The 53929-nt window shown below is 71.0% G+C and carries 56 protein-coding genes; 22 read left to right on the plus strand and 34 right to left on the minus strand.

Translation table 11 applies throughout. The features are described 5' to 3' along the window. Positions 1-412: 412 nt before the first annotated feature. The 3 genes from ACFYO2_RS42570 to ACFYO2_RS42580 are packed head-to-tail and all read right to left on the minus strand — an operon-like array spanning position 413 to position 3785. On the minus strand, positions 413-1162 hold the full coding sequence (locus ACFYO2_RS42570) for a succinate dehydrogenase/fumarate reductase iron-sulfur subunit (RefSeq protein ID WP_388360922.1): 750 nt from the start codon (positions 1160-1162) through the stop codon (positions 413-415). Then, positions 1159-3111, minus strand: a complete 1953-nt coding sequence (locus ACFYO2_RS42575; RefSeq protein ID WP_388360924.1) for a fumarate reductase/succinate dehydrogenase flavoprotein subunit — start codon at positions 3109-3111, stop codon at positions 1159-1161. The genes ACFYO2_RS42570 and ACFYO2_RS42575 overlap by 4 nt, the downstream gene beginning before the upstream one ends. Positions 3112-3113: 2 nt before the next feature. Then, complete coding sequence (locus ACFYO2_RS42580) at positions 3114-3785, minus strand: succinate dehydrogenase (protein WP_388361077.1); 672 nt, start codon at positions 3783-3785, stop codon at positions 3114-3116. A gap of 119 nt (positions 3786-3904) precedes the next feature. On the opposite strand from ACFYO2_RS42580, the gene ACFYO2_RS42585 reads away from it, so the two are divergent. Next, positions 3905-4789, plus strand: coding sequence for a LysR family transcriptional regulator (locus tag ACFYO2_RS42585; protein WP_388360927.1), 885 nt, complete (start codon positions 3905-3907; stop codon positions 4787-4789). Positions 4790-4796: 7 nt separating this feature from the next. Here ACFYO2_RS42585 and ACFYO2_RS42590 read toward each other — a convergent pair whose 3' ends face one another. Beyond that, positions 4797-5690: an NAD(P)H-binding protein gene (locus tag ACFYO2_RS42590; protein WP_388360930.1), complete on the minus strand. Its 894-nt coding sequence runs from the start codon at positions 5688-5690 to the stop codon at positions 4797-4799. Positions 5691-5814: 124 nt separating this feature from the next. Here ACFYO2_RS42590 and ACFYO2_RS42595 point away from each other — a divergent pair, with 124 nt between their 5' ends. Further along, positions 5815-6660 (plus strand): LysR family transcriptional regulator, encoded by an 846-nt coding sequence (locus ACFYO2_RS42595; protein WP_388360933.1) that lies wholly within the window; start codon positions 5815-5817, stop codon positions 6658-6660. A gap of 13 nt (positions 6661-6673) precedes the next feature. Here ACFYO2_RS42595 and ACFYO2_RS42600 read toward each other — a convergent pair whose 3' ends face one another. From ACFYO2_RS42600 to ACFYO2_RS42615, 4 genes are all read right to left on the minus strand, one after another. Continuing rightward, positions 6674-7102: a DUF4440 domain-containing protein gene (locus ACFYO2_RS42600; RefSeq protein ID WP_388360936.1), complete on the minus strand. Its 429-nt coding sequence runs from the start codon at positions 7100-7102 to the stop codon at positions 6674-6676. Then, complete coding sequence (locus tag ACFYO2_RS42605; protein WP_388360939.1) at positions 7099-9234, minus strand: putative bifunctional diguanylate cyclase/phosphodiesterase; 2136 nt, start codon at positions 9232-9234, stop codon at positions 7099-7101. The genes ACFYO2_RS42600 and ACFYO2_RS42605 overlap by 4 nt, the downstream gene beginning before the upstream one ends. Beyond that, positions 9231-10043 (minus strand): SAM-dependent methyltransferase, encoded by an 813-nt coding sequence (locus ACFYO2_RS42610; RefSeq protein ID WP_388360941.1) that lies wholly within the window; start codon positions 10041-10043, stop codon positions 9231-9233. Before ACFYO2_RS42610 ends, ACFYO2_RS42605 begins: the two co-directional genes overlap by 4 nt. Before the next feature lie 295 nt (positions 10044-10338). Then, positions 10339-11292, minus strand: a complete 954-nt coding sequence (locus tag ACFYO2_RS42615) for an SCO0930 family lipoprotein (RefSeq protein ID WP_388360943.1) — start codon at positions 11290-11292, stop codon at positions 10339-10341. A gap of 680 nt (positions 11293-11972) precedes the next feature. Here ACFYO2_RS42615 and ACFYO2_RS42620 point away from each other — a divergent pair. Both ACFYO2_RS42620 and ACFYO2_RS42625 read left to right on the plus strand, forming a co-directional pair. Next, the gene (locus ACFYO2_RS42620; protein ID WP_388360946.1) at positions 11973-12104 is read left to right on the plus strand and encodes a hypothetical protein; all 132 of its coding nucleotides are present in this window, start codon (positions 11973-11975) and stop codon (positions 12102-12104) included. Positions 12105-12125: 21 nt separating this feature from the next. Further along, positions 12126-12890 (plus strand): hypothetical protein, encoded by a 765-nt coding sequence (locus ACFYO2_RS42625; RefSeq protein ID WP_388360949.1) that lies wholly within the window; start codon positions 12126-12128, stop codon positions 12888-12890. A 199-nt stretch (positions 12891-13089) separates the two neighbouring features. On the opposite strand, the gene ACFYO2_RS42630 is transcribed toward ACFYO2_RS42625, so the two are convergent. Further along, entirely contained in the window at positions 13090-13587 is a 498-nt protein-coding gene (locus ACFYO2_RS42630) for a hypothetical protein (protein ID WP_388360952.1), read from the minus strand. A 332-nt stretch (positions 13588-13919) separates the two neighbouring features. On the opposite strand from ACFYO2_RS42630, the gene ACFYO2_RS42635 reads away from it, so the two are divergent. Next, on the plus strand, positions 13920-14591 hold the full coding sequence (locus ACFYO2_RS42635; protein WP_388360955.1) for a class F sortase: 672 nt from the start codon (positions 13920-13922) through the stop codon (positions 14589-14591). Between the two features lie 33 nt (positions 14592-14624). On the opposite strand, the gene ACFYO2_RS42640 is transcribed toward ACFYO2_RS42635, so the two are convergent. Beyond that, positions 14625-15473, minus strand: a complete 849-nt coding sequence (locus ACFYO2_RS42640) for a polysaccharide deacetylase family protein (protein WP_388360958.1) — start codon at positions 15471-15473, stop codon at positions 14625-14627. Between the two features lie 391 nt (positions 15474-15864). Between ACFYO2_RS42640 and ACFYO2_RS42645 the strand changes: the two genes are divergently transcribed. After that, on the plus strand, positions 15865-16374 hold the full coding sequence (locus ACFYO2_RS42645) for a universal stress protein (protein ID WP_388360959.1): 510 nt from the start codon (positions 15865-15867) through the stop codon (positions 16372-16374). Positions 16375-16388: 14 nt separating this feature from the next. On the opposite strand, the gene ACFYO2_RS42650 is transcribed toward ACFYO2_RS42645, so the two are convergent. Next, positions 16389-16556: a hypothetical protein gene (locus ACFYO2_RS42650; RefSeq protein WP_388360962.1), complete on the minus strand. Its 168-nt coding sequence runs from the start codon at positions 16554-16556 to the stop codon at positions 16389-16391. Positions 16557-16648: 92 nt separating this feature from the next. After that, on the minus strand, positions 16649-17800 hold the full coding sequence (locus ACFYO2_RS42655; RefSeq protein ID WP_388360965.1) for a CapA family protein: 1152 nt from the start codon (positions 17798-17800) through the stop codon (positions 16649-16651). Positions 17801-18013: 213 nt separating this feature from the next. Between ACFYO2_RS42655 and ACFYO2_RS42660 the strand changes: the two genes are divergently transcribed. The 3 genes from ACFYO2_RS42660 (at position 18014) to ACFYO2_RS42670 (ending at position 20010) form a co-directional block, all read left to right on the plus strand. Further along, a complete protein-coding gene (locus tag ACFYO2_RS42660) occupies positions 18014-18559 on the plus strand; it encodes a sigma-70 family RNA polymerase sigma factor (protein ID WP_388360967.1) in 546 nt (181 codons plus the stop codon). Between the two features lie 135 nt (positions 18560-18694). Further along, the gene (locus ACFYO2_RS42665) at positions 18695-19210 is read left to right on the plus strand and encodes a hypothetical protein (protein ID WP_388360970.1); all 516 of its coding nucleotides are present in this window, start codon (positions 18695-18697) and stop codon (positions 19208-19210) included. Between the two features lie 149 nt (positions 19211-19359). Continuing rightward, the gene (locus ACFYO2_RS42670; protein ID WP_388360972.1) at positions 19360-20010 is read left to right on the plus strand and encodes a zf-HC2 domain-containing protein; all 651 of its coding nucleotides are present in this window, start codon (positions 19360-19362) and stop codon (positions 20008-20010) included. A 52-nt stretch (positions 20011-20062) separates the two neighbouring features. Here ACFYO2_RS42670 and ACFYO2_RS42675 read toward each other — a convergent pair whose 3' ends face one another. From ACFYO2_RS42675 to ACFYO2_RS42685, 3 genes are all read right to left on the minus strand, one after another. After that, the gene (locus ACFYO2_RS42675; protein WP_388360975.1) at positions 20063-20926 is read right to left on the minus strand and encodes an Fpg/Nei family DNA glycosylase; all 864 of its coding nucleotides are present in this window, start codon (positions 20924-20926) and stop codon (positions 20063-20065) included. A gap of 31 nt (positions 20927-20957) precedes the next feature. Further along, entirely contained in the window at positions 20958-23045 is a 2088-nt protein-coding gene (locus ACFYO2_RS42680; RefSeq protein ID WP_388360978.1) for a SpoIIE family protein phosphatase, read from the minus strand. A gap of 77 nt (positions 23046-23122) precedes the next feature. Beyond that, on the minus strand, positions 23123-23296 hold the full coding sequence (locus ACFYO2_RS42685; protein ID WP_388360981.1) for a hypothetical protein: 174 nt from the start codon (positions 23294-23296) through the stop codon (positions 23123-23125). Positions 23297-23597: 301 nt separating this feature from the next. On the opposite strand from ACFYO2_RS42685, the gene ACFYO2_RS42690 reads away from it, so the two are divergent. After that, on the plus strand, positions 23598-25019 hold the full coding sequence (locus ACFYO2_RS42690; RefSeq protein WP_388360984.1) for a lipase maturation factor family protein: 1422 nt from the start codon (positions 23598-23600) through the stop codon (positions 25017-25019). A gap of 3 nt (positions 25020-25022) precedes the next feature. Here the strand turns inward: ACFYO2_RS42690 and ACFYO2_RS42695 are convergent, their stop codons facing one another. Genes ACFYO2_RS42695 through ACFYO2_RS42730 form a run of 8 tightly spaced genes read right to left on the minus strand, consistent with a single transcriptional unit; the run spans position 25023 to position 32882 of the window. Beyond that, the gene (locus tag ACFYO2_RS42695) at positions 25023-25847 is read right to left on the minus strand and encodes an amidohydrolase family protein (RefSeq protein WP_388360986.1); all 825 of its coding nucleotides are present in this window, start codon (positions 25845-25847) and stop codon (positions 25023-25025) included. Beyond that, the gene (locus tag ACFYO2_RS42700; protein WP_388360988.1) at positions 25844-26158 is read right to left on the minus strand and encodes an L-rhamnose mutarotase; all 315 of its coding nucleotides are present in this window, start codon (positions 26156-26158) and stop codon (positions 25844-25846) included. The genes ACFYO2_RS42695 and ACFYO2_RS42700 overlap by 4 nt, the downstream gene beginning before the upstream one ends. After that, positions 26155-27141, minus strand: coding sequence for an aldo/keto reductase (locus tag ACFYO2_RS42705; protein ID WP_388360991.1), 987 nt, complete (start codon positions 27139-27141; stop codon positions 26155-26157). The genes ACFYO2_RS42700 and ACFYO2_RS42705 overlap by 4 nt, the downstream gene beginning before the upstream one ends. After that, positions 27138-27893 carry an SDR family NAD(P)-dependent oxidoreductase gene (locus ACFYO2_RS42710; RefSeq protein ID WP_388360992.1) on the minus strand — a complete coding sequence of 252 codons (756 nt, stop codon included), beginning with the start codon at positions 27891-27893 and terminating at the stop codon, positions 27138-27140. Before ACFYO2_RS42710 ends, ACFYO2_RS42705 begins: the two co-directional genes overlap by 4 nt. Beyond that, the gene (locus ACFYO2_RS42715) at positions 27890-29257 is read right to left on the minus strand and encodes an L-fuconate dehydratase (RefSeq protein WP_388360995.1); all 1368 of its coding nucleotides are present in this window, start codon (positions 29255-29257) and stop codon (positions 27890-27892) included. The genes ACFYO2_RS42710 and ACFYO2_RS42715 overlap by 4 nt, the downstream gene beginning before the upstream one ends. Positions 29258-29294: 37 nt before the next feature. Further along, positions 29295-30320, minus strand: coding sequence for an ABC transporter permease (locus ACFYO2_RS42720; protein WP_388360998.1), 1026 nt, complete (start codon positions 30318-30320; stop codon positions 29295-29297). Beyond that, the gene (locus tag ACFYO2_RS42725) at positions 30313-31812 is read right to left on the minus strand and encodes a sugar ABC transporter ATP-binding protein (RefSeq protein WP_388361001.1); all 1500 of its coding nucleotides are present in this window, start codon (positions 31810-31812) and stop codon (positions 30313-30315) included. Before ACFYO2_RS42725 ends, ACFYO2_RS42720 begins: the two co-directional genes overlap by 8 nt. Continuing rightward, positions 31809-32882, minus strand: coding sequence for a sugar ABC transporter substrate-binding protein (locus tag ACFYO2_RS42730; protein ID WP_388361004.1), 1074 nt, complete (start codon positions 32880-32882; stop codon positions 31809-31811). The genes ACFYO2_RS42725 and ACFYO2_RS42730 overlap by 4 nt, the downstream gene beginning before the upstream one ends. A 163-nt stretch (positions 32883-33045) precedes the next feature. Between ACFYO2_RS42730 and ACFYO2_RS42735 the strand changes: the two genes are divergently transcribed. From ACFYO2_RS42735 to ACFYO2_RS42760, 6 genes are all read left to right on the plus strand, one after another. Continuing rightward, complete coding sequence (locus tag ACFYO2_RS42735) at positions 33046-33756, plus strand: FadR/GntR family transcriptional regulator (RefSeq protein WP_388361007.1); 711 nt, start codon at positions 33046-33048, stop codon at positions 33754-33756. A gap of 131 nt (positions 33757-33887) precedes the next feature. Then, a complete protein-coding gene (locus ACFYO2_RS42740) occupies positions 33888-34643 on the plus strand; it encodes a YqjF family protein (protein WP_388361010.1) in 756 nt (251 codons plus the stop codon). Positions 34644-34687: 44 nt separating this feature from the next. After that, the gene (locus tag ACFYO2_RS42745; RefSeq protein WP_388361013.1) at positions 34688-34861 is read left to right on the plus strand and encodes a hypothetical protein; all 174 of its coding nucleotides are present in this window, start codon (positions 34688-34690) and stop codon (positions 34859-34861) included. Next, on the plus strand, positions 34858-35064 hold the full coding sequence (locus tag ACFYO2_RS42750; RefSeq protein WP_388361016.1) for a hypothetical protein: 207 nt from the start codon (positions 34858-34860) through the stop codon (positions 35062-35064). Before ACFYO2_RS42745 ends, ACFYO2_RS42750 begins: the two co-directional genes overlap by 4 nt. Positions 35065-35125: 61 nt before the next feature. Further along, entirely contained in the window at positions 35126-35569 is a 444-nt protein-coding gene (locus ACFYO2_RS42755; protein ID WP_388361018.1) for an alpha/beta hydrolase family protein, read from the plus strand. Between the two features lie 30 nt (positions 35570-35599). Continuing rightward, positions 35600-36937: an amidase gene (locus ACFYO2_RS42760; RefSeq protein WP_388361021.1), complete on the plus strand. Its 1338-nt coding sequence runs from the start codon at positions 35600-35602 to the stop codon at positions 36935-36937. Positions 36938-36942: 5 nt separating this feature from the next. On the opposite strand, the gene ACFYO2_RS42765 is transcribed toward ACFYO2_RS42760, so the two are convergent. Then, a complete protein-coding gene (locus tag ACFYO2_RS42765) occupies positions 36943-37425 on the minus strand; it encodes a GNAT family N-acetyltransferase (protein ID WP_388361023.1) in 483 nt (160 codons plus the stop codon). A 58-nt stretch (positions 37426-37483) separates the two neighbouring features. Further along, positions 37484-37657: a hypothetical protein gene (locus tag ACFYO2_RS42770; RefSeq protein ID WP_388361025.1), complete on the minus strand. Its 174-nt coding sequence runs from the start codon at positions 37655-37657 to the stop codon at positions 37484-37486. Positions 37658-38107: 450 nt separating this feature from the next. Between ACFYO2_RS42770 and ACFYO2_RS42775 the strand changes: the two genes are divergently transcribed. Further along, positions 38108-38557 carry a hypothetical protein gene (locus ACFYO2_RS42775; RefSeq protein WP_388361028.1) on the plus strand — a complete coding sequence of 150 codons (450 nt, stop codon included), beginning with the start codon at positions 38108-38110 and terminating at the stop codon, positions 38555-38557. A gap of 25 nt (positions 38558-38582) precedes the next feature. Next, entirely contained in the window at positions 38583-39377 is a 795-nt protein-coding gene (locus tag ACFYO2_RS42780) for an SDR family oxidoreductase (protein WP_388361030.1), read from the plus strand. 187 nt (positions 39378-39564) lie between these two features. On the opposite strand, the gene ACFYO2_RS42785 is transcribed toward ACFYO2_RS42780, so the two are convergent. From ACFYO2_RS42785 to ACFYO2_RS42805, 5 genes are all read right to left on the minus strand, one after another. Then, positions 39565-41058 carry an SDR family NAD(P)-dependent oxidoreductase gene (locus ACFYO2_RS42785; RefSeq protein ID WP_388361033.1) on the minus strand — a complete coding sequence of 498 codons (1494 nt, stop codon included), beginning with the start codon at positions 41056-41058 and terminating at the stop codon, positions 39565-39567. A gap of 103 nt (positions 41059-41161) precedes the next feature. Continuing rightward, positions 41162-42490 carry a wax ester/triacylglycerol synthase family O-acyltransferase gene (locus ACFYO2_RS42790; RefSeq protein WP_388361035.1) on the minus strand — a complete coding sequence of 443 codons (1329 nt, stop codon included), beginning with the start codon at positions 42488-42490 and terminating at the stop codon, positions 41162-41164. Positions 42491-42638: 148 nt separating this feature from the next. After that, positions 42639-43859 (minus strand): glucose-1-phosphate adenylyltransferase, encoded by a 1221-nt coding sequence (gene glgC / locus ACFYO2_RS42795; RefSeq protein WP_388361037.1) that lies wholly within the window; start codon positions 43857-43859, stop codon positions 42639-42641. 80 nt (positions 43860-43939) lie between these two features. Next, positions 43940-45091 carry a glycogen synthase gene (gene glgA / locus ACFYO2_RS42800; protein WP_388361079.1) on the minus strand — a complete coding sequence of 384 codons (1152 nt, stop codon included), beginning with the start codon at positions 45089-45091 and terminating at the stop codon, positions 43940-43942. Between the two features lie 38 nt (positions 45092-45129). Beyond that, positions 45130-45897: an IucA/IucC family C-terminal-domain containing protein gene (locus ACFYO2_RS42805; RefSeq protein WP_388361039.1), complete on the minus strand. Its 768-nt coding sequence runs from the start codon at positions 45895-45897 to the stop codon at positions 45130-45132. A gap of 210 nt (positions 45898-46107) precedes the next feature. Here ACFYO2_RS42805 and ACFYO2_RS42810 point away from each other — a divergent pair, with 210 nt between their 5' ends. Next, the gene (locus tag ACFYO2_RS42810; RefSeq protein WP_388361041.1) at positions 46108-47388 is read left to right on the plus strand and encodes a DMT family transporter; all 1281 of its coding nucleotides are present in this window, start codon (positions 46108-46110) and stop codon (positions 47386-47388) included. Here ACFYO2_RS42810 and ACFYO2_RS42815 read toward each other — a convergent pair. After that, the gene (locus ACFYO2_RS42815) at positions 47378-48625 is read right to left on the minus strand and encodes a transglycosylase family protein (protein ID WP_388361044.1); all 1248 of its coding nucleotides are present in this window, start codon (positions 48623-48625) and stop codon (positions 47378-47380) included. The genes ACFYO2_RS42810 and ACFYO2_RS42815 overlap by 11 nt on opposite strands. 288 nt (positions 48626-48913) lie before the next feature. On the opposite strand from ACFYO2_RS42815, the gene gndA reads away from it, so the two are divergent. Then, positions 48914-50353: an NADP-dependent phosphogluconate dehydrogenase gene (gene gndA / locus ACFYO2_RS42820; RefSeq protein ID WP_388361047.1), complete on the plus strand. Its 1440-nt coding sequence runs from the start codon at positions 48914-48916 to the stop codon at positions 50351-50353. A 545-nt stretch (positions 50354-50898) separates the two neighbouring features. Here gndA and ACFYO2_RS42825 read toward each other — a convergent pair. The 3 genes from ACFYO2_RS42825 to ACFYO2_RS42835 form a co-directional block, all read right to left on the minus strand. Next, positions 50899-51249 carry a GNAT family N-acetyltransferase gene (locus tag ACFYO2_RS42825; protein WP_388361050.1) on the minus strand — a complete coding sequence of 117 codons (351 nt, stop codon included), beginning with the start codon at positions 51247-51249 and terminating at the stop codon, positions 50899-50901. Between the two features lie 39 nt (positions 51250-51288). After that, complete coding sequence (gene panD, locus ACFYO2_RS42830) at positions 51289-51708, minus strand: aspartate 1-decarboxylase (RefSeq protein ID WP_388361052.1); 420 nt, start codon at positions 51706-51708, stop codon at positions 51289-51291. Between the two features lie 269 nt (positions 51709-51977). Continuing rightward, positions 51978-53087, minus strand: coding sequence for an Hsp70 family protein (locus ACFYO2_RS42835; RefSeq protein ID WP_388361055.1), 1110 nt, complete (start codon positions 53085-53087; stop codon positions 51978-51980). A gap of 39 nt (positions 53088-53126) precedes the next feature. On the opposite strand from ACFYO2_RS42835, the gene ACFYO2_RS42840 reads away from it, so the two are divergent. Then, positions 53127-53612 (plus strand): phospholipase D-like domain-containing protein, encoded by a 486-nt coding sequence (locus ACFYO2_RS42840; protein ID WP_388361058.1) that lies wholly within the window; start codon positions 53127-53129, stop codon positions 53610-53612. After that, complete coding sequence (locus tag ACFYO2_RS42845; RefSeq protein WP_388361061.1) at positions 53596-53883, plus strand: DUF5710 domain-containing protein; 288 nt, start codon at positions 53596-53598, stop codon at positions 53881-53883. The genes ACFYO2_RS42840 and ACFYO2_RS42845 overlap by 17 nt, the downstream gene beginning before the upstream one ends. Positions 53884-53929 lie beyond the last annotated feature (46 nt).

Here is a 53929-nt window from a genome sequence, read left to right on the forward strand (position 1 = left end):
GCCAGGTCGTAAGGGACTCCGCCCTTCCGGGATCGGACCACGGACAGGATCCGTGTCGCCACCCGGTTGCGAAAGCGGACGACCTGGGGGTGCCCCCTCTGGGGGAGCGCCCAAGACCGTTCGGGGCGTGCCAGTGCGTGGACTCACTCCCGCTCACTGTCCAGGAACGGTTGAGCACCACGACGGCCCCGCCCGTCCGCACCTTGTCGGCGAACGTTCTCGAGCAGCGGCGTCTAGGGGGGTTTGAAAGTCCAGTGCGGTGCCCGCGGTGTTCGGTGCGTGCCCTGGGGGTCCCCCCTCTGGGGGAGTGCCGGACGAAGGCCCTCGTAGCGGAGCTACTTGGGTCTTTGGCCGGTGCGGCGAGGGTGCGTGCCGAACACCGCGGGGGCTGTGCGGGACTTTCAAACACCCCCTAGCGCTTCGCCACCTTGCGGGTCGCGCGCAACCACTCCTTGTTCATGCCGGTGATGGACACCAGTGGGATGCCCTTGGGGCACGCCGTCGCGCATTCACCGGCGAGGGTGCACCCGCCGAAGCCCTCCTCGTCCATCTGCGCCACCATGTCCAACACCCGCGTCTCCCGCTCCGGCGCCCCCTGCGGCAGCACGTTGAGGTGATTGACCTTGGCGGAGGTGAACAGCATCGCCGCCCCGTTGGGGCACGCCGCCACACACGCCCCGCACCCGATGCACTCCGCGTGCTCGAACGCGAAGTCGGCGTCGGGCTTGGGCACCGGCGTCGCATGTGCCTCCGGCGCGGACCCGGTTGGCGCGGTGATGTACCCGCCGGCCTGGATGATCCGGTCGAACGCCGACCGGTCCACCACCAGATCCTTGATCACCGGGAACGCGGACGCCCGCCACGGCTCGATGTCGATCGTGTCGCCGTCCTTGAAGGACCGCATGTGCAGCTGACAGGTCGTGGTGCGCTCGGGCCCGTGCGCATCGCCGTTGATCACCAGGCTGCACGCCCCGCAGATGCCCTCCCGGCAGTCGTGGTCGAAGGCGACCGGGTCCTCTCCCTTGAGGATGAGCTCCTCGTTGAGGGTGTCGAGCATCTCCAGGAAGGACATGTCGGAGGAGATCCCGTCCACCTCGTACGTGGACATGGTGCCTTCGGCGTCGGCGTTCTTCTGTCGCCAGACGCGCAGGGTGAGCTTCATGCGTAGCTCCGCTGAGTGGGGTGGACGTACTCGAAGACCAGGTCTTCCGTGTGCAGGACGGGCGCAGAGCCCGTCCTTGTGAACTCCCAGGCGGCCGCGTACGCGAACTCGTCGTCCCGGCGGGCGGCTTCGCCGTCGGGGGTCTGGGACTCCTCCCGGAAGTGGCCGCCGCAGGACTCGGCGCGGTGCAGCGCGTCGAGACACATCAGCTCGGCGAGCTCCAGGTAGTCGACGATCCGGTTGGCCTTCTCCAGGGACTGGTTGAACTCCTCGCCGGTGCCGGGGACCTTGATGCGCCGCCAGAACTCCTCGCGGATCTGCGGAATCCGCTCCAGCGCCTTGCGCAGTCCGGTCTCGGTGCGGGCCATCCCGCAGAACTCCCACATGAGTTCGCCGACCTCACGGTGGAAGGAGTCGGGGGTGCGGTCGCCGTCGACGGCCAGCAGCAGGTTCAGCCGGTCCTCCGTTTCCGCCAACACCTCCTGGACGACGGGATGTTCGGCCGTGACGGCCTCGGGGTGCGGGTTGCGGGCGAGGTAGTCGTTGATGGTCGCCGGCAGCACGAAGTAGCCGTCGGCCAGACCCTGCATCAGCGCGGAGGCGCCGAGCCGGTTCGCCCCGTGGTCGGAGAAGTTGGCCTCGCCGATCGCGAACAGGCCGGGGATGGTGGTCTGGAGGTCGTAGTCGACCCACAGCCCGCCCATCGTGTAGTGCACGGCCGGGTAGATCCGCATCGGCACCTCGTACGGATCCTCGTCGGTGATCCGCTGGTACATGTCGAAGAGGTTGCCGTACTTCGCCTCGACAGCTTCGCGGCCCATTCGTTGGATCGCGTCCGCGAAGTCGAGGTAGACGCCCTGTCCGCCGGGCCCGACGCCCCTGCCCTCGTCGCAGACGTTCTTCGCGGCGCGGGAGGCGATGTCACGCGGGACCAGGTTGCCGAAGGACGGGTAGATCCGCTCCAGGTAGTAGTCGCGCTCGTCCTCGGGGATCTTGTTCGGCGGCCGGTCGTCGCCCTTGGCCTTCGGCACCCAGATCCGGCCGTCGTTGCGGAGCGACTCGCTCATCAGCGTCAGCTTGGACTGGTGGTCGCCGGTGCGCGGGATGCAGGTGGGGTGGATCTGGGTGAAGCAGGGGTTGGCGAAGTAGGCGCCGCGCCGGTGCGCCCGCCAGACGGCGGTGGCGTTGGAGTTCATGGCGTTCGTCGACAGGTAGAAGACGTTGCCGTAGCCGCCGCTGGCGAGTACGACGGCGTCCGCGAAGTACGTGTCGATCTTTCCCGTGATCAGGTCCCGCGCCACGATCCCGCGCGCCCGGCCGTCCACGACGATCAGGTCGAGCATCTCGGTACGCGGGTGCATCTCGATGTTGCCCGCGGCGATCTGCCTGCTGAGGGCCTGGTAGGCGCCGAGCAGCAGTTGCTGACCCGTCTGGCCGCGGGCGTAGAAGGTGCGTGACACCTGGACGCCGCCGAAGGAGCGCGTGTCGAGCAGACCGCCGTACTCCCGCGCGAACGGCACGCCCTGTGCCACGCACTGGTCGATGATCTCCACGGAGATCTGCGCCAGCCGGTGGACGTTGGACTCGCGCGCCCGGAAGTCGCCGCCCTTGACGGTGTCGTAGAACAGCCGGTGGATCGAGTCGCCGTCGTTGCGGTAGTTCTTCGCCGCGTTGATGCCGCCCTGCGCGGCGATGGAGTGGGCGCGGCGCGGGGAGTCCTGATAGCAGAACTGGACGACGTGGTAGCCCTGTTCGGCGAGGGTGGCGCCGGCCGAGCCGCCCGCCAGACCGGTGCCGACGACGATCACGGTGTGCTTGCGCCGGTTGGCGGGGTTGACGAGCTTGGCCTCGAAACGGCGCTTGTCCCAACGCTCGTTGATGGGCCCGGTCGGGGCCTTGGTGTCGACGACCGGCTCGCCGGTCGTGTAGTCCACGTACTCAGCAGTCATGTTCAGCTCACCACTCCGGTCATGACGCCCACGGGTACGGCGATGAAGCCGGCCGTGAGCACCAGCGCGAGGACGTCGGCGACGGTCTTCAGGGCGCGGTCGCGGGCCCGGCTGCCGACGCCGAGGGTCTGGGCGGCACTCCAGAAGCCGTGCCGGATGTGCAGGCCGAGGGCGAGCATCGCCACGATGTAGATGACGTTGCCGTACCAGGTGGAGAAGGTGTCCACGACGTTCTGGTACGGGTGGCCCTCCTGGAAGCCGCCGGAGTGCACGGTGCCGGTGGTCAGGTCGAGGATGTGCCAGACGATGAACAGGCCGAGGATGATCCCGCCCCAGCGCATGGTGCGGGTCGCGTAACTGGCCCGGGGCTTCTTGTGGACGTACTTGCTGGGGCGCGCCTTGATGTCGCGGCGGCTGAGCTGGTACGCGGACGTGGCGTGGGCGACCACGGCGACCACCAGCACCACCCGGACGAGCCAGAGCGTCCACTCGTAGTGCATGAACGGCTCGCCGACGGTGCGCAGCCAGTGCGCGTAGTGGTTGAACTCCCCCGCGCCAAAGAAGATCTTGAGGTTCCCGATCATGTGGACGACCAGGTACAGCAGCATGATCAGGCCGCTGACGGCCATCACGGTCTTCTTGCCGACGGTGGAGTCCCACACGGTGCGTGCCATGGACGGCCGTCGGTCCGTCCGCGTTGCCAGAGCCATGTCACAGCACGTTACGGACGTACGGCTGATCGGTCCAAGACATGGTCCGGCTTGATTCCATAGGCTGGGGCTATCGTGGGCGTATGCAGTTCCAGCAGCTTCAGTACTTCGTGGCGGTCGCCGAGACCCGGCACTTCACTCGCGCCGCCGAGCTCGTCCATGTCGCCCAGCCGTCCCTGTCGCAGCAGATCAAGTCGCTGGAGCGGGAGTTGGGCGCGGACCTGTTCCTGCGGGCGCGCGGCAACATCACACTCACCGACGCGGGCGAGGCGCTGCTGCCGCTGGCCCGCCGCATCCTCGCCGACGCGGACACCGCCCGGCACGAGGTGCTGGAACTGGTGCAGCTGCGCAGCGGCCGGATCCGGCTCGGCGCGACCCCGAGCCTGTGCACGGGCCTGCTGCCGGACGTGCTGCGCGCCTTCCACGACCGCTATCCCGGCATCCGGCTGCTCATCGAGGAGGGCGGATCCCACGACCTCGTACGGGAACTCGCGCGCGGCGCCCTCGACCTGGCCCTCGTCGTCCTCCCGCTGCCGACGCCCTCCCCCGCACTGACCACGGTCGAGCTGCTGCGCGAGGATCTCGTCGTGGTGTCCTCCCCGGACGCGCCGCGGCCGGGCCGCGGGAAGCGCACCGTCAACGTCGCCGACCTGGAGGGCGAACGGCTGGTGATGTTCCGGCACGGCTACGACCTGCGGGAGCTGACCGTGGCCGCGTGCCGTGCCGAGGGCTTCGAGCCGGACTTCGCGGTGGAGGGCGGGGAGATGGACGCCGTCCTGGGATTCGTGCGGGCGGGCCTCGGCCTGGCCGTCGTACCGCGGATGGTGGCGGCCCGGTCCGGGCGCGGGCTGCGGGTCACCCCGCTGGCCCGGCCCGGCCTGCACCGGACGATCGCCCTCGCGCACCGCAGCGACGTGGCTCCGCCGCGGGCGGCGCGTGAACTGCAGCGGATGCTGCTGGAGCGCTGAACGCGGCTCAGCTCTGGAGTACCGCCGGCTTGAGCACCTCCTCGCACCATTGGCGGAAGTCGGTGGGCGCGAGGTCCGGTGTGCTCGGCTGGGACGCGCCGTAGAAGCCCTGGTCGTTCTGGGCGTCGACCATGTCGGCGTACGCCTGTGCCCACGCCTCCGTCGCTCCGAAGCGGATCATCCTCGCCTTCTGCTCCGCGATGGGGGCGAACTCGGCGTGGACGGGCCGGCCGAGCACCTCGGAGATGACGCCGGCCATGCCCTCGGGAGTCAGGTCGTCGGGGCTGACCAGGGGGACGTCCTCCTGTCCGGTCCAGGAGTCGTCGAGGAGCAGGCGGGCGGCCTCGGCGGCGATGTCGCGGGTGGCGCAGGTCCGCAGGACGCGATCCGGGGCCAGCGATACGCGCAGCACACCCGCGTCGCGGATCGACTGGGCCTGGTGGAGCAGGTTCTCCATCAGGAACGGCGCGCACAGCGCCCGGTAGTGCACGCCCGTGGCCGCGATCGCGTCGTCGGCGGCGAGCGACGCCGAGACCTGCCCGGCGTTCTTCGCCACACCGCGGCCCAGGGTGGAGACGGCTACGACCCGCTCGACGCCCTGCTGTCCGATCACCTCGCACAGCGGCTCGGTGAAGGCCCGGAAATGTCCCTCGACGCTGTCGGCGCCGGGGGTCGGCGGGACCAGCCAGAACACGCGGTCGGCGCCCTGACAGGCCTCCTTCAGTACGGCGGGGTCGGCGTGCGACCCCTGGACGACCTCCGCACGGTCGCGCACCTGCGGGGGCAGGGCGACGGGGTCGCGGGCGATCACGCGCAGCGGGACTGAGGCGTCGCGGGCGTCGAGGAGACGGGAGACGACCTCGCGGCCGATCTGGCCGGTCGGAGTGGTGACAACAATCATGAAGGGCTCCTGGAACAGGGCTTGTAGGGATGTCGTCAAGCCTGGTGTCCGGCCGTCCGGAACTGAAGGACCGGTTCGCTCGCGCTTGTTACCCTCAGGGCAATACCGATCGGAGGGCAGGCCCATGGAGTCCCGTCCGCTGCGCTACTTCGTCGCCGTCGCCGAGGAGCTCAACTTCGCCCGCGCGGCGGGGCGGTTGGGCATCTCGCCGCCGCCGCTGTCGCGTGCGATCCGCCGGCTGGAATCTGAGCTGGGGGCCGTCCTCTTCGAGCGGACCACCCACAGAGTGGCGCTGACCCCGGCGGGGGAAGTCCTGCTGACGGAGGCCCGGTTCGCACTGGAGGCGTTGGAGGCCGCCGGGCGACGAGCACGGCGCGCGGCCACCGCCGAGCCGAAGCTCTCGCTGGCCGTGAAGGCCGACGGTGACGCGGGGCTGCTGGAGGCCATCCTCGCGCGTTACGCGGCCGACCCTGCGGCACTGCCGGTCGCCGTCCGGCTGTGCGCGTGGCACGAGCAGGCACGGCTGCTGCGCCAGGGCGAGGTCGATGTCGCCCTGGTCTACGAGCCGTACGACCGCACCGGCCTCGACGCGGAGGAGCTGGCCGTCGAACCGCGCGTCGCCGCACTGGCCGCCGGCGATCCGCTCGCCACCCGGGCCCGGCTCGTCCTCGCCGACCTCGGGCTGCGCCCCGACGAGGCGCACCGGTACATCGACGAGGTCCGTAGCAAGGGCCAGGACCTCGCCCAACTCCTCACGCTCGTCGGCCTGGGCGAGGCAGTGGCCCTGCTTCCCTCGTCCGTGGCCGACCGCTATCCCCGGCCAGGCGTCGTCTACCGGCCCGTCCAGGACGCACCCCCGGCCGTCCTGGCCGTCGCCTGGCCCCAGCAGTCCCGTTCGAGGGCCACGGCGGCACTGGTCCGCGCCGCCGTGGCCGTGGCGGACAACGTCCGGGAGCGTGCGGCGGGCTGACGGCCGAGGGCCGCTACTCGACGTCGGGCGGCACCGGCGTCCCCTGGTGGTAGTACATCCGCCAGCCCGTCTCCTCGCTGCGCTTGCGCCAGATCGAGCTGCGCCGGGCACGCCGGCCGTCGAAGTCCGTCTCGTACGTGAGGTGCACCAGGCCAGGGGCGAGGAGGACGCCCGTGATCGCCGAGGATTCGTAACGGGGGCCGTCCGCCGAGCTGCCCGGATCGTCTGCGAGGCCGGCCACCATCACGTCGTACGTGTAGCGCCGGCCAGAGGTGCCGACCTCGATGAACTCCGGGTCCAGCAGTTGCCCGGCGCGGGTGCGGGAGGAGCGGACGGCGGGGTCCATGAGACGCAGCTCGGCTGCGATCGCCTCGTTCACGTCACCTGCTTCGTCGGCCGTCCGCGCCTCCTCGCCGACCCCGTGACCGAGTTGTTCCGTCACCCCGTCGCGTCCACCAGCGCCAGCTCGTGCAGCCGCTCCGGCGGGCCGGGGCGGGCGTAGTACCAGCCCTGGGCGGTGTCGCAGCCCAGTATCCGCAGCTGCTCGGCCTGGGCGCCGGTCTCCACGCCCTCCACCGTCACCGTCAGGTTGAGGCTGTGGGCAAGCGAAACGATCCCCTCGACGATCTTGAGGTCGACGGGATCGGCCGGGAACTGCTGCATGCTCTGGGTGAAGGAGCGGTCCAGCTTGAGGATGCTCACCGGCAGGCGGCGCAGGTTGGCCAGGTTCGAGTAGCCGGTGCCGAAGTCGTCCAGGGCGATGTCGACACCCATCTCGGCGAGCCGCCGCAGCGGCTTCAGCAGGTCGTCGTCCGCGCCGATCAGCGCCGACTCGGTGACCTCCAGGCAGAGCGCGTCCGGCTCGACGCCCATGCGCTCCAGGATGTCGACGGTGTCCTGCACCAGACCGGGATGAGTGAGCTGGCAGGGCGAGAGGTTGACGTTGATCCGCATCGGGCCGGCCTCGCCGTACCGCTCCCGCCACTCACGGGCCTGGCGCACCGACTGCTCGAGGACCCAGCGGCCCAGCGGAACGATCAGCCCGGTGTGCTCGGCCAGCGGGATGAACCGGTCGGGGCCGAGCACTCCGTGCTGCGGATGCAGCCAGCGCACCAGCGCCTCCGCGCCGCGCACGCTGCCGTCGCCGAGGTGGACCAGCGGCTGGTACTCGATGAAGAACTCGCCGCGGTCCAGGGCCGTCGGCAGGGCGGTGGTCAGTCCGTGCCGGGTGATGGCGCGGGCGTCGGCCTCCGGGTCGGCGAGCTCGAAGCGGTTGCCGCCCGCCGACTTGGCCCGGTACATCGTGATGTCGGCGCTGCGCAGCACCTCCGCCGGGCTGCGCTCCCCCGCGGGGCCCTCGACGATGCCGATGCTGCCGCGCACGGTCAGTTCGCGGCCGTCGACGCTGATGGGGGCGACCATCGCGTTCATGATTCGCGCGGCGAGCTCGTCGACCTCGCGCTCGGTGTCGGGCCCGGTGGTCAGCGCCACGAACTCGTCACCGCCCAGCCGGGCGACCATCTCGCCGGGCGCGGTCGCGCAGGACTGCAGCCGGTCGGCGACCTCGACGAGCAGCCGGTCGCCGGCCGCGTGCCCGAGGCTGTCGTTGATGGTCTTGAAGCCGTCGAGGTCGAGGTAGCACAGCCCGAACCGCTGGCCCTTCCCGGCGCCCAGTGCCTTCTCCAGGCGCTCGAAGAAGAAGGTGCGGTTCGGCAGGCCGGTGAGCGCGTCGTGGGTGGCCTCGTAGCGCAGCCGCAGGTTGAGCAGGCGGCGCTCGGTGGTGTCCTCCATGAGGGCCAGCTGGTACTGCGGGTTGCCGTCGGCGTCGCGCAGCAGGGAGACCGTCAGGTTGGTCCACAGGACCGTTCCGTCGGGGCGGTGGAACGCCTTCTCGACGTGGTAGTGCTCACGCTCGCCGCGGACGAGTTCGTCGTAGAGCCGCCAGGTCTGGGGCGCGTCGTCGGGATGGGTCCACTCCGGGACGCGGCGGCCGCGCAGTGCCTGGTCGGAGAGGCCGAACATGCGCAGCAGGGCGCCGTTGACCTGGAGGACGTTGCCGTCGAGGTCGGCGATGCCGATCCCTATGGCCGCACCCTCGAAGACGGCGCGGAAGCGGGCCTCGCTCGCGTGCAGCGCCTGCGCCACCACGCCCTGCGCCCGGAGCGCGGCCTGGGCGATGGCCTCCTGCTCGGCGAGGGTGCGCTCGCGCAGCGCCTGCGCGAAGCCGGCGGCCATGGCGTGCTCGATCCGTGCCGCCCGCGCCCGCAGGTCCTCCTGGACGCCGCCCTCGCCGCAGTACAGCACCAGGTAGGCGTCGACGCAGTCCAGGGTGCGGGTGAGCGCGTCCGGGTCGGTGCAGTGCGCGCCGACCAGGGCGGCGCCCACCGCCTTCGCCTCGTCCGCGTCGAAGGTCCTGGCCTTGAGTGCCTCGCTCAACCGCCGTGCCAACGGAAGCAGTTGCTGTTCGAACTCGGGCCGGGTCGCGGACGTCGAGGTCACCGGGAACACCGCCCGGCTCCAGATCGTCGCGAACCGCCGCAGTCTGTCCTCCGGCCCGTCCGGTTCCGCGCTCACGCCGTACGCCCCACGCCCGCGAACCCGGAGAACGCATACGGATCCTCGTCCTCCGGTGCGGTGTCCGGCCGCCAGCGCGGCGGCGGCACCAGTCCGGGTTCCACCATGTCGTACCCCTCGAAGAACCGCGCGATCTCCTCGCGCGAGCGCATGATCAGCGGGTTGCGAATGTCCTTGTACACGTCCACCGCGCCCTCCGCCCGCTCGGCCGGCAACGGGATTCCCTCGTACGAGGCATGCGTCAGCACCAGCAGGCTGCCGGGCGCGAGCGCGTCGCGCAGTTCGGCCACCGCTGAGTACGGGTCGTCCGCGTCTTCCACGAAGTGCAGTATGGCAACGAGAAGCAGGGCCACTGGCCGGTTCTGGTCGATCAGCCGCTGCACTTCGGGGCTCTCGAGGATCTCCCGGGGCTTGCGGAGGTCGGCCGCGACCACGCCCGTGCCCTCGTTGCCCGCGAGGACCGCCTCGCTGTGCGCGACCGCCACCGGGTCGTGGTCGACGTACACCACGTGCGCGTCGGGACGGGCCGCCTGGGCCACCTCGTGGACGTTTCCGAAAGTCGGGATGCCCGAGCCGATGTCCAGGAACTGGGTGATGCCCTCGTCTGTCGCGAAGCGCACCGCGCGGCGCATGAACGCCCGGTTCGCCTGCATGACCTTGGGGAGACCCGGCATGAACTCCATGGCCCTGCGGGCCGCTTCCCGGTCGACCTCGAAGTTGTGCGAACCGCCCAGGTAGTAGTCGTAGATGCGCGAAACGCTCGGCACCGAGATGTCGATGCTTCGTGGGGCCCAGGCGGGACGCTCCATCTATCTCTCCAAGGCGTAGGCGATCCGGTGTTCGAGCAGAGGCTACTGATCGCCCGCCAAGGGAGCGAGCAGAAACGGAAATTGACCGTCCGTTCCCGGTCACTGCCTGCGGCACGTGCCGCATTGATGCCCCGCCGAATCCTCCACGAAAAGTGCCCGCGACACTCCGCGGCGTTCCGGACGAATTCCGGATCGGGCGGCGACTCGCGGGGAGTTGCGGTGAATGACGGCAAACCGGTCCGCCCCCTCCGTGCGGCGCGGAGGGGGCGGGACCGGTGGACCGGATGCGCCGTCGTTACTTCTCGGGCGCTCCGATCGGCTTTCCGTCGGGTGCCGCGGCGTACCACGTGCCGCCGACGCCCTGCCCGTTGGTGTCGCCGGGCTTCTTGTCACCCGCGAAGGTGTAGATCGGCCAGCAGTTGATGGTCTGCTGCTTGACGCCGTCGGGCCGGGTGAAGTTCATGTAGCCCTTCTTCTGGACCCCCTCGGTGTCGTTGATGTCGACGGGGGCCACAGCCGGCCACTTCTCCAGGCAGGCGCCGGTGCAGGCGGAGATGGGGTCGGGCCACGCGGTGTCCTTCAGGAACCGGTAGACCGTGTGGCCGTTCTTGTCCACGACGATCTCGCCCAGTTCGGGGTCCTTGCGCGTGGACAGCCCGGGCAGGTCGGCGAGCTTCGCCTTCTTGCCGTCGGGGGCCAGTGCGTACCACTTGCCGCCCACGCCCTGGCCGGCGACGTCGCCCGCCTTGGTGTCCTTCGCATAGCGGTACGCCGGCCAGCCGCCGATGGTCAGCTGCTTGCTGCCGTCGGCGCGGGTGACCTCGCCGAGCAGCGCCTCGTCGACACCGGCGCCGGCCTCCGCGTCGTCCGCGGGGACGGGCGGCCAGGCGGTGGCGCAGTCGCCGTCGCAGTTGGACTTCGGCGGTTCGGCCGTGTCCTCGTCGAAGCGGTAGAGAGTGAGGCCCGACTTGTCGGTCAGCACATTGCCGAGTTCCGCGTTGGTCGACACGTTCAGTTCGCCCGCGGTGGACGTCTGAGCCGCGGCGCCCTGCCCGGCTTCCGGCGCGCTTGTGCCGGAAGCGGTAGCGGTACCGATGCCGCCCACGGTGTAGTCGCCCGCCGCGGCCGTCGCGCCGACGTTCTGGCTGCCGGTCGACGGCGTGCCGCTTTCCTGGCCGCACGCCGTCGTCAGCGCCAGCACCGCCGCAGCGCTCGCCACGAGTGAGGCGCTCCGCCAGGAGGTCTTCATCGTCAACTCCCAAAACTTTCAAAGGTGTTGCAACGCCCTGCTGCGCCGCTGCACGACCATGGGTACGCACGGGAGCAGCGGTTGTGTTCAACGGCCTCGAACATTTCTTTCCGAAACCTGTGACACGGCGGTTCGCTCTTTCGGGGCAATCCCCTCGCGGCCGGGCGTGCGGCGGCGCGTCGGGCCTCATGATCTCCGTCGTGCATCGACCCGAACCGACCCAATCCGCCTTCGCCATACGGGCTTTCGCCCTGCTGACACTGACGTGGCTGCTCGTGGGCGCGCCGGCCGAGGTGGCCGTGGCCGACGCCTGCGCCTCCGCCTCGACGGGGCCGGGCGGCACGCAGGCGGTGGCGGTCGCCGGCAGCCTCACCTGGCCGACTCCCCCGACCTGCCCACCCCCTCCCCCTCCGCCGTGCCCGACACCCACGCCAACCCCCACCCCCACGCCCAGCCCGACCCCGACCCCGATTCCGCCGAAACCCACGCCGACTCCGGCCCCCACGCCGCCGGAACCTACGCCGACTCCGAAGCCGCCGCCCCCGCCACCACCGGCACCGCAGCCGGCGCCACCCCGTCCGAAGCCGCCCCCCACCCCGACGCCGCCCCCACCTCCGCCACCCCCGTCCCCCACGCCGACGCCGTCGGCGACGCCCACCCCGCGCCCGTCCGCCACCCCGGTGACGTATCCGCGGTACACGGCGCACCACCCCCGCAAACGGCCGGCCCACGGCGCCACGTCGCCGGTCACCTATGTCCTGCTCATCACCGCGCCCGCGGTGATCGCCGTCGCCGCGCTGCGGCCGCGCTAGTGCTGATCCTGGAGGCACCCCTTGCCGGAATGGCTTGTTCTCACCCTCGCGATGCTGGCCGCCGGCCTCGTGGTGGTCGTCATCACCCTCCTACGGCACCGCAGGGCGCCCGAGGACGAGGACCCCAGTGAGACGCCGGACGTCATCGAGTACATGACGATGTGGATCGGCGTGGTGTACGCCATCGTCCTGGGCCTGGCCATCGCCGGTGTCTGGGAGGCGCGCAGCTCGGCCCAGGACCACGTCCAGTCGGAGGCGCAGGCGCTGCACGAGATCTCGGAGCGGGTCCGGGTCTACCCGGCCGACATCCGTGACCGCATTCGGGACGATGTCAACGCCTATGTCGGACACGTCGTCACCACCGAGTGGGAGTCGATGGCCGACAACGGACAGCTCACGGAGCGGGGCACCGAGCTCATGGAGCGGGTCCGCGCGGACGTCACCGACTACCGGCCGGGGACCGACTTCGAGGCCCAGGCATACCAGCCGGTCCTCGACCAGATGGCCGCCGCGGACCAGGCACGCAACGCCCGGGCGGACTCGGCCGCGCCCACCATGCCGGGCGTGGTGTGGTTCGGACTCATCGCCGGCGGGGTGGCCACCATTGGGATGATCTTCGCGCTGCAGATCCGGCGCACCACCCGCGAACTGATCCTAGCCGGACTGTTCTCCGCACTGATCGCCTTCCTGCTCTTCCTCATCTGGGACTTCGACGCGCCCTACAGCCGGGGCATCACGGCGTCGGCCGACCCGTTCCTGGCTCTCTTCCCTGACCTCAAGGGCTGACGGCGCCTCACCGGAGCGGCCACGGGAAGGCCCTCACCACAAAGACGGTCGTCGGCTGGACCGGGCGGCTCCCGGCGATCCTTCGCCCCGAGTCCCTGAAGGGACCGGGGCGAAGGCCTGTGCACGTGCGATCCGCTGTCTCCGAGGGGGATGTCTCCGAAGGGGGGAGGTCTGATCGGTTTCCGAGCCGTTCGGACCGTCAGATCCGCTTCTCGGACCGGCGGCGCACCCAGAACACCCCGCCGCCGACGACGGCCGCGGCCACGAGCCCGCCGCCGATGGCGATGTCCGCCGGGGCCGCCCCGGTGGAGCGGCTGCCGCCGATGCCGCCCTGGACGCCGCCGATGACGGTGAAGGCGGCCGGGTTCGTCAGGGTGCGGCCGTTGCAGTTGACCGTGATGCTGTGCGAGCCCGGACGCGCGTTGTCGTTGATCGTCGCGGTGCCCTTCGCCGTCTGGCCGGCGCCGTGGATGGGCGTCAGCGTGGTGCTCGGGAACGCGTCAGAGGTCATGGTGCCGCCCGTGGGGCAGTTGTCGACCGTGACGGTCAGCTGCCCACCGCGGGCGATGACGCTGGGCAGGGCGACGATGTTGCTCGGGCTGACGCCCATACCGTCCCGGGCGACGGCCGCGGGGGCGGCGAGCCCGAGGGCGGCGACGGCGGCGCCTGCGGCCGCCAGGGCACGAGTAGTACGCATGTGATCCTCCGCGGGAGACGCCCCGGGAACCGTCCCCGGTCGATCGGCGAGAAAACGCCTCCCACACAGACCCTCAGATGCCTTGTCCGTACCCGCATTTCGGGAATGGTCCGTCCTGGTGAGCGGACACGCCCGGCGATGCGCACAATCGGATATCGCCGCAGGTCACGGACCGTCGGAAAATTCCTGTGAGCGGCAACTCGGATGGCGCACCAGGAGCGGCTCGGGCCACCCGTTCGCCGCCCGTCCCGTCGCCGGTTTCAGGCGCCGGACTTAGCGTTCTCGTATGCGCGAACTGACGTGGCGACGGCCGCGTCGAGAGGGGAAGTCGAATGTCTGCGTCCGAGCTGGCCGAACTGGCCGAAGAGGAGGAGCGGCGGAAGAGGCGCGCTCCTTGGGGCGTGATAGCGCTTGTTCTGCTGACCGGCCTCGCGCTCATTCGCAACGGTTCGGGGGAGTTCGACGTCGGACCGCCGCAGCCCGCGTCGGCGGCCGCGGCGGACAGCCGGCTGCCCGGCGGCGCCTTCGCCGCGGCACCCGAGCCGCTGCCGTACTCCATCCCCGACCGGGTCAGGCTCCCGTCGATCCAGGTGGACGCGCCGGTCATTCCGGTGGGCCTGGACGTGGACGGCTGGGTGGCCGCGCCGCCGCCGGAGGACCCGAACCTGGCCGGCTGGTTCACCGGCGGTGTCTCCCCCGGCGAGATGGGCACAGCGGTCGTCGTCGGCCACGTCGACAACCAACAGGGCCCTGCCGTGTTCTACGGACTCGGCGCCCTCAAGAAGGGAAATCTCGTCGAGGTCACGCGCAAGGACGGAAAGACGGCCGTGTTCGAGATCTACGGCATCGAGGTCTTCGAGAAGAACAACTTCCCCGGCGACCGTGTCTACGGTTCCAAGGGCAGCCCCGAATTGCGGGTCATCACCTGCGGGGGCGGTTTCTCCAAGCAGAACGGCTACGACGGGAACGTCGTCGCCTTCGCCCGCCTGGTCGAGGTCCGCTGAGCGTTCCCCGATCCGGCGGGCGGCACAATTCGATCAGGCGTACTGCCGTCGCGGGACGGTGATGTGGTAACCCGAATCGAGCAGTTCCGGCAAATAATCACGCAGCGCTCTGACACTCTGGGTGCGGTCGCCCCCGGCGTCGTGCGAGAGCACCACGACCCCGGGGGCGGCGCCTTTCTCCACGCGTCCGACGATGGTCCGGGTGCCCGGGGTGGTCCAGTCGAGGCTGTCGACGGTCCAGGCCAGCGGTTCCATGCCGAGTTCGGCGCCGAGCTGGAAGGCCGCGCGGTTCCAGGCCCCGTAGGGCGCGCGGAACCACACGGGCCGCTCGCCGTACGACTTCTCGATGACGTCGCAGGTGCGTTCCATCTCCGAGCGGATCCGCCCACGGCTCAGGCGGGTGAGCAGCGGGTGGGACCAGGTGTGGTTGCCGACGACATGTCCCTCGTCGGCCATGCGGGCCAACAGGTCCGGGTGGTAGGCCGCCATCTCCCCGCACACGAAGAACATGGCGCGGACGTCGTACTCCGCCAGGGTGTGCAGGATGTCCGGGGTGTAGCGGGGGTCGGGCCCGTCGTCGAAGGTCAGCACCATGGAGCGGCCGCGTCCGGACAGGCGCAGGAACGGTTCACGCCGCACCAGGGGCCGGTGGGGCTCGGCTTGGGGCGGGCCGTATCCGGTCAGGGGCTGGAGGCGGTAGGCGGAGGGCTTGAGCCCGCTGCGGGCCGCGGGGCCCGCGGCGGGGGCGGCGGGCCGGACCGGCTCTTGGCCGGTGACCGCCGCCAGCAATCCGGCCGTGCCGGCCGCCCCGCAGGCCGCGGCGCCGGCGAGCAACGCCCGGCGCCGGGTGAACAGCCGTGTGAGCAACTGATCCGTCGTCATGACTCATCAGTCGCCCAGAACGGACCCGACGCACCACAACAACACCGGTGTGGCGGCATGATTCCACCCACCCGGCCCACGTGCGGTGCGCGCGGCCTCACCCGCCCGGCGGAGTCGTGCCCCACCGGCAGCGGTGCCACCAGTGGCCAAGGCCACGCCTCACGGGCCGTCAGGCCGGGCGGACCCGGACCGGATGCGGGCCTGTGCGGGCAGGTCCGCATCCGGTTCGCCGGCCCCGGCCTCGTCCCCTCCGTCGAGGCCGAGCGCCGAGGGCGACGGCAGGCCTTCGCTGAAGGCCGGCCGATGCCCCCCGCTCGGGTGCCCCTATCCCGGGATTTCGCGCAACGACGTTACGGAGACGAAGCCTTCGGCCACAGCGGAGGTCAGGCCGATGCGGGCGAGGGCGGGACCTGCGGTTTCCGATAGCCTCGCTGCCGTGACAGAACAGCAGCACTCACAGGGGTTCGAGCGGGGCACGGACGGCCCCAAGGTCATCGTGGTGGGCGTGGACGGCTCAGACTCCTCGCTCCGCGCCGCGGCATATGCCGGCGGCCTGGCCCGACGACAGCACGCGCTGCTCGCGGTCGTGTACGTGCAGCCCGTGCTCGCGGCGGGCGCGGCGCTCGGGGCGTCGGTCGCCGACACGACCGACGAGATAGCCGAGGACCTGGTGGCGCAGATCCGGGACGCCACCGAGCGGACCAAGGGGACGTTCGACGTGCGCTGGGAGTTCCACAGCTTCCGCGGTGACCCCTACAGCGGCCTGGTGAAGGCGGCGGACGACCTCAAGGCGGACGCGGTGGTGGTGGGCGCCTCGGAGCAGGCCGGTCACCGGATCATCGGCTCGGTGGCGGTGCGGCTGGTGAAGGCGGGGCGGTGGCCGGTGACGGTGGTGCCGTAGGCGGGCGCGTGGGCTCAGGCCGACGCGTCTTCACGGAGCCGGTCGAGGATCTTCAGGCGTCCCTCAGCCTCGATGCGAGCCGTGGTCACTCGGTTCGGGTAGCAGCGCATGAACATGTTCGTGAAGTGGGTGCCGTAGTGGATCAACTCGTCGGTACCGGCTTCGGTGAGAGGACGGGCCACCGCCTTGAAGGCCGGCTCGTGGAAGCAGGCGAGGGTGTAGCGCTCGCGGTCGGGTGCGCAGCTTCGACCACGTGGACGTGGACTGACCCGGGCTACTCCCCCATCGTCAGCCCGTCCTTCGCCGCACCCTGGCTGAGGACGACGTCCCGGATCCGGTCGCGGATGCCCCGCACGTCGGCGCCCTGGGCGAGCGCCTGGTTGAGGTTGAGCACCCGGCCGGCGTCGACGTCGAACAACTGCGGCACGAACTCGGCCTTCGTCACCTGCCAGCGCTCCCCCGGCCGGGCGGGCGCAGCGAAGGTGAAGCGGCCGAGGGTGGACTGGTTGCCGCGCGGGTCCTGAGCGCCCTGGTGGTTGAACATCTCGCCGGCGATCTGGTCGCCCATGCCGTAGATCACCCAGGTGCCGTTGACCTTCTCGTACGCCTGGGGGACGTGTGCGTGGGTGCCGAGGATCAGGTCGATGTCGGGGCGGGTGCCGGTGCGGGCGGCGGTGAGTGCGCGGGCCAGGGCGAGCTGGCGCTCGTCGGGCTCGTTCTGCCATTCGGTGCCCCAGTGCATGGACACGACGACCACGTCGGCGCCCGCCGTCCGGGCCGCGCGCGCGTCCGCGATGATCTTGTTCTCGTCGATCAGGTTGACGGCCCAGGGCTGCCCCGCCGGGAGCGGGAAGCCGTTCGTGTCGTACGTGTAGGCGAGGTGCGCGACCTTCGCGGGGCCCGCGCGCAGCACCGTGACCGTGCGCGCCTCGGCCTCGGTGCGCGCCGAACCGGCGTGCCGTACGCCCGCGCGGTCGAGGGCCTCCAGGGTGCGGCGGATGCCGTCGGCGCCGTCGTCGAGGCTGTGGTTGGAGGCGGTGGAGCAGCCGTCGTAGCCGGTGGCGGCGAGGGCCGCGGCCACTTCGGGCGGGGACTTGAAGGTGGGATAGCCGGTGTAGTTGCCGTTCGCGCCGTAGACGGTCTCCATGTGACACAGCGCCAGATCGGCGCGGGAGACGACCGGCTCGACGCCGGCGAGCATCGGGCGGAAGTCGTAGCCGGTGCCGCCCGCGTCGAAGCGGGCGCGGTCGATGATGGAGCTGTGCGGGAGGACGTCGCCGGAGGCGACGAGCGTGAAGCCTCGGGCGCCGGTCGGCGCGGGACGTCCCGGCCGGGCGGGCGCGGCCCGGTCCTGGGCCTGGCAGGCGGCGCCCGCGGCGAGGACGGCCGTGAGGGCCAGGGCCACCTGCTGTCTGCGTGCAATCATCAGCTCACCCCACTGTGATCATATTTACGCACAAATAGGTATGGTCCTGAAGGCGCCCGCAAACAATCTGCCCGCCCTCCTTAGCCCGTCCGGAGCGCGCGAACGGCCGGATGCGGACCGTTCGTCGAACCGTTCGTCGACGCGATCGACCGTCCGCCGCAGACCTGTGCGCCCGCCCTGTCCAGAAACGGCCCCCTGTTGTGCCATACGGCCATGACGGCCGGAACCACTCTCACGAACGGGACGACCGCCGAGCACGAGCTCGCCGCACTGCAGCGCGAGCACGGCCGGCCCCTTTTCGCGCTCTTGCTCCGGCTCTGTGACGGCGACCGGCAGCGCGCCGAGGACCTGGTGCAGGAGACCCTCGTACGCGCCTGGCAGCATCCCGAGGCCCTGCGCGCCGACGCCTTCGAATCCGTACGCCCGTGGCTGCTGACCGTGGGACGGCGGCTCGCCATAGACGCGCGGCGGGCCCGGCAGGCGCGGCCCGCCGAGGTCGGCGACGCGATCCTGGAGAACGCCCGGGTGTGCGGCGACCACGCGGAGCGGGCGGCCGCCACCCTCGATGTGCGCGAGGCTGTGAAGACACTCACTCCGGAGCACCGTGAAGTCCTGGTGCTGGTGTACTTCCAGGGGGCGAGTGTGGCGGAGGCCGCGGAAGCCCTCGGTATCCCGCCCGGTACCGTGAAGTCCCGCGCGTACTACGCGCTGCGCGCCCTGCGCCGGGTGCTTCCCGGATATGCGGCCGACCTGCGGTGAAACCCATGGCCGAGTCAAACCTCCGTAAAGCGCCTTGCCCCTGACCCCGGTTGAGTAATCGGCTGTCCTCATCCGTGTTCCGCACTGGGGCCCGGCAACGGGCGACGCGCACGCACCGGAGGAAGGCAGGAAGGAATGCTGCACAGAGGTGAAGAGAGCACGGACGGCGCCGGCGGCGGCGAACTGACCGTCCCCATGGCGTGGTTGTACGCCGAGTACATCGCCGACGAACTGCTGCGGTCGGGGGATCTGATGCCGCCGACGTCCTTCGAGTTCCGCGCCGGGCGGGACGCCCTGGCACTGACCGTCTTCCTGTCCGACACCGACGGTGAACTCTCCGGCATCCAGGTCGTCTCGCAGCTGGAGAACTGGCTGTCACTGACGGCGTACGACCAGCCGTGGCAGGACTGGGTGGGCGATCGGATGGCCGAGCTCGCCACCGAAGCGGTCGCCGCCGGCGGGCCCTCACCCGACCTGGAGCTGGCCCGGGCGGCCTGGCGCTGGCTGGAGGAGACCGAGCTGCTCGCACCCGATCTGAACAGCGTGCCGGGCGGCGGTCCGGTGATCGGCGAGGACGAAGGGCCCAAGGTATGGACGCCGGCCTGGCAGCTCGGGTTGCCTCTGGGACACCTCGCGATCCACCTTTTTTAGATTCGTCCGACCCTGACCAATCCGCGGGTCCGGCCGCTCCGAATCGTTGGTTGCGATTCTGTGTGTGTCTTGAGTGATTCGGCGGTCCGGTGCGTACCGGTGGGAGCAAGGAGTAACCCCACCCGCACCCAACGGCACGAGGATTCGTCATGAGGTCCCTGGAGAGGCATCGCGACGTCGGCGCGTACGCGCTCGGCGTGCTGGACGAGGCGGACGCCTTCCGCTTCGAGGACCACCTCATGGAGTGCCCCCGCTGCGCGGCACACGTGACCGAATTCGGGCCCGCCACCCGGCAGTTGATGTTGTACCGGCGGTCGACACCGCGCGTGGTGCACCCCACCGCGCAGCCCGGTCCGCGGATGCTGGAGCGGCTTCTCGGCGAGGTCACGGTACGGCACCGGGCGCGGCGCAGGCGGCTGTGGTACGTGGTGGCCGCGTCGGTGGTGCTCGCGGTCGCCGGCCCCGGAATCGTGATGGTGGCGGACGGTACCGACGCGGCCGTGCGGGTCACCGCGACCGACGAACGCACGGGCGTCTGGGCGGAGGTCACCACCGAGGACGAGGCCTGGGGCAGCGATGTCGAGGTCAAGGTCAAGGACGGCGCCGGCCCCCGCACCTGTCTTCTCGTCGCCATCGGCCACGACGGCTCCGAACAGACGATCGCCAACTGGATGGTCCCGAGCCACGACGCCCGCCCCAACACCATGCGCGGCGGCTCGACGATGCACCCCGACCAGATCGCCCGCTACGAGATCCGCACGGCGGACGGGGAGCACCTGGTGACGCTCGAGTCCAGCTAGTGCGATCGTGTTTTGTACACGCGCCTGCCCCGCCGGCGCGGACAGGGCCCGGTCACTTGAGCAGCCGGGACAGCCTGCGGTCAGCGAGTGGCTTGCCGCCCGTCTGGCAGGTGGGGCAGTACTGGAGCGAGGAGTCGCTGAAGGAGACCTCGCGGATGGTGTCGGCGCAGACCGGGCAGGGTTCGCCGGTACGGCCGTGGACGCGCAGGCCGCTCTTCTTCTCGGCCTTCAGGCGGCCGGCCGCTACGCCCCTGGAGCGCTCGATCGCCTCGGTGAGGGTCGTGCGGAGGGCTTGGTGGAGGCTGCTGGTCTCCTGTGGCGTGAGGGACGACGTCGGCTTGAAGGGGGACATCTTCGCGGCGTGCAGGATCTCGTCGCTGTAGGCGTTGCCCACTCCCGCGATGAGGCTCTGGTCGCGCAGGGCGCCCTTGATCTGCCGGCGTTCGCCCTTCAGCAGGGCGGCCAGGCGGGCCTCGTCGAAGTCGTCGGCGAGGGGGTCCGGGCCGAGGCGGGCCACGCCGGGGACCTGCTGGGGGTCGTGGACGACGTACACCGCGAGGCGTTTTTGGGTACCCGCCTCCGTCAGGTCGAAGCCCGCGCCGGTCTCCAGCGCCACGCGCAGGGCGAGGGGGCCCTTGCCGGGACGGGGCGGGCCGTCGGGAAGCTTGTCCTTCCAGTGGAGCCAGCCGGCGCGGGCCAGGTGGGTCACGAAGTGCGGGCCGCCGTCCGTCTCCAGGTCGAGGAACTTGCCGTGCCGGTGCACGGCGGTGACCTCCCGGCCCTCGAGGGCGGCGAGCGGAGGGTCGTACGTCTTCAGGACGCTGATCGCGACGGGCAGCACCCGGACGATCTCGTGGCCGACCAGGTTGTCGGTGAGGAAGTCCTTGAGCGCTTCCACCTCGGGGAGTTCCGGCATACGTCCAGAGTGCCACCGGTCGCCGAAGTGCTCAGGTCCGCTCCGGCACCACGAACTCGCACCACACCACCTTGCCGCCGCCCCGCGCCTCCACGCCCCACGCGTCGGTGAGCAGGTCGACGAGGAGCAGGCCACGGCCGGACACGCCCGACTCGCCCGCTTCGCGGCGCCTTGGCAGAGCACTGGAGGAGTCCTCGACCTCGACGCGCAGTCGGCGGTCGCTGCGGGTGAGGACTCTGAGCGTGACGATCGCGGAGCCCTCGGTGTGCATGAGGGCGTTGGTGATCAGCTCGTCGGCGACGAGTTCGATCTCGTCCGAGAGGCCGCGGGCGCCCCAGGCGCCGACCGCGGTACGGATCATGTGCCGGGCCTCGGTGAGGGCCTCGGAGTCGCCGGGTGCCACATGCTGCTGGAGCCGGCCCCCGGACCGGGGGGCGTCGAGGCCCCGGCGGCGCAGCAGGAGCAGGGCGACGTCGTCGTCGCCGCCGCGTTCCCCGGCCACGTCGATGAGGGAGTCGGCGAGGTCGCGGACGTCGTCCGGCCCGGTGGCGATGAGGTCCGTGAGGATCCGCATGCCGTCGTCGAGGTCGGCGCCGGGCTGTTCCACCAGCCCGTCGGTGCACAGCAGCAAGGTGTGGCCGGGGTCCAGTTCGAGGGTGGCGACGGGGTATTCGAGACGCCCGAACTCGGCGGACAGGCCGAGCGGCAGTCCGCCCTCCACGGAGATACGGCGGCAGCTGCCGTCGGGGCTGCGCACAAGGGGGTCGATGTGACCGGCCCGGACCACCTGGACCACGCCGGTGGACAGGTCGGCCTCCGCGTACAGGCAGGTCGCGAAGCGGTCGGTGTCGAGTTCGTCGAGGAACACGGAGGCGCGGGCCATCACCGTGGCCGGGGTGTGGCCCTCGGCGGCGTACGCCCTGAGGACGATGCGCAGCTGGCCCATGACGGCGGCGGCGTGCGTGTCGTGGCCCTGGACGTCTCCGATGACGGCGCCGACCCGGCCGCCCGGCAGCTGGATGACGTCGTACCAGTCGCCGCCGATGTCCCGGCCGAGGGCGCCCGCCGCGTTGCCGGCGCGGTAGCGCACGGCGACGTCGGCACCGGGGACGCTGGGGATGGTGCGCGGCAGCATGGCCTGCTGGAGGCCGGTGGCGAGGTCCATGTCCTGCTCGTAGAGCATGGCCCGCATGAGGCTCTGCGCGATGCTGCTGCCGAGCGCGATCAGCACGTTGCGGTCCTCGGGCGAGAAGCCCCGCCGGTCGCTGTAGAGCAGGCCCATGGCGCCGATCGGGCGGGCCTCGGCGATGAGCGGGAGGTAGGCCGCCGAGGTGATGTCCAGGTCGGTGATGTGCGGCCACAGGACCGGATACCGGTCCGCGAACTCCTCCGGCGACTCGATGAAGCGGGGGGTGAGGGTCCGGACGGCCTCGCTCATCGGGTAGGGCTCGTCGATCCGGGTGATGTCGGTGCCGGGGACGAAGCTGCCGGCGGGGCCTTCGGCGATCAGCCGGATGCGGTCGCCCTCGACCAGGCCGAAGACCAGGCTGGTGGCACCGAGGTGGGTGAGGCCGTGGGTGTCCTTGAGGACGTCGATGACGTCCTGGACGGTGCGGGCGTGGGCGAGGGCGGCCGTGGTGAGCTGCACGACGTTGGTCTGCTCGCGCAGGGCCGCGTCCAGGGCGGCCTGCTCGCGGCGGACCTCGCTCTCCTTCAGTTCCTGGGTGGCGTCGCGGATGATGCCGATGATCCGGCGCGGGCGACCCGTCTCGTCGCGCCGGATGTAGCCCTGGGTATGGGTCCAGCGCAGGGTGCCGTCGCGGCGGCGGATACGGAAGTAGGCGCCGTAGTTCTCGCTGCCGTCCTTCATGGCCTGGGAGACCAGGGCGTCCAGCCGGTGGCCCTCGGCCCGCGGGACCCGGATACCGAGGGACGTCGGGTGCCCGTCGAACTCGTCGGGGCGCAGGTCGAAGACCTCGTGGGCCTGGGCGTCCATGGTGAACAGGCCGCTGTCCAGGTCCCAGTCGAAGCTGCCCATGCGGTTGAGCGCCAGGATCGGATCTGGGTGGGCGGGCCAGTCGCCCGGGAGTGACAGGGCGCTCGCTCCCCGATCAACCATGGGGCCACCTTGCCAGGATTTGCCCGGTTCTTCGACCGGGGAGGTGGCCGGGGACTCGGGCTGTCGGGCGTACGCGGTCAGCTGCGGAACACGTCGGTGGGACTGCCGAAGACGCCGTCCGTACCGGCCGGGGCGTCGGGGATCAGTCCGCCGCCGTCGGGCAGGTCGAGAGTTTCCGGCACGGTCTCGGGGCCGATCTCGCCCGTGGAGTCGCCAAGGGTGCCGGGGTCCCCCGCGGTGGGGTCCGCCACGGTCGGCGCCTGCGGGATCGTCGTCCCACCTCGACGGCCACACCGCGCCAGGTCAGCCGAACGCCGGAGTCGGACGGGTCGGGGTCGACCGCCTTACGGTCCGTGTCCGGCGGGACACCGTCCAGTGCCTCGCCGGGTGAGGACGGCGCGTCCCCCACGGACGACAGTGCCGCCGTCGGGGGCGCGGCAGTTTCGTCACTATGGTCTGCTTCACTCACTTGGGTTACGCAAGCGGAGACCGTGGTACACGGAGAGTCACCTGGGGATCCGGTACAAGGACGGAGAGGAGGAGTGCCCGGCCGTGGACTGGTTCACCGCATCCGAGTACTGGCTGAGCCGGCTGGTCTTCCAGCGGGCTCTGGCCGGCGTGTACTTCGTGGCGTTCCTGACGGCGGCCCTGCAGTTCCGTGCGCTGATCGGCGAGCGCGGCATGCTGCCCGTCCCCCGCATCGTCGAGCGGATGCCCTTCAAGCGCGCCCCGAGCCTCTTCCACCTCCATTACTCGGACCGGTTCTTCGCGGCCTGCGCGTGGACGGGCTGCGCGGTGTCGGCGGCACTCGTCGCCGGTCTCGACTCGCGACTGCCCCTGTGGGCCGGGATGGTGCTGTGGCTGGTGCCGTGGGTGCTGTACCTGTCGATCGTGAACGTCGGCCAGACCTGGTACGGCTTCGGCTGGGAGTCCCTGTTGCTGGAGGTCGGCTTCCTCGCCGTCTTCCTCGGCAACGACGAGGTGGCCCCGCCGATCGTGGTGCTGTTCCTGCTGCGCTGGATCCTGTTCCGCGTCGAGTTCGGGGCGGGTCTGATCAAGATGCGCGGCGACGAGTGCTGGCGGAAGCTGACGTGCCTCGACCACCACCACGAGACGCAGCCGATGCCGGGTCCGCTGAGCTGGTTCTTCCACCATCTGCCCAGGCCCCTGCACCGGGTGGAGGTGGCCGCCAACCACGTCACCCAACTCGTCGTGCCCTTCCTGCTGTTCACCCCGCAGCCGGTCGCCACGGCGGCGGCCTCGCTGATGATCCTCACCCAGCTGTGGCTGGTGCTCTCGGGCAACTTCTCCTGGCTGAACTGGATCACCATCGTGCTGGCCCTGTCGGCGGTGGAGTTCCCGGCCGATCCGCCCTCGGTGGCCGACACCCCGCTCTGGTACGAGGTGGTGGTCCTCGCGGTCGCCGCGCTGCTCGTCGGACTCAGCTACCAGCCGGTCCGCAACATGGTCTCCCGCCGCCAGGTCATGAACCGCTCCTTCGACCCGCTGCACCTGGTCAACACCTACGGCGCCTTCGGCAGCGTCAGCCGGGTCCGCTACGAGGTGGTCGTCGAGGGCACGGCCGACGACGTACCGCGCGAGGACTCCGACTGGCGGGAGTACGAGTTCAAGGGCAAGCCGGGCGATCCCCGGCACTGGCCGCGCCAGTTCGCGCCGTACCATCTGCGGCTCGACTGGATGATGTGGTTCGCCGCGCTGTCGCCCGCGTACGCCGGCTCGTGGTTCGGCGCCCTGGTGGAACGGCTCCTGGAGAACGACCGCGACACGCTGAAGCTGCTGCGCCGCTCCCCCTTCCCGCCCGACGCCCCGCCCCGCTACGTCCGCGCCCGCCTCTTCCGGTACCGGTACACGACCTGGCGTGAGCTGCGGGAGACGGGCGCGTGCTGGGAGCGGACGTATGTGCGGGAGTATCTGCCGCCGACGCGGCTGGCGGGGGTGGCTCAGAGGTCGTAGCCGTCAGAGGTCGTAGACGCGGGCGGCCGTGGTCTCGAAGACCTGGATGTGGTCCTCCGCACCGATCAACTGCCGTGCGACGTCCAGCACTTCGCCGTACGTCGCCTCCGTCGTGCACACCGGCCAGTCCGAGCCGAACATCAGCCGGTCGGGGCCGAAGGCGTCCAGGACCGTGTCGGCGTACCGGCGCAGGTCCTCGACGGTCCAGGAGCCGGGCGCCGCCTCGGTGACCACGCCGGAGAGCTTGCAGACCGTGTGGGGCAGGGCGGCGAGGGCGCGGACATCGGACGCCCAGGGTTCCAGGGCGCCTGAGGCGATGGGCGGCTTGCCCAAGTGGTCGAGGACGAAGGTGAGTTCGGGCAGCGAGGCCGCCGCCTTGGAGCAGGCCGGGAGCTGGTGGGGCAGGACGACCAGGTCGTAGACCAGCCCCGCTGCGGCCACGGCGGTCAGACCGCGTCGTACGTCCGCCCGCAGCAGCCACTGCGGGTCCCGCTCGCCCTGGACCTGGTGCCGGATGCCCTTGAGATACTGCCCGCCGGGGAGTTCCCGCAGCCGGGCCAGCTCGTCGGTGACGTCGGGGCGGGTGAGGTCGGTCCAGCCGACGACACCCACGATCAGCTCGTGGCCCGCCGCGAGGGCGAGGAACTCCGGGGTCTCCTCGGCGACCGTGACCGTCTGGACGAGCACCGTGCGGTCGACTCCGGCCGCGCGGGCCTCGGGGGCGAGATCGTCCACCGTGAAATCGCGCCGGAGCGGGCTGGCTGCGCCGATCCAGTCCTGATCCCGGACGGACAGGTCCCACACATGGTGGTGCGCGTCCACGGTCACGGCAGCTCCCATACGACGGGCAGGCCGGCGTCCGCGCCCTCGCCGGAGTAGTCGTGCACCACGTCGAGGAGATCGGCCATGCGGGCCTGCCAGGCGACGTTGACCGGGAGTTTCTCCAGCTCCGCGAGGAGGCGGGCGTAGTCCTCGCACTCCAGGACGTGGAAGAGGTCGGTGCCGCTGCGCCAGATCGTCCAGGAGGTGGCGCCGGCGGCGCGGATCGCGTCGGTGAGCTCGGCCGGGACCTCGCGGTGGGCGGCCTCGTACGCGTCGATCCGGTCGGCGCGGACCTTGGTGTGCAGGGCCACTCTCATGACGACTCCTCGGCGGGAACGGGGACGTCGGCGGGCAGGAGGCCGGTGTCCCTGGCCTCCTGCCAGAAGGCGGCGGGGACGGTGGCCGCGAACTGGTCGGCGCAGTCGTGGACCTCGGCCGCCGAGCGGACGCCGACGAGAACGCTCGCGACCGCCGGATGGGCGGCGCAGAAGGCCAGCGCGGCGGCCCGCAGGGTGGTGCCGTGGCGATCTGCGACGGACTTCAGGCGCAGGGCACGGTCCAGCACCTCGGCGGGTGCCTGGGCGTAGTTGTACGTCGCTCCCGGCCTCGGGTCAGCCAGCAGACCGGAGTTGAAGGCACCGCCGATGACGACGGACGTGCCGCGTTCCTGCGCCGCCGGGAGCAGCTCGGTGAGCGCGTCCTGGTCGAGCAGGGTGTAGCGGCCGGCGCACAGCACCACGTCGACGTCGGTGTCGCGGACGAAGCGGGTGAGCATCCCGGCCTGGTTCATGCCCGCGCCGATCGCGCCGACCACGCCCTCCGAGCGGAGCTTCTCCAGGGCCGGGTAGCCCTCGTGGAAGGCCTGTTCGGCGTGGTCGTCGGGGTCGTGGAGGTAGACGACGTCGACATGGTCGAGGCCGAGCCGCTCCAGGCTCGCCTCCAGCGTGCGTCGTACGCCGTCGGCGGTGAAGTCCCACACGCGGCGGTGGGTGGCGGGGACCGCGAAGCCGTCGGCGAGGTCGTCACCTCCGCTCGACGACGGTTCCAGACGGCGGCCCACCTTCGTCGACACCGTGTACTGGTCGCGAGGGCGCTCGCGCAGGGCCGCGCCCAGGCGGCGTTCGGACAGGCCGATGCCGTAGTGCGGGGCGGTGTCGAAGTAGCGGATGCCGCGCTGCCAGGCGGCGGTGACGGCCTCGTGCGCCTGCTCCTCGCCGACCTCGGTGAAGAGGTTGCCGATCGCGGCGGCGCCGAAGGCGAGCTCGCTGACCTGGACCCCGCTTCGGCCGAGCGTGCTCACTGGCCCACCGGACGCAGTCGCAGGCCCTGCATGCCGCCGTCGACGGCGAGTGAGGTGCCCGTGGTGGCGCCGGAAAGGGGGCTGGCCAGGTAGGCGATCGCGCCCGCGACCTCATTCGCGCTGACCAGGCGGCCGGTGGGCTGGCGGGCCTCCAGGGCGACGCGTTCGGCGGCCGGGTCGGCGGCCTTGGCCAGCAGACGGCCGATCCACGGGGTGTCCGCGGTGCCGGGGTTCACACAGTTCACTCGGATGCCCTCGCGGACGTGGTCGGCGGCCATGGCGAGGGTGAGGGAGTACACGGCGCCCTTGGTCGCGCTGTACAGCACCCGCTGCGGCAGGCCCGCGGTGGCCGCGATGGACGAGGTGTTGACGATCGCCGCGTGTGCGGATTCCCGCAGGTGGGGCAGGGCGGCGCGGGCCACGCGGACCATGCCGACGACGTTGACGTCCAGGACGCGGTGCCACTCATCGTCGTCGTTGTCCTCGACGGTGCCCTGGGCGCCGATGCCCGCGTTGTTGACCAGGACGTCCAGTCCGCCGAGGTCGGCGACGGCCGCGGCCACGGCCTGCCGTACGGACGCGTCGTCGGTGACGTCGGCCCGGTAGGCGAGCAGCGGCTTCTCGACCGACGACGGGTCCAGATCGAGTACGGCGACCTGGGCGCCGCGTGCGGCCAGGAGTTCCGCGGTGGCCCGGCCGAGGCCGGAGGCGCCGCCGGTCACCAGGGCCTTGAGGCCCTCGAAGTCGCTCATGCCGCCTGTCCCTTCTTGTCGGAGGCCGCGTCGGAGGTCTTGAGGTCGGCCGCCCAGAAGGCGCCGTCGGGGAAGGTGTACCGCGCGATGGACTCCGGCCGCATGGCAGCGGAGAAACCCGGCGTGGTGGGTGCCGTGTAGTGACCCTCGCGGATCACCACCGGGTCGAGGAAGTGGTCGTGCAGATGGTCGACGTACTCGATGACCCGGTCCTCGGTGGTGCCGGAGAGGGCCACATAGTCGAACATCGAGAGGTGCTGGACGAGTTCGCACAGGCCGACGCCGCCCGCGTGCGGGCAGACCGGCACGCCGAACTTGGCCGCGAGGAGCAGGATGGCGAGGTTCTCGTTGACGCCGGCGACGCGGGCCGCGTCGATCTGGACGATGTCGACGGCGCCGGCCTGGAGGAGCTGCTTGAAGACGACCCGGTTCTGCACGTGCTCGCCGGTGGCGACCTTCACCGGGACCACGGCCTTGCGGATCGCCGCGTGCCCGAGGACGTCGTCGGGGCTGGTGGGCTCCTCGATCCAGTACGGGTCGAACTCGGCGAGCGCCTTGGTCCAGCGGATCGCCTCGTCGACGTCCCAGCGCTGGTTGGCGTCGATCGCCATGCGGATGTCCGGGCCGACGACCTGGCGGGCGACGCGGCAGCGCCGGATGTCGTCGTCGAGGTCGGCGCCGACCTTGAGCTTGATCTGCCGGAAGCCGTCGGCGACGGCCTGGGCGGCGAGGCGGGTCAGTTTCTCGTCGCTGTAGCCGAGCCAGCCCGGTGAGGTGGTGTAGGCGGGGAAGCCCCGGGCGAGCAGGTGGGTGGTGCGCTCGGCGGCGCCCTCCCGGCCCTTGCGCAGGAGCTTCAGCGCCTCCTCGGGTGTGAGCGCGTCGGTGAGATAGCGGAAGTCGATCTGGGTGACCAGCCACTCGGGATCGGCCTCGGCGAGCAGCCGCCACAGCGGCTTGTCGGCGCGCTTGGCCGCCAGGTCCCACACCGCGTTGGTCACCGCGCCGATCGCCATGTGCATCACGCCCTTCTCGGGCCCGAGCCAGCGCAGCTGACTGTCCCCGATCAGGTCCCGGAAGAGGGAGCCCGGGTCGGCGCACACCTCGTCGACGGACCGTCCGACCACATGGTGGCGCAGCGCGTGGATCGCGGCGACCTGGACCTCGTTGCCCCGCCCGATGGTGAAGGTGAAGCCGTGCCCCTCCGGTCCGTCCGCGCCCTCTTGGGAGTCCGTGCGCAGTACGACGTACGCGGCCGAGTAGTCGGGGTCCGGGTTCATCGCGTCGGAGCCGTCCAGCTCCCGCGACGTGGGGAAACGGATGTCGTAGGTGTCGACCGCGGTGATGCGGACGGGCGTCGGGGACACAGAGGGCCTTTCGGTCGGTGACGGGGACGGGGTGGGGTCAGTCCTGGGCACGGCCGGTCGTCACGCGGGCGATCATGAGGGCGACGAGGATGATTCCGCCGTAGATGGCCTGGATCCAGAAGGACGGCACCTGGGCGAGGGTGAGCAGGTTCTGTACGACACCTAGCAGGAGTACGCCGGTCAGGGCGCCGAACATGGTGCCCTTGCCGCCGTCCAGGCTGATGCCGCCGATCACCGCGGCCGCGAACACGGTGAAGATCATGTTCTGGCCCTGGTTGGCGCTGATGGCGCCCACGTAGCCGGTCTGCATGATGCCGCCGACGGAGGCGAGGACACCCGCGACGACGAACACGCCGAGCATCACGCGCTCGACGCGGATACCGGCCGCGCGGGCCGCGTCCGCGTTGCCGCCGATGGCGTACAGGGCCCGCCCGATGCGGTGGTACTTGAGGACGAACCCGGCGGCCGCGAAGGCGATCGCGGCGACCCACACCGACATGGGGATGGTCAGGAAGGTGCTGGTCGCCAGGGAGTAGAAGCTGTCGGGCATGCCGAAGAGGGTCTTGCCCTTGGTGGCGCCGACGAGCAGACCGCGCAGGACGATCAGCATCGCGAGCGTCACGATGAACGCGTTCAGCTTGAACTTGACGACCAGAACACCGTTGAAGGCACCGATCGCCCCGCCGACGACGAGGATCGCCAACATGGCGAGCACGGTCGGGAACTCCGTGCCCCAGCCGGACTGGGCGACCGGCAGGACCAGGAGCGCGCCCACCGCGGGCGCGATACCGACGACGGACTCGAGGGACAGGTCGAACTTGCCGGTGATCAGGACCAGCGACTCGGCCAGCACGACCATCGCGAGCGCGGCCGAGGCGCCGAGGATCGAGATGAGGTTGCGTTCGGTGAGGAAGGAGTCGTTGAGGACCGCGCCCAGCAGCATCAGCAACAGCAGGGCGGGGACGAGGGCGAGTTCGCGGGCGCGGCGCAGCAGCACGGTCTTGGCCGCCCGGGGGTCGGGCACCCGCAGGGGCGTGAGCGGCGGGGCCTTGGTGTCAGCCATGGTCCACTCCTTCGATGGAGGCGATCAGCTCGTGGTCGCGCCAGCCCGCCGGATGCTCGGCGACCACACGGCCGTGGAAGAGGACGAGGACGCGGTCGCAGCGCCTGAGGTCGTCGAGTTCGTCGGAGACGACGAGTACGGCGGTGCCGTCCTCGCGAGCGGTGTCCACGCGGGCCAGCAGCGACTCCTTGGACTTCACGTCCACGCCCGCGGTGGGGTTGATGAGGACCAGCAACCGCGGGTCGGATGCGAGGGCGCGGGCCATGACGACCTTCTGCGCGTTGCCGCCGGACAGGTCGGATACGGGCTGGTCGGGCCCCTCGGCGTGGATGTCGAGACGCTCGATCAGCTCGGCGGCGAAGCCGCGCTTGCGGTCGGTGCCGACGAAGCCGAAGCGGCCGAGCCGGTCGAGGACGCTCATGGTCGCGTTGTCGCCGATGGTCATGCCGATGACGAGCCCCTGAGCGTGCCGATCACGGGGGACACAGCCGACGCCGGCTTTCAGCGTGGCCTGGACATCGCCGAACGGGAGCTGCTTTCCGTCCAGCTGAGCCGTGCCGCCGGTGGGGATGTGCAGTCCCGTGAGCGACTCGGCGAGCTCGATCTTTCCGCTGGCGCTGGATCCGGCGAGGCCGACGACCTCGCCGCGGCGGACGGTCAGGTCGACGTTCTCGTACGGCTCAGAGGTCAGGCCGCGCACGTCGAGCAGGACGGGCGCGCTGTCGTCGACGATCCTTTCCTGTACGGCCTGTTCCGCGATCGTCTCGATGCTCTCCCCCGCCATGGCCTCCACCAGGGCCGTGCGCGGCAGGTCGGCGACCGGGGCCGTGGTGATCCAGCGGGCGTCCCGCAGCACGGTCACGGTCTGGCAGACCTCGTACACCTCCTGGAGGTGGTGTGAGATGAACAGGAAGGTGACGCCGGAGTCCTGGAGGGAGCGCATCCGGGTGAAGAGCCGCTCGATCTCCCGGTTGTCGAGCTGGGCGGTCGGCTCGTCGAGGACGATGAAGCGGGTGCCGAAGCTCAACGCCCGGGCGATCTCCACCATTTGGCGGTCCTCGACCTTGAGGTCGGCGGTGCGGGCCTCCGGGTCGACGCGCACGTCCCAGGCGTCGAGCAGCTCGGTGGCCTGCGCCTTGAGCCGCCGCCAGCTGATGAAACCGCGTTGGAGGGGCTGCCGGTTGATGAACAGGTTCTCGGCGACCGTCAGGTCCGGGACGACCGTGGGCTTCTGGTAGACACAGGCGACCTTGCTGCGCCAGGCGTCCCGGTCGGTCAGCGGGGGCGCGGGTTCGCCGTCGAAGTGGACCGTGCCCTCGTCCGGTGCCTGGAGGCCGGTGAGGAGGGTGACGAGGGTGGACTTGCCGGCGCCGTTGCGGCCGACGAGGGCGTGGGACTCGCCGGGCAGAACGGTGAGCCTGCCGTCGGCGAGGGCGGTGGTGGGGCCGTAGCGTTTGACGACCCCACGCGCTTCAACGAGTGGCGTGCTCATTTGGCCGTGTTGCCCCAGAGCTTGGGGTCGTCGACGTTGTCCTTGGTCACCAGGGGCGCGGGCAACTGGTCCTCCAGAATGCCGCTGGGCAGCTTGACGATCGTGGAGTCGTGGTCGGTCGGGCCGGGCTTGAAGGTCTTCCCCTGCATCGCCGCCTTGATGTAGTACATGCCGTACTTGGCGTAGGCGTCGGCGGGCTGGGAGACGGTCGCGTCGATCTCACCCTTGCGGATGGCGTCGAACTCCTGCGAGATGCCGTCGTTGGAGACGATGGTGATGTGGCCCGGCTGTCCGGCCTTCTTCAGCAGACCCTTCGACTTGAGGGTCTGCAGGGTCGGCGCGAGGTAGACGCCGCCGGCCTGCATGTAGATGCCCTTGATGTCGGGATTGGCGTTGAGCAGGGTGTCGAGCTTTGAGGCGGCGGCGTCGGACTCCCACTTGGCGGGGATCTCCAGCACCTTGAGCTTCGGGAAGTTCTTCTTCACGCAGGCGCGGAACGCCTCGGAGCGGTCACGGCCGTTGACCGAAGCCAGGTCGCCCATGATCTGCACGACCTTGCCGGAGGGGATCTGCTTGCCCAGGTACTGGCAGGCCTTCTCCCCGTACGCCACGTTGTCGGCCCGTACGACCATGGCGACCTTGCCCTTGTCGGGCGCCACGTCCACCGCGACCACGGGTACGCCCTTGCGTTCGGCCTGATCGAGGCCGGCCTCGATGGCGGCACTGTCGAGCGGCGCGACGACCAGGCCCTTGACGCCCTGGTTGAGCTCGTTGTTGATGTCGGTGATCTGCTGGGACGGGTCACTGTTGGAGTTGACCGTCTTCAGCGCGTCCACACCCTCGGACTTCGCCATCTTCGGCACGTAGTCGTTGTACGACTGCCAGAACGGCGAGGTCAGCAGGGGCAGGATCACCCCGACCTTGCCCTCACCGTCGCCTCCCGCGGTGGAGGCACCACCTGTGTCCTTGGTGCTGCCGCACGCGGCGAGCACGAGCGAGGCGCCGACGGCCACGACCACCGTGCCGACACTCCGTACCTTGTTCCGCTTCCCCACTGTTCTGCCGGGCATTTGGTGGCTCCTCGTTGAGCGTGTTCGAGCAGATGACCGCATACTTATCAGACCACTCAGCCCGAAGAACACCCTCCGGCGGCATATTTTCGCGAGTTGAGGCCGTAGTGGTATGACCACTCTGGTGGTTAAACTGCGGCGCATCTGGTGAGTGGAGGAATGGGTGGACGAGACAGCCCCACCGAAGGGCACCGTGACGCAGCGCGCCATCGAGCGGATCAAGGCGATGATCGGCGAGGGCCGACTGGAGCCGGGCCAGCGGCTGCCCACCGAGCGCGATCTCGCGGTCCAGCTGGGCATCTCCCGCAGTTCGATGCGGGAGGCGATCCGCGCGCTCACGGTGCTGGGCGTGCTGGAGGCCCGGCACGGTTCGGGCATCTACGTGACACAGCTGGAGGCCGGTGACCTGCTCGAGACCTTCGGTGTGGTCGCCGACCTCTCGCGCGGCCCGCGCCTGGTGGAGCTCCTTGAGGTGCGCCGCATCCTGGAGTCGACGGCGACCGCGCTGGCCGCGGCCCGGATCACCCCGGACCAGCTCGCCGAGGTCGAGAAACACCTGACGGCGATGAATGCCACCGAGGATCCGGAGGTGATCCTCGCCCACGACCTGGCCTTCCACCGCGAGATCGCCACGGCCGCCGGCAACGAGACCATGGCCGCCATCCTGGACGGCCTGTCCTCCCGTACCTTCCGCGCCCGCGTCTGGCGCGGCTACCAGGAGGAGGGCGCCTTCGCCCGCACCCGTCGCGAGCACGCCGCGATCCACCGCGCGCTGGTCGCCCGCGACCCGGAGGCGGCGCGGGCGGCGGCGGCCGCGCATGTGGGGGAGGTGGAGCAGTGGCTGCGCTCCCAGGTGGTCGACGGCATCCGCTGATCAAGGCCGGGCGTCCGCCGATCACGGACTGCCGCGTCTCCCACCGAGGGCCGACGTTCACCGATCACGGGCTGCACGTCCCTGACCAAGGGCCGGGTCTCCACCGGTCACGGGCTGTGGGACGCTTCGGTATGGAGATCGAGCCGGTCACCCTGTCCACGCCACGGCCCGTGCGGCGGCCCACGCTGGTGCAGGGCTGGCATGAACTGACCTTCCTGCACTGGCCGGTGGAGCCGGACCGGGTCGCGGGCCTGCTGCCCGCCGGCACCCGCCCGGACACCCTGGACGGGGTCACGTACATCGGACTGGTCCCGTTCCTGATGCGCGGCGTGGGCTTGGGCCCGGGGCCGGGCCTGCCGTATCTCGGCACGTTCTGCGAGACGAACGTGAGGCTGTACTCGGTCGACGACCAGGGCCGGCGCGCTGTCGTGTTCCGGTCCCTGGACGCGGCCCGCCTGCTCCCGGTCCTGATCGGCCGGCTGGGAGTCCGCCTCCCCTACACCTGGTCGACGATGCGCCTGCGCCGCGAGCGCGATGTGCTCACCTACAGCTGCCGACGACGGCGCTCCGCGGACGGCGCCCCGGCGAGCCGTGCCGTGGTTCGCACCGGCCGGCCGATCACGGAACCCTCACGGCTGGAACGGTTCCTGACCGCACGCTGGGGCCTGCATGTCTCCTGGCACGGCCGCACCGTGCACCTGCCGAACGAGCACGCGCCGTGGCCGCTGCGTCGGGCCGAGTTGCTCGACCTGGACGACGGTCTGGTCACAGCCGCGGGCTTGCCGCACATGCCCGGACCGCCGGTCAGTGTCCTCTACTCGCCGGGCGTCACCGTGCGGTTCGGAACCCCGTCTCCCCTCTCACCGCCGGCCGGTCGGGGCCGATAGGACGGGAAGCACGCGCCCGTCACCGCCCGGGCGACACTGGCCGTATGCGGTCATGGGGTACGGCATGGGTCGCCGCCGCGCTGGTGCTGGTGGCCACGAGCGGCTGCACCGGAGGCGGTGACGACGGCGATGCCGTACTCACCAGCCCGCCCCCGTCCACCCGCGCCACGAGCCGGTCCCCCACCGCAACGCCCGCACCCCGACCCGCACACCCGTGAACCCCGTGTCGATCCCGGGCCTGATCCAGCGCGAGCACAAGGGCTCCGACCTGCGGCTCGGCACTGTCCTCGCCCGGACCGACGCCTACACGAGCTACCAGGTCACGTACGAGGCGAACGGTCTGACGATCTCGGGTCTCATGAACATACCCACCGGCAAGGGCCCGTTCCCCGCGCTGGTCCTGGCCCACGGCTCGATGTAGCCGAGCCGGAGGTTGACGTCGTTGTCCGGATCCTTGTCCGACCGACGTCATCGCAGCGGCGATGGCCCTGCGGTCGTCCGGGCGTCCGGAGATCGACGGCGACCGTATCGGACTGCTGGGCCGGTCGATGGGCGGCGGTGTCGTCCACAACACCCTGGTGGTCGCCCCGGGCCTGTTCGACGCCGCCGTCGCCTTCGCCCCGGTCAGCTCGCGACCGCAGGAGAACATCGACCACTTCCAGCGCCCCGACGGGGACCCGATCGTCGCCGAGATGGAGGCCGGGCACGGCACACCCGAGGAGAACCCGGCCTTCTGGAAGGAGGTCTCGCCGCTCACCTACGTGGACCGGGTGACCGAGCCGCTGCTCATCCACCACGGCACCGCCGACGACACCTGCCCCATGGGATCGACCACCGGACCGCGAGAAGTCCAAGAAGACCGGTCCGAATGTCCAAGCGCGAACGCTCTCGACGCGGCGTCCGCTCCCAGGCAGAGTTCTCCCTAGGTACCCACCAGTAGCCCGCGAGGAGCACCCGTGACCAGCTGGGTCGGCCGGACCGCCGCCGAGATCGCCGCCGCCGTACGCGAGAAGCGCGTCACGCCTCGCGAGGTGGTGGCCGAGCACCTCGCCCGGATCGAGCGGCTCGACGGTCGCGTCGGCGCGTTCCGGGTGGTCCGGGCCGAGGCGGCGCTCGCCGAGGCCGACGAGGTGGCCACCCGCAGCGACCTGGGTGAACTGCCTCTGGCGGGCGTGCCCGTGGCCATCAAGGACAACCTCGCCGTGCGCGGTGAGACGATGCGCGTCGGCTCCGCGGCGACGCCGGACACACCCGCCGCCGATGACCATGCCACCGTGGCCCGGCTGCGGGCGGCGGGCGCGGTGGTCGTGGGACTGACCAACGTGCCCGAACTGTGCGTCTTCGGCACCTCGGAGGGCGTCCACGGCACCGCCCGCAACCCGTGGGACACCTCGCGCACCGCAGGGGGCTCGTCCGGGGGCAGCGCGGCCGCGGTCGCCGCCGGCCTGGTGCCGATCGCGCTGGGCAACGACGGCATGGGCTCGCTGCGCATTCCCGCGGCCAACTGCGGCCTGGTCACCATCAAGCCGGGCCCCGGGGTGGTCCCCGCGGGCACCAGCACCTGGTTCGGCATGTCCGAGAACGGGCCCCTCGCGACGACGGTCGAGGACGCCCGCCTGATGCTGTCGGTCCTCGCGGACAGCGAAGACGTACGGCGGGACGCGTCCGCCACGCAGCGGGTCGCCGTGTCCCTGCGCAGCCCGATCGCCGGCGTCACCGTAACCAAGCCGTATACGACCGCGGTGCGGGAGGCGGCCGAGCTGCTCATGAAGGCAGGTCACCGGGTACGCCGGGCCGATCCGCCCTACCCGCTGTCGCTGAGCTTCACCTCGCTCACCCACTGGACGGCCGGCACCGCCGTGGACGCGCGGGACCTCGACCGGCGGCTGATGACACGGCGCACGCGAGTGCACGCGAGCGTGGGCCGCCGTTTCGTCGACAGCGCCTCGTCCGGCAAGGGACGCGAGGCTCTGCGCCGGCGCCTGGAGCCGTTCTTCGGGGAGTACGACGTCCTGCTCACCCCGGCACTCGCCCGCCGCTCCCCCAAGGCCGCGGCCTGGCACGAGCGGGGCTGGCTGCGCAACGTCCTGGCCAACACGAACTACTCGCCGCTGACGCCGCCGTGGAACCTGACCGGCTGGCCGGCGATGTCGGTCCCGTTCGGCACCCTGCCCTCGGGCGCCCCCTGCGCCGTACAGCTGGTGGGGTTGCCGGGGGCGGAGGCGGATCTGCTGGCCGTGGCGGAGCAGTTGGAGGCGCGGCACCCGTGGCAGCGGACGGCGCCTGTGGAGTAGGGGGACTACAGGGCCTTGTACATGATGTGCAGGCCCACCCGGCCGTGCCGGGGGTGTTCGTAGGCGTCCGGGACCGTGCCGAGGACCGTGAAGCCGAAGGAGGTCCACAGCTTCACGGCGGGGTTGGTCTCGACGACGGCGTTGAACACCATGCCCCGGTAGCCCTCGGCCTTCGCCGCGCTCAGGATGTGCTCGGCGAGGGCCCGGCCGATGCCCCGGCCGCCCTGGTCGGGGTCGACCATGAAGCCCGCGTTGGCGATGCCGGCGGCGGGGCCGCCGTAGTTGGGGGCGAGGTAGGCGGAGGCGACGAGGGTGCCGGTGTCGTCCTCGACGACGAAGACGCGTTTGGCCGGGGCCATCCACAGGGCCCGGGCCGCCTCTTCCGAGGTGTCCGGGTCCCAGGCGTACGTTTCCGCGGCGGCGACGATTTGGTGCCAGAAAGGCCAGATCCGTGGCCAGTCCTCGGCCACGGCTTCTCTGATCTGCATGGGCGTGAGTCTTTCACGCCCATGCGTCCGGCGATCGCGACGGGTCCTGCCCGGGAGGTCAGTCCACGCTGGGCAGGATGTGGGGCTCGGCGAGGTCGTCCTCGTATCCGGCCAGGCGGATGGGGGCGGACCGGGCCCACACGTCGAGGCTGCCGAGCTCTCCGGGCCGGCGGCCCCCGCGCTCCGAGCGTTCCTTGGGGCGCTTCTCGCGATTCGTCTTCTCCGGTGTCACCGCGCACTCCTTATGTGTCGGGTCACCCTCGGGATGTGCCGGTCCAGTCAACGGCCTGGTTCTCGGCGTCCGCTCGGGTGTGGCTAGAGGCAGTTCGGACGCGGTGGCGCCAGTTGTTTCGTACGAGATCAAGCCGTGGTGAACGGGCGTGTCCCATGACGGACCTTGGGTGTGGGTAGGACCCCGTGTTGCCGTCCGTCCCCTACAGATTAACCAAATGAGCGGGCGGCCGCTCGATAGGGCTGAAAACAAAGGGTAACTATCCGGAGTCATTCCGTGTTCGGTCAGGCCGGATATCTGCCGGTTCGTTACATCATGCACGGTTTGATGGCCCCCGTACGGCCTACGCCACCGAACAGGCGACGCAGTTCAGATCCCGTTGGCCGATTCGCAAGCCGGCCATGATCTGCTGGCGGACGGCAACGGCTTGTCCTGCGGGAGGACTGACGCATGGAGCTGCGCAGTGTCGAAGAGCTGATGGATCTGCTGAACGCCTGCCGGGGCGCTCGGGGTACGCCCGGCCCCGGAGGCGGCCGCGTCGATCTGCACCAGCACGCCCTGCGGACCGCCGCGCTGCTGCGCCGCACCCGCCCCGCCGACAAGGAGCTCCAGGTGGCGGGTCTGGTGCACGCGATCGGCCCGCTGCTGCGGCCGGGCGACGGGGCGGCACAGGCGGACCGCGCGGCCGACGCGGTCCGCGCCCTGCTCGGCGAGCGTGTCTTCGCCCTCGTCCGCGGCCATGCCCCCGGCGGCGATGCGGCCGACGACGACCTGCTGCTTCTGCGACAGGCCGACGAGGAGGGCCGGTTCGCCGGGTTCGACGCGGGTGTCCTGGAGGACTGGCGCACGGTACTGGAACTGGTGGCGGCACAGAACTCCCGCCTTGGGGCTGTCGACTGACGGACCGTCATGAGACGGTACGCCGATGACGTCGACGTACGGACTGCGGGGCAGGGCCGCGATCGTCACCGGCGCCACGCGCGGGATCGGCCGGGCCGTCGCGGGACAGTTGGCCGAGGCCGGGGCGCTGGTGTGCGTGACCGCCCGCGACGCCGACGACGTCCGGCGGACCGCCCAGGAGCTGGGCGGCATCGGACTGGCGGGCAGCGTCGCCGACCGGGCCCATCCGACTGCGGTCACGGAGCTGGTCCTGCGCGAGTTCGGGCGGATCGACGTGCTGGTCAACAACGCGGCGACCAACCGGCCGTACGGCCCGCTCATGGAGGCGGATCCGGACGCCTGGCGCGAGGCGTTCACCGTCAACGTCGAGGCACCCCTGCGGCTGGTGCAGTGCGCCTGGCGGGCCTGGATGGGCGAGCACGGCGGCGCGGTGGTGAACGTCTGCACGGAGGGCGCCGCGCACGTCGGGCCGAGCGTCGGGGCGTACGGCACCAGCAAGGCGGCCCTGCTGCACCTGACCCGGCAGCTCGCGGGCGAACTGGCGCCGAAGGTACGCGTCAACTCCGTCTCCCCCGGCCTCGTGCGCACCGAGATGGCGCGCTTCGTGTGGGAACCGGGCGAGGGCGAGGTGGCCGCGGGACTGCCGCTCGGGCGGATCGGGGAGCCGGAGGACGTGGCGCGGGCGGTGGTGTGGCTGGCGTCGGACGCCGCGGAGTGGGTGACCGGGGCCGACCTGTTGGTGGACGGAGGTACGCGGGTGCGGGCCGCGTACACGTCCGCGCCGTACACCGTGCACGACCGGCTGCGCGGACACCGCTGAGCACCGCGCGGTGAGCGCGGGTGCCCGAGGTCAAGGCGGATACGCGATCGCCCCCGACAGGGCGAACAGGCCCGAGGGCGGGCCTGCATGGAGTCGAACCACGAAGAACGCGTGACCATCGCACCGGGCACCGGCGCGCGTTCCACCGTAAGCCGGTGGCCACCCGCCGGGCCACCGGATTAGTGCCCTACCACTTGCCCGGCGCGTAGTCCTTGAGGAAGACCCCGTACACGTCCTCGCCCGCCTCGCCGCGGACGATCGGGTCGTAGACGCGGGCCGCGCCGTCGACCAGGTCGAGCGGGGCGTGGAAGCCCTCCTCCGCGAGGCGCAGCTTGTCGAAGTGGGGGCGCTCGTCGGTGATCCAGCCGGTGTCGACCGAGGTCATGAGGATGCCGTCGGTCTGGAGCATCTCCTGGGCGCTGGTCCGCGTCACCATGTTCATCGCGGCCTTGGCGGCGTTCGTGTTCGGATGGCCGGCGCCCTTGTAACCGCGGCCGAAGACGCCTTCCATCGCCGAGACGTTCACGACGTGCGCGCGCCCGCTCGTCGCCTGCCTGGCGGCGGCGGCCATGACCGGGCGGAGCTTGCTGATCAGGATGAACGGCGCCGTGTAATTGCACAGCTGGGTCTCGAGGAGCTCCACGGGGGAGATCTGCTCGATCGTCTGCACCCAGGTGTTGCTGTCGACGACGTCGGGGACGAGGCCGCCGGCGTCGATGGCGGTGCCGTCCAGGTGCCGGGCGACGCTGGCGTTGCCCGCGACCAGGGCGAGGTCGGCGACCTGCTGTGCGTCCATGCCGGAGATTCCGGCGGGCAGGGCGGCGAGGCCGTCCACCGCGCCGGAGCCGAAGGCGCCGATGACGTGGTGGGCGGGGAGCTCCCCGGCGGGCAGCGGGGCGCTCTCGCCCTCGACCAGGGCGGCGTAGGCGGAGGGCAGGCGGCGCACGGTCTGCGTCGCGTTGTTGATGAGGATGTCGAGGGGGCCGGCCTCGGCGACCTGGTCGGCGAGGGCCACGGCCTGGGCCGGGTCGCGCAGGTCGATGCCGACGACCTCCAGGCGGTGCATCCAGTCGGCCGAGTCGTCCATGGCCTTGAAGCGGCGGATGGCGTCCTTCGGGAAACGCGTGGTGATCGTCGTGTGCGCGCCGTCGCGCAGCAGTCGCAGCGCGATGTACATGCCGATCTTGGCGCGGCCGCCGGTGAGCAGGGCGCGCTTGCCGGTGAGGTCGGCGCGGGCCTCGCGCTTGGCCCGGTTCAGGCCGGCGCAGTCGGGACAGAGCTGGTGGTAGAAGTAGTCGACCGCCACGTACCGGGCCTTGCAGGTGTAGCAGGAGCGCGGGCGCTGGAGTATCCCCGCGATCTGCCCCTCCCCGGTCGCCGACGACGGCAGGATGCCCTCCGTCTCGTCGTCGATGCGCTGGGCGGAGCCGGTCGCCGTGGCCTCCGTGACCGCCTTGTCGTGCGCGGTCTTGGCGGCCCGGCGCTCCTGGCGGCGGCGCTGCTTGACGCTGCGGTAGATGCCCGCGGTGGCCCGGCGCACGGTGATCGCGTCGGGGTGGTCGACGTCCAGCTTGTCGAGCTCCTCAAGCACGCTCAGGCAGACGGCGAGCCGCTCCGGGTCGATGCCGGGACCGTAGACGATCTCGTCCGTGGTCGCCGAGCCGTTGTCTGTCACCGTCATGGCCGCTGCCGTTCCCTGGGTGTTTCGTGCGGCGCTCCGACGGCGACGCGTTCGAACAGGGAATTTTACGGAGCGCGGGCCCCTAGCTCCAAACCCGTGGTGATCACGGGTCGCAGGCGGTGATCAGCGTCTCCACCTCCTCGGTCACGGCGAGGGCCAGACGATCGAGGTCCGGTACGGCCTCGGCGTCGGCCACGAGCCCGTAGTGGACGCGCCCGCGGTACGTCGAGATGGCGACCGCGAGGGACTGCCCGCGGGCCAGCGGGGCGAAGGGGTAGACCTCGCTGACGAGGTTGCCGCCGAGCTTCAGACCGATGCCCGGCAGGGGGACGCTGGTGACCAGGATGTCGAACCAGAGCCGGGCGGCCTGACTCACGAAGGGGCCGCCGAGCCGGTGGCCGAGTGCCGGGACGTGGTCGGCGAGCAGGGCGACGGCACCGGCGCCCCGGTTCGGTCCGGCGTCCTTGTTGCGGTCCATGGCCGTGCGGACCGTGGCCAGGCGGCCGAGCGGGTCCGGGTCCGCGACGGGAAGCCGCATCAGGTACCCGGAGAGCCGGTTGCCCTGGGGGTGGGCGGTGCGCGGGCGGCGCCTGGAGACAGGGATCAGGGCGCGGGGCGCCACGCCCTCGCTGCCGTCGCCGCGCTCGTCCAGCCAGCGGCGCAGGGCGCCGGCGACCACGGCGATCAGGACGTCGTTGACGGTGCCGCCGACGGCCTTGCGGACGCGGTGCACGTCGTCGATGTCGACGACCACCCCGGCGGTGCGGCGGGTTCCGGTGGACCGGGCGGTGAGGGCGGCGGATGTGCGTACGTCCAGGGTGGAGCGGGCGACCGAGGCGCCGATGTCGAGGGCCCGGCCCACGTCGGACAGGGCGCCGCGCACCAGCTCCGGCAGTCGGCGGACGTCGGGGAGGAGGGCGCGCGGCGGTTCGGCGGGACGGGGACGACGGGGCGCCACGTCGATCGGGTCCAGGATCGCGGCGGCGAGCGTCAGCGCGCGCAGCCCGTCGGCCAGGGCGTGGTGGAACTTGAAGAGCACGGCGAACGAGACGCCGTCCTCCCCCGGCAGCACATGGGCTTCCCACGGCGGCCGGTGACGCTCCAGCGGCCGCTGCATCAGCCGGCCCGCCTCGGTCTGGAAGTCCGCGGTGGGGGCGTGCAGGGTGACGTGGTCGAGCGGGTCGAAGTCCGGAGCGGGCTCACGCGCCGCGCCGCCGAAGGCCCCGGGGAAGCCCAGCGGCCACGCATCCCGGATCCGCATCCGCAGTCCGGGTACCGCGGCGGCCCGGGCGGCCAGCAGGTCGGCCGCGTGGGCGCCCGCGGTGGGCGAGCGTGCCGTGAAGACGCCGAGGGCGCCCAGGTGCATGGGGTGCTCGGCGGACTCCATGTTCCAGAAGGCCAGGTCGAGAGGTGCGAGCAGGTCAGAAGTCAATGGCTTGCCTCGCGTCGACGAAGGGTGGGAAAGCAGTCAATCGCCCTCCGGCGATTACGGTCAAGTACGATCAAGCTACGCACAGTTAACAGCAGATTAAGTCCGGCCATCGATGCCCCGCCTGTAACACGCGCCTCAGAGGGCGTGGTCAGGGCACCCGCTGGCCCTTCCCCAACGCGATTACTCCACCCTTGGACACCGTGTACAGCTCGGCGTCCCGCTCCGGATTCACTCCGATGGTCGCGCCCGGCGGCACCTCGACGTTCTTGTCCAGGACGGCACCGCGCACCACCGCGCCCCGCCCGATGTGCACGTTGTCGTGCAGCACCGAGCCCTGGACCACGGCTCCCGGGTCTACCAAGACACCCGGCGACAGGACCGACCGGGTGACCTGGCCGCGGATCAGGCAGCCCGCGCTGATGATGGACTCGCTCGCGATGCCGCCCGCGTTGAAACGGGCCGGGGAGAGCTGACCCGAGTGGGTGTAGATGGGCCAGCTGCGGTTGTAGAGGTTGAAGGCGGGGCGCTCGGCGATGAGGTCCATGTGGGCGTCGTAGTACGCGTCGAGCGTGCCGACGTCCCGCCAGTAGCCCTGGTCGCGGGTGGTCTCGCCGGGCACGTGGTTGGCACTGAAGTCGTAGAGCTGGGCCTCGCCGCGGTCGGTGAGCTGGGGCAGGATCGAGCCGCCCATGTCATGCACGGAGTTCACGTCCTCGGCGTCCCGCTGGAGCGCCTCGATGAGGGCCTTGGTGGTGAAGATGTAGTTGCCCATCGAGGCGAACACGGACTCGGGGTCGTCGGCCAGGCCGGGCGGGTCGGCGGGCTTCTCCAGGAAGCGTTCCACCGTCTGGCCGTCGGAGCCGGGGCTGATCACGCCGAAGGACGACGACTCGCCGCGTGGGACGCGTATCCCGGCCACCGTGACGCCCGCGCCGCTTTCGATGTGCTGGGCGAGCATCTGACGCGGATCCATGCGGTAGACGTGGTCGGCGCCGAACACGGCGACGTACTCCGGCCGCTCGTCGTAGATGAGGTTCAGGGACTGCAGGATCGCGTCCGCACTGCCCAGGTACCAGCGCGGGCCCAGGCGCTGCTGCGCCGGGACCGGGGTGACGTAGTTGCCGAGCAGGCTCGACATTCGCCAGGTCGTGGTGATGTGCCGGTCCAGGGAGTGCGACTTGTACTGCGTCAGGACGCAGATGCGCAGGATGTCGGCGTTGACGAGGTTGGACAGCACGAAGTCGACGAGGCGGTACGTACCGCCGAAGGTGACTGCGGGTTTCGCCCGGTCCGCGGTGAGGGGCATCAAGCGCTTGCCCTCTCCGCCCGCCAGCACGATTCCGAGCACCGAAGGACCACCACGACGCATGGCCGCTCCCCTCACCCTGGTTGATCCATTCCTGCCCCTGGGCAGGTCGCCCTACGCCTGTTCGAGGAACCCCTGTCGCACTAATCCGGCTTGAGAATCTCTTCGTAGAGCCGGACCGTGCGCCGGGCGACCGCGTCCCAGCCGAACTCGCCCACCGCGCGTTGCCGCCCGGCCTCGCCCATGTCCCGCGCCGCCGCCGGGTCCCCGAGGACCGAATCCAGCGCCCGCGCGAGGCCCGTCTCGAAGTCGTCGTCCACCGGGACGAGTACCCCCGTCTTCCCGTCGTCCACGACCTCGGGAATGCCGCCGACCCGCGAGGCCACGACGGGGGTTCCGCACGCCATCGCCTCCAGGTTGACGATGCCGAGGGGTTCGTACACCGAAGGGCAGACGAAGACCGCGGCGTGCGTGAGCAGCTGGATCACCTCGGGGCGCGGCAGCATCTGCGGAATCCAGTGCACGCCCTCGCGGACCCGGCTCAGCTCCTGGAAGAGCTCGCGGAACTCCCGGTCGATCTCCGGGGTGTCGGGAGCGCCCGCGCACAGCACGACCTGCGCGGCCGGGTCGATGTCCCGGACCGCCCGCAGCAGGTGGGGCACGCCCTTCTGGCGGGTGATCCGGCCGACGAACAGGACGTACGGGCGGGCCGGGTCGAGGCCGAGGCGGCGCAGGACGTCGGTGCCGTGGTCGGGCCGGTAGAGGCTGGTATCGATGCCGTTGTGCACGACGTGGACCTTGGCCGGATCCAGCGCCGGGTAGCAGCCGAGGATGTCCTCGCGCATGGCTCCGGAGACGGCGATCACCCCGTCGGCGGCCTCGATCGCGGTGCGCTCCGCCCAGCTGGACAGGGCGTACCCGCCGCCGAGCTGCTCGGCCTTCCAGGGACGCAGGGGCTCCAGCGAGTGGGCGGTCATCACGTGCGGGATGCCGTACAGGAGCTTGCCGAGGTGGCCGGCGAGATTGGCGTACCAGGTGTGGGAGTGGACGAGCTCGCGGCCTTCGAGGCCAGCGGTCATCGCGAGGTCCACGGAGAAGGTGCGCAGCGCGTCGTTGGCGGTGTCCAGCGCGGACCAGGGGCGATGGCGGATCACGCCCTCCGTGCGGCCCTCGCCCCAGCAGTGCACGTCCAGGTCGACGAGGGATCTCAGCTCCCGGGCGAGGAATTCGACATGGACACCCGCACCGCCGTACACGTCCGGCGGGTACTCCCGGGTCAGCAGGCCCACTCGCACCCGGAACCCCCTGTCTCTACGGCTGGTTGCCTTCATGGTCACCCAGATGTGGCGCGTGGGGAAGAGCGCGGGGGTCGTGTGAAGCAACAGTCACCGCAGACGCCTCCGCCGGGCACCCGGTAGTAGAGGCAGCAACTACGCCGCCGGAAGGCGGTACCGGTGAGGGTGCCGGCGCCCGCGAGGAGGGGGTGGGCGAGGAGCTCCACCGTGCGGGCGCGGGCCCGGGCGGCCACGTCCGTACGGCCGTGATCCCGCGCCCACCCGTCCAGCTGCCGGGCGGCGCCCGCCAGCGCGGAGGCGGCGTTGCCCCACAGCAGGCCTTCGGCGACCCGGTACCGGGCGTGCAGGTGGTCGGTCAGCGGCCGCAGGTGGCCGTCCAGTACCACGCCCGTCACAGTCTCCGCGTCCGCGGGCAGCGGCCGTACGGCGGACAGCCACAGGTCGTCGGGGGCACTGGCGTCGGGATCCCAATGCAGCAGCCGCGGGTCGAGATCGGGGATCCGGCCGTAGAGGGCGGCGCAGCCGAGAGCCACCGACCACAGACGGGCCGCGAGTCCCTGCTGAGCCACGGAGGCGGCGATCCGCAACTCGGGTGCGCGCAGGGCATCCCCTACTTTCCGGACACGGAAAGTCATAGAATCGCCGTAAACGTCCGGCGAACCGTTCTCGTACACGTGGGCGAGCGTCGGTGGTGACGCGTGTGGGGCTGCTGTCGCAGGTAGAGCCGTGCGCAGTGCGAAGAAGCCGCCGAGCGGACGCAGCGCTGCGAGATCCGGGTCGAGGTCCACGAAGCCCAGTAGTACCAAGCCCTCTAGGGGCTCCGACCACTAGGGGTCCGCCCCGGGTCACCCACCTTGGGGATGATGGCGCCCGATTCGTACTCCATCGGCAGTAGGACCCATTGCCTGCTCAGGTACGACGACGGGAAGAACTTTTCACGGGATCGTGTTGGTTATGGAAGCCGACCGTACGCCGCGCCGGGCCCAGCGCCCCCGCCTCACGCAGAGGAGTCGCTCATGAGTGCCCTCGCGTTGTCCGTGCTCCTGTCGTTCGTCTCCGCCGTGGCGTACGCGGGCGGGGCGATCGTCCAGGAGCAGGTGGCGGTGTCCTCCCCCGGTCAGCAGTACGCACCGCTGCGCCGGCCCGTCTGGTGGGCCGCGGTCGCGCTGAACGGCCTGGGCGCACTGCTGCACGTGGTGGCACTCGCGTACGGCCCGCTGAGCCTCGTCCAGCCGCTGGGCGCGCTGACCATCGTCTTCGCCCTGCCCATGGCGGCACTGTTCGTCGGCCGCAAGGCCGGTGCGACCGCGTGGCGCGGAGCGATCATGGCGACGGTCGGTCTCGCCGGTCTGCTCTCCCTCGTCGGCGCGTCCGACGCGCAATCGCTGGACACCACACAGCGGGTGGGCGTGGCCGTCGTCACCGCCGGTGCGGTGATCGCGCTGATGATCGCCGGGCGGGCGGCACACCGGCACCCGGCGGTGCGCAGCATCCTGCTCGCCGTCGCGTCCGGCATAGCGTTCGGTATGTCCTCGGTCTTCACGAAGACCGTCGCCGTCGACTGGACGGACGGGGTCTCCACGGCCGACGTGCCGTCCCTGGCGGTGATCGGCGTCCTGGCCACGGCCGGCATGCTGCTGTCCCAGGCCTCCTACCGCGGCGCCGGCCTCGCGGCCCCGCTGGCCACGCTCACGGTCGTGAACCCGGTGGCGGCGGCCGCGGTCGGCATCACGATGTTCGGCGAAACCTTCCGCTACGGCACGACGGGCACCGCCCTCGCACTGAGCTGCGGTGTCGTCGCGGCCGGCGGTCTCATCCTGCTGACCACGGAGCGGATGGAGCGCACGCACGCGGAGTCCGTGGAGCACGCGGATTCCCCGGAGTCGCTGCCCGAGCCCGTCGCCCGGCCGGTGGCGCCGCTGCCCGAGCCGGTCCCTGCCGACGGACTGTCGGCGCGGGTGTCCGAACAGCCGGTCGCCGCGGGGGTGCGGGAGAGCGTGCTCATCCCGGCCCCGTCGACCGCGGCGGTCCCGGAAGGCCTGCTCGTCCCCGCCCAGGCGGCTCCCGCGGTCCCGGAAGGCGTCCTCGTCCCGGCTCCGGTGTCGCCGACGGCGCTGGAAGGCGTCCCGGTCCTCCCGGTCCCGGAGAGCGTCACCTCCGTTCTGGAGGCCGCCGCCGAGGACGCGGAGCCGTCGGATCCCGATGACGTGCCGCCGTACCTCTACGGCCCCTTCTTCGGCGGCCCGTTCATTCCGCTGCCGGTCCGCGACCGGCACCGCACGCGCGTCAAATCCTGACGCCGCCGGCCCTCAGGTAGGCCACCGGGTCGATGTCCGTACCGAAGCCGGGCCCCGTCCGCACCTCGAAGTGCAGATGCGGGCCCGTGCTGTTGCCGGTGGAGCCCGACCGCCCGAGGCGCTGGCCGCCGCCCACCGTCTGCCCGTTCTTCACGGAGATCGCCGACAGATGCGCGTACTGGGTGTAGCGGCCGTCGGAGTGCCGGATCACCACCTGGTACCCGAACGAACCGCCCCACCCGGAGGTGACGACCTTGCCGGCCGCGACGGCCTTCACGGAGGTGCCGGTGGGCACGGCGAAGTCGACGCCCGTGTGGTAGCCCTTCGACCAGGAGGAACCCGCTTTGCGGTAGGGCGTGCCCAGGGCGGCGTTCACCGGGGAGACCAGGGAATGGCCGGTCGTGGCCTTCTCTTCGGTGTCCTGGGTGCTCTGGGTGTCCTGGGTGCTCTGGGTGTCGTGGGTGGTCTGGGTGTCGTGGGTGGTCTGGGTGTCCTGGGTGGTCTGGGTGCCCGAAGACGCCTTCTCGCTCGTGGACTTGTTGTCGGTGTGACTGGTCGTGGTGGTGCCGGTGGCTTCCTGGCCGCGCAGCGTCAGCCGCTGGCCGGGCAGGATCAGGTCGGGATCCGGGCCGATGGTCTTGCGGTTGGCCGAGTACAGCCCGCGCCAACCGCCCCGGACCCGCCGGTCGTCGGCGATCGTGGAGAGCGAGTCGCCGCGGACCACCGTGTACATCTCGGCGGTCCCGGCCCGGGACTGGGGCGTGGTCTGCGGCTGTACGTCCGCCGCGGAGCTGCCGCCGCCCGACTTCTTCGCGGTGCTGTCACCGGCCTGGGCGGGTCGGATGTCCGGGGTGTCGCCGCCCCGCGTCAGCCCTGCCCGCACCGAGCACGCCGGCCAGGCTCCGGGTCCCTGCCCGTCCAGTACCTTCTCGGCCACGGCTATCTGCTGGTCCTTGGTGGCCAGATCCGCACGCGGCGCGTAGCGGGTACCGCCGTACGCCTCCCAGGTGGACTGGGTGAACTGGAGTCCGCCGTAGTAGCCGTTGCCGGTGTTGATGTTCCAGTCGTTGCTGGACTCGCACGCGGCGACCTTGTTCCAGGTGTCCACGTCGGCGGCCTGCGCCGCCCCGGCACCGATGAGCGGCATCGCCATCCCGGCGCCGCCCGCCGTGACGGTGAGCGAGGCGCGGTTGATCCTGTTCGGCTGATACCGGCGGTGCCGGCCGCGTACGGCCATGAAGGAGCCCCCCTCGACATGCGTCAGGAGGGGCAAAAGTAAGCGCTGCGAACAGGCCATGACAAGGCGGCAATCGGCCGCGCTTCCACCCAAGCGAAGAGGAATACGCGGCAGTTCTGCGGTGGCTGAGGCAGGTGGGGTCTTCCGTCCGTATCTGCCTGCACAACGCCGCACAACCCGGACGTGCCGTCGGGGTACGGCCACGTCAGGATGGTCGAGGGGCGATACTGACGGGCACGACCGGCACCACCGACAACCGGATCCCCGGATCCTTGAGGAGCCATCCGAATGAGCACTTCAGCCCAGATCGGCGTCACGGGACTCGCGGTCATGGGCCGCAACCTCGCCCGAAACTTCGCGCGCAACGGCTACACGGTCGCTGTGCACAACCGGACGGCGTCGCGAACGCACGCGCTGGTCGAGGAGTTCGGCAGCGAGGGCGACTTCATCGCGGCCGAGACCGCCAAGGACTTCGTGGCGGCGCTGGAGCGGCCGCGGCGGCTGGTCGTCATGGTGAAGGCCGGTGAGCCGACCGACGCGGTGATCGAGGAGTTCGCCCCGCTCCTGGAGCCCGGCGACATGATCATCGACGGTGGCAACGCGCATTTCGCGGACACCCGGCGCCGGGAGCGCGCGCTGCGCGAGCAGGGCATCCACTTCGTCGGCACCGGCGTCTCCGGGGGCGAGGAGGGCGCGCTGCTCGGGCCGAGCATCATGCCGGGCGGCTCGAAGGAGTCGTACGACTCGCTCGGTCCGATGCTGGAGAAGATCTCCGCGAAGGCGGCCGACGGGTCGCCATGTGTGACGCACGTGGGTCCGGACGGCGCCGGGCACTTCGTGAAGATGGTGCACAACGGCATCGAGTACGCCGACATGCAGCTGATCGGCGAGGCGTACCAACTGCTGCGCGATGTCGCCGGGTACGAGCCCGCGCAGATCGCGGACATCTTCCGTACCTGGAACACGGGACGCCTCGACTCCTACCTGATCGAGATCACGGCCGAGGTGCTGTCCCACGTGGACGAGGCGACCGGCAAGCCCTTCGTGGACGTGGTGGTGGACGAGGCCGAGCAGAAGGGCACCGGCCGCTGGACCGTCCAGATCGCCCTCGACCTCGGCGTGCCGGTATCCGGCATCGCGGAGGCGGTCTTCGCCCGCTCGCTCTCCGGGCACGCCGCGCTGCGGGATGCCTCGCGGGGGCTCGCCGGGCCGAAGGCGTCGCCGCTGAGCGAGTCCGAGGCGGGTGCCTTCGCCGACCGCGTGGAGCAGGCGCTGTACGCCTCGAAGATCGTGTCGTACACACAGGGCTTCCACGAGATCGCCGCGGGCAGCGAGGAGTACGGCTGGGACATCGACCTCGGCGCCGTCTCCGCGCTCTGGCGGGGCGGCTGCATCATCCGCGCGGCCTTCCTGGACCGGATCCGTGCCGCGTACGACGCCCGGGCGGACCTGCCGAGCCTGCTGTCCGACGAGACGTTCGCGCAGGAGATCGCGGCGGCCCAGGACGACTGGCGCGAGGTCCTCGTCGCCGCGACCCGCCAGGGCGTCCCGACGCCGGGCTTCGCGGCGGCCCTCGCCTACTACGACGCCCTGCGCGCGGAGCGGTTGCCCGCGGCGCTCACGCAGGGGCAGCGGGACTTCTTCGGCGCGCACACCTACCGGCGGACCGACCGGGACGGGTCGTTCCACACGCTGTGGGGTGGGGACCGCTCGGAGGTCACCGCGTAGGCGGGAGTTGCGGAGGCTGTTTCATCGGCGGTGGGCGGCCGGGAGGCCGTCCACCGCCGTCGTCTGCCGGCACCTCGGATCGGGGCTTCCCGCTCAGGACAAGGGTGGCCCCGGCTCCGGGTTCGGGACGGGCTCCGGGCCCGGCGGGATCGGGGACGGGGAGGGCTCCGGGGTCGGCCGTGGAGGTGGCGTCGGGTTCGGGCCCGGCGCCGGCGGCATCGGATCCGGACCTGGCGCGGGCGGCGTCGGGTCCGGCGGCCCCGGCACGGGTGGAGTCGGGTCGGGGCCCGGCTGCGGGGGCTGGGGATCCGGGCCGGGTGTGGGCCCCGGCCCGGGACCCGGTGTCGGGTCCGGGTGGACGGGGTCGGGGTACGGATTGGTCATGGCGTCCTCCGGCCAGTCGGTCGACATCGGCTCTGGACTACTCCCCCGCGTACCCGACGGCGGCGCCACCACTCACCCCGCCGCGTGAAGTGGCTGGGCCTGGTGGGCCTGCCGGTGTGCGGGACGACCCGGAATCACCGGGAGGGATCGGACCGCGTCGCTCAGAACCGTCCCGGATGCGCCACCAGCCACTGCTTCGCCGCCCGCAACAGACCCGGGTCGGCCGCCGGGGCCTCCTCGGGGTGGCGTTCGGCCCACTTGACGACGTACGGGCACAGCGGAGCGACGACGATGCCCTCGCGCTTCGCCATGGCGTACAGCTCACGCGCCAGGGAGCCCGCGATGCCCTTCCCCTCGTGGGCCGGTTCGACGATCGTGTGCACCGGGACGAGCGCGCCCTCGGGCGACTCGAGGACGAAGTACTCGATGTGGCCGACCACTTCACCCGAACCGTCGCCGATCGCCTCCAGGCGGCCCGCCGCCCGGTCGTCGCGGATCTCGATGTCGCTCATGGGCACGCTCCTGGTCCGAAGGTCGTCGAAAGTAGGGGGTCAGACCACCACGGCCTGCGGGCTGCGCTCCTGGTCCGAGCCAGGCACCGGCTCGGACGGGTCGGCCCCCAGGGCCACGACACGGTTGTCGCCGTCCACGTGCACGACCCGGGGTTCGAATGCCCGCGCCTCGGCGTCGGTCACCTGAGCGTAACTGATGATAATTACCAGATCGCCGGGGTGGACGAGGTGGGCGGCCGCTCCGTTGATCCCGACGACACCCGAGCCGCGCTCGCCCTCGATGACGTACGTCTCCAGCCGGGCGCCGTTGGTGATGTCGACGATGTGCACGAGCTCGCCGGGCAGCAGGTCGGCGGCGTCGAGCAGGTCGGCGTCGATGGTCACGGATCCCACGTAGTGCAGGTCGGCCTGGGTGACGGTGGCGCGGTGGATCTTGGACTTGAACATGGTGCGCAGCATGGAAAGGCTCCCGATTTGTCTGCTCCCTGCCTGCTTGTCGCAGGTCAAGGGCGGTCTCCGGAGACTACAACGATTCGCATGTTCGGTCAGCTGTCGCCAGGTGTTTCAGGACTCACACTGGCCCTTGTGAGGGGGCGCAAGGCAAGCGCCTACTTGCCACGCAGTCGCGCTTCTACCCGTCAAGCATCACTCTCAGTGATGGGTGCGGAATCCCGAGCGATGCCGGGATTCCGCACGATTGGCGACGGAAACGGTTGGGCACGAATACCCTAAAGTCCTCTCCTTACCACTCCCTGTGGTTCGCTATTGACCGTTACCGCGGGGTCGGTCTCCACCACGCGCACGGACATGTCGATCGGTGCGGGTCGGGCGTTGGCGGTCTCGGCTGCCGAGAGGTGTCGGACATTGGAGGAACCGTCGGCAAAGGGCCGGATGGTATGGGCTAGGAGACGGGTCAGTTCGTCCTCGAGACCGTGCTGCAGCGGGGTGCCGTCGGGGCCAAAGGAGTCAATCTCGCGCTCAGCGAGCACTACGCCGGTGGCCACGTGGGTGGCGGTGAAGTGCAGAATGCCGCTCTCGTTGTAGCGGAACTTGACCTCGATCTTGTTCCGTTGGACGTCCTGCTCCCGATTCGGGAGCGGCACCTCGATGTTGGCCAGAGGAAAGGCTCTGTCGCTGTCGGCCGAGTGGCCAACCTCGCCTTCGATCACCGGGACGCGCACATAGGAAGCTCCCGGCTTGCTGGGGTGGAAGGTCTTCGTGCCCTCCGCGGGTAGCGTGGCGTTGCGATGAATGATCGCCTGAAACCCCCTCTGCTCACCCGCAATCACAGCCGTGCCCAGGTCGTAGCTGGTCACCAGAGAGAAGTCGCTGTCGTCTCCGAGTTCCCCGTCGAGGGAGGCCGCGTAGATGGCCGCACCCCGGGCAACGGCGGTCATGGGCCGGCACAGGCCGCTGTCGGCGATGCGGTCGTGGCCGAGCAGCTCGCCAAGGGCGTAACGCACCTGGGGGATCTGCGAGGTTCCGCCGATCATCAGAACCGAGTCGATGGCGTCCGGGGTGATGGCCAGGTCTTCCAACGCCTGCTGGACCGGGTCCAGGGCACGGGTGATGAGCGGGGTGATCGCCTCCGTGTACTCGGCCGCGGTGATCCTGACCTCCCGCTTCGAGATCGAGGGGGCGAGCCCGACCGGGAGGTCGAAGAAGAGCGCGCCATCCATGGGCACGGAGGACAGGGCGATCTTCGTCAGTTCGACCGACCGGCGCCACCGGCGTCGCTCGGCCTTCGTGAGGCGGTCCGCGGTCGGGCCGATCTTCTCCCGGTAGACGGTCTCCAGCTTGTGTAGCGGGGTCTCGTTCTCCTCGCGGACGTCGAGCATCTACGGGAGCACCTGGCCGTCGGCAGCGAGGCGCTGCGCATGCTCGATCACCTCGAGGCGAACGCGCAGTGCGTGTCCGTGGACCAGCTCATCCCGGTCCGTGACGCCGCCCAGTTGTCTGCCCTGTCCGACGAGGAACTGGCCCGGCCCGCGTTCTTCCCCGCCGACGAGGTCCCTGCGGCTGTCCAGTGGGACATCGCGAGGGCCGCCCGCACTATTGAGCTCTACTCACCGTTCCTCGACCGCCAGCCGGTCCGCACCTGGTCGGCGCACCTCGCGAAGCGGGTGGTGGACGGGGTTCAGGTGACGGTCAGGACCCGCGATCCGCAGGAGCAGACGACCGAGGCGGCGGCGGAACGTGTCCAAGGACTGGTCGACGAACTGCGTTCAGTGGGCTGCCAGGTCGAGTTCAGGGAGCGGATGCACGAGAAGGTGCTGATCCTTGACGGGAATGTGCTGTGGCACGGCTCTCTCAACCTCCTGGCCAACAAGGGGCCCCACCGACCTGATGATGCGACTCACTGACCCGGTGGCGTGCGAGCGGGTGGGGCGGGTCATCGAGCGTGCCCGCAAGGAGAGGGCGGCGTGGAACCCGCGAACGACGGGCGCGGGGACGACCGGCGGAGCGGGCCGCACCGACGAGGAGCGCCTCTATTCCGAAGTCCCTTACGCGGACAAGGACGAAGCGAAGAAGCGGCTCGGCGCGAGGTGGGATCCCGGCCGCCGGAAGTGGTACGTGGACGGCGCCAAGATCAGCCGCGAGCAGGCCGCACGCTGGCTGCCGCCGGCGTCCTGACGTCCGCCGGAGTGCCGCACGCACGGCTGGGATCGAGCGCGCCCGT

This window comes from Streptomyces sp. NPDC006602, from assembly GCF_042870385.1.
In the GTDB taxonomy this organism is placed as follows: domain Bacteria; phylum Actinomycetota; class Actinomycetes; order Streptomycetales; family Streptomycetaceae; genus Streptomyces.

What these genes read in the sequence shown, in the direction of transcription:
- ACFYO2_RS42665 (WP_388360970.1), top strand. Translation starts at nt 18,695, where the DNA reads ATGCTGCACAGAGGTGAAGAGAGCACGGACGGCGCCGGCGGCGGCGAA.
- ACFYO2_RS42835 (WP_388361055.1), bottom strand. Translation starts at nt 53,087, where the DNA reads ATGCTCGACGTCCGCGAGGAGAACGAGACCCCGCTACACAAGCTGGAG.
- ACFYO2_RS42670 (WP_388360972.1), top strand. Translation starts at nt 19,360, where the DNA reads ATGAGGTCCCTGGAGAGGCATCGCGACGTCGGCGCGTACGCGCTCGGC.
- ACFYO2_RS42580 (WP_388361077.1), bottom strand. Translation starts at nt 3,785, where the DNA reads ATGGCACGCACCGTGTGGGACTCCACCGTCGGCAAGAAGACCGTGATG.
- ACFYO2_RS42660 (WP_388360967.1), top strand. Translation starts at nt 18,014, where the DNA reads ATGACGGCCGGAACCACTCTCACGAACGGGACGACCGCCGAGCACGAG.
- ACFYO2_RS42590 (WP_388360930.1), bottom strand. Translation starts at nt 5,690, where the DNA reads ATGATTGTTGTCACCACTCCGACCGGCCAGATCGGCCGCGAGGTCGTC.
- gndA (WP_388361047.1), top strand. Translation starts at nt 48,914, where the DNA reads ATGAGCACTTCAGCCCAGATCGGCGTCACGGGACTCGCGGTCATGGGC.
- ACFYO2_RS42815 (WP_388361044.1), bottom strand. Translation starts at nt 48,625, where the DNA reads ATGGCCGTACGCGGCCGGCACCGCCGGTATCAGCCGAACAGGATCAAC.
- ACFYO2_RS42725 (WP_388361001.1), bottom strand. Translation starts at nt 31,812, where the DNA reads ATGAGCACGCCACTCGTTGAAGCGCGTGGGGTCGTCAAACGCTACGGC.
- ACFYO2_RS42730 (WP_388361004.1), bottom strand. Translation starts at nt 32,882, where the DNA reads ATGCCCGGCAGAACAGTGGGGAAGCGGAACAAGGTACGGAGTGTCGGC.
- ACFYO2_RS42680 (WP_388360978.1), bottom strand. Translation starts at nt 23,045, where the DNA reads ATGGTTGATCGGGGAGCGAGCGCCCTGTCACTCCCGGGCGACTGGCCC.
- ACFYO2_RS42780 (WP_388361030.1), top strand. Translation starts at nt 38,583, where the DNA reads ATGACGTCGACGTACGGACTGCGGGGCAGGGCCGCGATCGTCACCGGC.
- ACFYO2_RS42765 (WP_388361023.1), bottom strand. Translation starts at nt 37,425, where the DNA reads ATGCAGATCAGAGAAGCCGTGGCCGAGGACTGGCCACGGATCTGGCCT.
- ACFYO2_RS42575 (WP_388360924.1), bottom strand. Translation starts at nt 3,111, where the DNA reads ATGACTGCTGAGTACGTGGACTACACGACCGGCGAGCCGGTCGTCGAC.
- ACFYO2_RS42635 (WP_388360955.1), top strand. Translation starts at nt 13,920, where the DNA reads ATGTCTGCGTCCGAGCTGGCCGAACTGGCCGAAGAGGAGGAGCGGCGG.
- ACFYO2_RS42710 (WP_388360992.1), bottom strand. Translation starts at nt 27,893, where the DNA reads ATGAGCGACTTCGAGGGCCTCAAGGCCCTGGTGACCGGCGGCGCCTCC.
- ACFYO2_RS42720 (WP_388360998.1), bottom strand. Translation starts at nt 30,320, where the DNA reads ATGGCTGACACCAAGGCCCCGCCGCTCACGCCCCTGCGGGTGCCCGAC.
- ACFYO2_RS42840 (WP_388361058.1), top strand. Translation starts at nt 53,127, where the DNA reads ATGCTCGATCACCTCGAGGCGAACGCGCAGTGCGTGTCCGTGGACCAG.
- glgC (WP_388361037.1), bottom strand. Translation starts at nt 43,859, where the DNA reads ATGCGTCGTGGTGGTCCTTCGGTGCTCGGAATCGTGCTGGCGGGCGGA.
- ACFYO2_RS42745 (WP_388361013.1), top strand. Translation starts at nt 34,688, where the DNA reads ATGCGGTCATGGGGTACGGCATGGGTCGCCGCCGCGCTGGTGCTGGTG.
- ACFYO2_RS42825 (WP_388361050.1), bottom strand. Translation starts at nt 51,249, where the DNA reads ATGAGCGACATCGAGATCCGCGACGACCGGGCGGCGGGCCGCCTGGAG.
- ACFYO2_RS42675 (WP_388360975.1), bottom strand. Translation starts at nt 20,926, where the DNA reads ATGCCGGAACTCCCCGAGGTGGAAGCGCTCAAGGACTTCCTCACCGAC.
- ACFYO2_RS42570 (WP_388360922.1), bottom strand. Translation starts at nt 1,162, where the DNA reads ATGAAGCTCACCCTGCGCGTCTGGCGACAGAAGAACGCCGACGCCGAA.
- ACFYO2_RS42700 (WP_388360988.1), bottom strand. Translation starts at nt 26,158, where the DNA reads ATGAGAGTGGCCCTGCACACCAAGGTCCGCGCCGACCGGATCGACGCG.
- ACFYO2_RS42610 (WP_388360941.1), bottom strand. Translation starts at nt 10,043, where the DNA reads ATGGAGCGTCCCGCCTGGGCCCCACGAAGCATCGACATCTCGGTGCCG.
- ACFYO2_RS42845 (WP_388361061.1), top strand. Translation starts at nt 53,596, where the DNA reads ATGATGCGACTCACTGACCCGGTGGCGTGCGAGCGGGTGGGGCGGGTC.
- ACFYO2_RS42630 (WP_388360952.1), bottom strand. Translation starts at nt 13,587, where the DNA reads ATGCGTACTACTCGTGCCCTGGCGGCCGCAGGCGCCGCCGTCGCCGCC.
- ACFYO2_RS42785 (WP_388361033.1), bottom strand. Translation starts at nt 41,058, where the DNA reads ATGACGGTGACAGACAACGGCTCGGCGACCACGGACGAGATCGTCTAC.
- ACFYO2_RS42615 (WP_388360943.1), bottom strand. Translation starts at nt 11,292, where the DNA reads ATGAAGACCTCCTGGCGGAGCGCCTCACTCGTGGCGAGCGCTGCGGCG.
- ACFYO2_RS42775 (WP_388361028.1), top strand. Translation starts at nt 38,108, where the DNA reads ATGGAGCTGCGCAGTGTCGAAGAGCTGATGGATCTGCTGAACGCCTGC.
- ACFYO2_RS42810 (WP_388361041.1), top strand. Translation starts at nt 46,108, where the DNA reads ATGAGTGCCCTCGCGTTGTCCGTGCTCCTGTCGTTCGTCTCCGCCGTG.
- ACFYO2_RS42640 (WP_388360958.1), bottom strand. Translation starts at nt 15,473, where the DNA reads ATGACGACGGATCAGTTGCTCACACGGCTGTTCACCCGGCGCCGGGCG.
- ACFYO2_RS42585 (WP_388360927.1), top strand. Translation starts at nt 3,905, where the DNA reads ATGCAGTTCCAGCAGCTTCAGTACTTCGTGGCGGTCGCCGAGACCCGG.
- ACFYO2_RS42595 (WP_388360933.1), top strand. Translation starts at nt 5,815, where the DNA reads ATGGAGTCCCGTCCGCTGCGCTACTTCGTCGCCGTCGCCGAGGAGCTC.
- ACFYO2_RS42740 (WP_388361010.1), top strand. Translation starts at nt 33,888, where the DNA reads ATGGAGATCGAGCCGGTCACCCTGTCCACGCCACGGCCCGTGCGGCGG.
- ACFYO2_RS42645 (WP_388360959.1), top strand. Translation starts at nt 15,865, where the DNA reads ATGCGGGCGAGGGCGGGACCTGCGGTTTCCGATAGCCTCGCTGCCGTG.
- ACFYO2_RS42755 (WP_388361018.1), top strand. Translation starts at nt 35,126, where the DNA reads ATGGCCCTGCGGTCGTCCGGGCGTCCGGAGATCGACGGCGACCGTATC.
- ACFYO2_RS42655 (WP_388360965.1), bottom strand. Translation starts at nt 17,800, where the DNA reads ATGATTGCACGCAGACAGCAGGTGGCCCTGGCCCTCACGGCCGTCCTC.
- panD (WP_388361052.1), bottom strand. Translation starts at nt 51,708, where the DNA reads ATGCTGCGCACCATGTTCAAGTCCAAGATCCACCGCGCCACCGTCACC.